Source organism: Pseudomonas fjordensis, assembly GCF_976987115.1.
Genome location: NZ_OZ336860.1, coordinates 1,637,505 through 1,695,175, shown reverse-complemented (window position 1 = coordinate 1,695,175; position 57,671 = coordinate 1,637,505). Strand labels below are relative to the sequence as shown.

Below are 57,671 nucleotides of genomic sequence, written 5' to 3'. Positions count from 1 at the left end.
TGTGCTGGCGATCTTCTGGGTGCCACTGTTCTACGCAACGGTATCCGCTGCTGGCGAACGCAAAAAGAAAGACACTACTGAAACTCCTAAAGAGGCTGGCCAATGAGCAAGTCGCTACTTTCCCTAGCCGTCACCGCATTCGTGCTCAGTGGCTGCTCGCTGATACCTGACTATCAGCGTCCCGAAGCGCCGGTGGCCGCGCAGTTCCCGCAGGGGCCGGCGTATTCGTCGGCCCAGGCGCCGAGCCAGGCCGCTGCCGAGCAAGGCTGGAAGCAGTTTTTCCATGACCCTGCCCTGCAACAACTGATCCAGACCGCGTTGGTGAACAACCGTGACCTGCGTGTCGCGGCGCTGAACATCGACGCCTATGCAGCGCAATACCAGATCCAGCGTGCCGACCTGTTCCCGGCGGTATCGGCCACCGGTAACGGCAGCCGTTCGCGCACCCCGGCCAAGCTGTCGCAGACCGGCGAATCGACCATCGCCAGCCAGTACTCGGCGGGCCTTGGCATCAGTTCGTATGAGCTGGACCTGTTCGGCCGCGTGCGCAGCCTCAGTGAAGAAGCGCTGCAAAAGTACTTCGCCACTGAAGAAGCGCGCCGCAGCACCCAAATCAGCCTGGTGGCCAGCGTGGCGAATGCCTACCTGACCTGGCAGGCCGACAAGGAACTGCTCAAGCTGACCCAGGACACCCTGGCCGCATTCGAGCAGAGCTACAAGCTCACCTCGCGCAGCAATGAAGTCGGCGTGGCCTCGGCCCTCGACCTCAGCCAGGCGCGCACCTCGGTGGAAAACGCCCGTGTGCAACTGGCCCGTTACACCCGCCAGGTGGCACAGGACGAAAACAGCCTGACCCTGTTGTTGGGCACCGGCCTGCCAGCGAATATCGCCAGCAAGCCGCTGTCCGATGACCTGCTCAGCGAAGTGCCGGCCGGGTTGCCATCGGACCTGCTGCAACGTCGTCCCGACATTGTGCAGGCCGAGTACAACCTCAAGGCGGCCAACGCCAATATCGGCGCGGCCCGTGCGGCGTTCTTCCCGAGCATCAGCCTGACCGCCAGCGCCGGTACCGCCAGCCCTACCCTGGGCGGCCTGTTCAAAGGTGGTTCGGGTACCTGGGCGTTTGCCCCGCAGATCAACATCCCGATCTTCAACGCCGGTAGCCTGCGCGCAAGCCTGGACTACTCGAAGATCCAGAAAGAGATCAACGTGGCCAACTACGAGAAGGCCATCCAGACCGGCTTCCAGGAAGTCTCCGACGGCCTCGCCGCGCGTGCGACCTACAAGCAGCAACTGGATGCCCAGCGCGGCTTCGTCGAGGCTAACCAGGATTACTACCGCCTGGCCGAGCGTCGCTACCGCATTGGTGTCGACAGCAACCTGACCTTCCTCGACGCCCAGCGCCAACTGTTCAGTGCCCAGCAATCGCTGATCACCGACCGCCTGGCGCAGCTCACCAGCGAGGTCAACCTGTACAAGGCCCTCGGCGGTGGCTGGAACGAGCAGACCGCGAAGAACGAGCCGTTGAAAGAACAAGCACCGCCGTTGAAGTTGTTCTGATAGCGCGGGTGTGAAAAAACCGCTTCCCTTACCGGAAGCGGTTTTTTTATGCCTGCGTTATTGCCCTCACAAGTTACGTTCGATCATCGCCCACAACCCGCCCTCCCCCACTTTCATCGCCCCCGCACCGCCGCGCACCATGGCCGTCACCTGCATAAACCCAATAACAACAGGTCCACACCATGAGCACTTTCCAACCGCGCCAGCTGCTGCTGGCGGCTGCTGTCGCCAGTTCTGCCCTGCCCGTTTTCGCCCAGGAGCACGGCTTTCTCGAAGACGCCAGCGCCAACCTCAACCTGCGTAACTTCTTCTTCAACCGCAACTTCACCAACCCGACCAAAGCCCAGGGTGGCGCGCAGGAGTGGACGCAAAGTTTCATCCTCGACGCCAAGTCCGGTTTCACCCAAGGCACAGTCGGTTTTGGTGTGGACGTGCTGGGTTTGTACTCGCTCAAGCTCGATGGCGGCCGTGGCACGGGCGGCACGCAGTTGCTGCCGCTGGACCATGACGGCCGGCCAGCCGATGAATTCGGCCGGCTGGGCGTGGCATTCAAGGCGCGCTTTTCCAAGACCGAGTTGAAGGTGGGCGAATGGATGCCGGTGCTGCCGATCCTGCGTTCCGATGACGGCCGCTCCCTGCCGCAAACCCTGCGTGGCGGACAGATCACCTCCAAGGAAATCGACGGCCTGACCCTGTATGGCGGCCAGTTCCGCGCCAACAGCCCGCGGGACGACGGCAGCATGAGCGACATGTCGATGTTCGGTAAAACCGCCTTCACTTCCGACCGCTTCAACTTCCAGGGCGCTGAATATGCCTTCAACGACAAACGCACCCAAATCGGCGTGTGGAATGCCCAGCTCAAGGACATCTACAGCCAGCAGTTCGTCAACCTGATCCACAGCCAGCCTGTGGGCGACTGGACCCTGGGCGCCAACCTGGGCTTTTTCTACGGCAAGGACGACGGCAGTGCCCGCGCCGGCGACCTGGACAACAAAACCTGGTCCGGCCTGTTTTCGGCCAGGTACGGTGGCAACACCTTCTACGTCGGCCTGCAAAAACTCACCGGCGACAGCGCCTGGATGCGCGTCAACGGCACCAGCGGCGGCACCCTGGCCAACGACAGCTACAACTCCAGCTACGACAACGCACAGGAAAAATCCTGGCAGGTTCGCCACGACTACAACTTCGCCGCCCTCGGCGTACCGGGCCTGACGTTGATGAACCGCTATATCAGCGGCAGCAACGTGCACACCGGCACTATCACCGACGGCAAGGAGTGGGGCCGCGAGACCGAAGTGGGCTACACAGTGCAGAGCGGCACGCTGAAAAACCTCAACGTGCGCTGGCGCAATTCGAGCATGCGCAGGGACTACAGCAGCAACGAGTTCGATGAGAACCGGTTGATCGTCAGCTATCCGATCAGTCTGCTGTAACCCGGTATAGCACTTACTGTATGGTGCGCGCCTGCCGCTGCTGATCCCCCCAGCAGCGGCCTTTACTCGGGCCCTGCACGGCATGAAATCCTTCGCTACAGCAATCGCACTGTTTGCCCTGGCCTTGAGCCTGGCGGGCTGCATCAGCGCTCCCATCGCCCTGACGCCTCAAACCGAACAGCGCCTGCAAACCCAGGCGCCAATCCGCTTTCTGCTGACCTTCGATGACGGCCCTAGCGCCTCCGGCTACAACAACCCGAGCCGCTCGGTAGTGGCCGACCTGGCCAATAACCCGGTGCTGCCGGGGATCAAGGCGGTGTTTTTCCTGCAGACCGAGGCCGCTCGCTCAGGCGGCAGTTCCCGGGGGCGCAAGACCATGGAGCGTGAATTCGCCGCTGGCCATGTACTGGCCTTCCACACCGCCACGGCGTTTCACACCAACCATCGCTGGCTGAACGATGCCACCCTGGAACACACCCTTACCGAAGGTGCTGCGGACATTGCCGCCATCACGGGCGCTCCCCCCGTACTGGTGCGTCCGCCCTTCTGGAACTACGACAAGCGTACCTTCGCCGCCTACCAACGCCACGGCATGCAGGTACTGTTGACGGATTTGAGTGCCAATGACGGCAAGATCTGGGGTTTCAACGCCAGCCCGCGTCGGCGGGCCAACCTGTATCGACAATTGTCGGTGGTGCGCGAGCGTATTGCCGTGGGTGAGCTGCCGACGGTGGAGGGCGTGATACCGGTTGTGGTGACCTTCCATGACATCAACCGCTACACCGCGCGGCATATGCAGGAGTACTTGCAGATCCTGATGGACAGCGCGCGGGTCAACGGATTGAAGACCGCGGCAGAGCCGTTCTATACCGACCATGCCGCGCTGGAACGTGCGGCGTTGGCCCGTAGGGTCAAGGCTGTGAACGAGCCGGTGCATCTGCCGGGGGTGTGGAATTGGCTGTGGGATGCTGATTCCCACTGACACCCCAAACGTGTGACGATCCCCTGTGGGAGCTGGCTTGCCCTGCGATAGCAATCTGTCAGTCAGCCCAATATTGACTGGCCCACCGCAATCGCAGGCAAGCCAGCTCCCACATTTGATTGCATTTCATATTCAGCCTTGCTGGCGAGACTCCACGCCCAACTCATCCCACACGGACTCCGCCAGGTGAAACGTCGCATTCGCTGCCGGGATCCCGCAGTAGATCGCACTCTGCATCAACACTTCCTTGATCTCGGCGCGGGTTACGCCGTTGCTGGCGGCAGCACGCAGGTGCAGTTTCAGTTCTTCACTGCGGTTCATGCCGATCAGCATCGCGATGGTGATCAGGCTGCGGGTATGCCGAGGCAGGCCTGGGCGGGTCCAGATGTCACCCCAGGCGTGGCGGGTGATCATTTCCTGGAACTCGCTGTTGAACTCGGTCAGGGCATTGAGGCTGCGGTCGACGTGGGCATCGCCCAGTACTTCGCGGCGCACCTGCAGGCCCTCGGCGTAACGTTGTTTCTCGTCCACAAATAGCTCCTCAGCGGGCCAGCAGAAATTCGATCACCCGGACGCTGAACGCAGCACCGGCCTGAACGTTGGACAGGTGCGCCGCATAGAACTCGGCATACTCGGCACCCTGCACATGGCTCTGGATAAAGTGGCCACCGGCTGGCGGCGTCACCGCGTCTTCGGTGCCGGCAATCACCAGGGTCGGCACCTTGATCGAGGACAATTGCTCACGGAAATCCGCATCGCGCACGGCGCCGCAGTTGGCGGCATACCCCTCGGGCGACGTGGCCGCGAGCATGTCAGTGATCTGCTTGGCCTGATGCGGGTGGGCGGCGGCGAAATCTGCGGTGAACCAGCGCGCAATCGACGCATCGCGCAGCGCTACCATCGCGGCTGCGCCATCACGCAGGACCATTTCGATACGCGGGTTCCATACCTCGGGCGTACCGATCTTGGCCGCGGTGTTACACACCACCAGGCGTTGCAGACGCTCGCCGGCATGGATGCCCAGCCATTGGCCGATCAAGCCGCCCATGGACAATCCGCAAAAATGCGCCTTCTGGATCTCCAGCGCATCCAGCAGTGCGATCACGTCTTGGCCCAGTTGCTCAATGCTGTAAGGCCCCTCGGTCACCAGGGATTGGCCGTGGCCGCGGGTGTCGAAGCGCAGTACGCGAAAATGCTCGGTGAAGGCCGGAATCTGGATATCCCACATATGCAGGTCGGTACCCAGGGAATTGGACAGCACCAATACCGGTGCGTCGGCGGGCCCCTCGAGTTGGTAATGCAGTTCGCCCTCGGCGAGTTGTACAAAAGCCACAGCGTTCTCCTCAGGCAGTCAAAGCAAAATGTTCGGTCACTGCACGCGTAACCCAGGTGGACGCCTGGCCCAGGTAGTGGGCCGGGTCGAGCAGGCGGTCCAGTTCAGCCGCTGACAACTCGGCGGTGACGTGCGGCTCATCCGCCAGCACCGCGCGCAAATGGCGCTGCTCGGCGACCGCACGTTTGCAGCACTGTTCCAGCAGATGGTGCGCGGTGTCGCGGCCCAAGCGTTGGGCGAGCACGATACTCACCGCTTCGGCCAGTACCAGGCCCTGAGTCAGGTCGAGGTTGTGTGCCATACGTTCGGCATTCACCTCCAGCCCTTCACTGACCAGAATTGCCTGGTGCAAGGCACCGGACACCAAGCGGCAAATCTCCGGCAAGGTTTCCCATTCGGCGTGCCACAAGCCCAGGCTGCGTTCGTGCTCTTGAGGCATGGCGCTGAACATCGTTGCCACCAGGCCCGGTACACGGGTGGCTGCGCTGATCAGCACCGCGGCGCCCACTGGATTGCGCTTGTGCGGCATCGTGGACGAACCGCCCTTGCCCGGCGCCGAAGGCTCGAACACCTCCGCCGCTTCGGTCTGCATCAACAGGCTGATATCGCGGCCCAATTTGCCGAGGCTGCCGACGATCAGGCCTAGCAGGCTGGCAAACTCCACCAGACGGTCACGCTGGGTGTGCCAGGGTTGTTCCGGCAAACCCAGTTGCAACTCGGCGGCCAAGGCTTCGGCCACCGGCATGGCGTGTTCGCCGAGCGCCGCCAACGTGCCTGATGCGCCGCCAAATTGCAGCACCAGCAGGCGCGGCTTCAATTCGGCCAGGCGCTGGCGACTGCGCGTCACCGCGCCCAGCCAACCGGCGATTTTCATCCCCAGGGTGACCGGCGTCGCGTGCTGCAACCAGGTGCGCCCGGCTAAAGGCACGGTGGCATAACGCTGGGCCTGGGCGGCCAACACATCCCCCAGGCGAGCCAGGTCGGCCTCGATCAGCGCCACCCCACGGCGCAGTTGCAGCACCAGGCCGGTGTCCATCACGTCTTGGCTGGTTGCGCCCAGGTGCACATAACGCTCGGCGTCGGCGTCCTCACTGGCGATCAACTTGCCCAACGCCTTCACCAATGGAATCGCTGAGTTGCCCGCCGTGGCAATTGCGCTGCCAAGGGCATCCACGTCATACAGCGACGCCAGGCACGCCTGGGCAATCGGCGCGACGGCGGCCTGGGGAATCAACCCGACCCGGGCCTGCGCCCGGGCCAGTGCGGCCTCGAAATCCAGCATGCCCTGCAAACGCCCCTGGTCACAGAACACGTCGGCCATGCTGTCAGCGGTGAAATAAGCGTCGAACAGTTGATTGCTCGTGCGCAGCGTCATAACTCATCCCTTACAGATCGTGATGCAGGTACGCCGCCTGTTTCGGCAGGCGCAAGCTGAACAGGAAGGCCACCGCCATCATCGCGGTGACGTACCAATAAAAGGTGTTTTCCATGCCGATGGATTTGAGGCTCAGCGCAACCACTTCTGCCGAACCACCAAACACCGCGTTAGCCACCGCATACGCCAGGCCCACGCCCAAGGCACGCACCTGGGGCGGGAACATCTCCGCTTTGACCAGGCCGCTGATGGAGGTGTAGAAGCTGACAATCGCCAAGGCCAGGGTGATCAGCACAAAGGCCAGAAACGGGCTGGTCACGGTTTTCAAAGTCAGCAGGATCGGCACAGTGAACAGCGTGCCAAGGCCAGCAAACCAGAGCATCGAATTACGTCGGCCAATCTTGTCGGCCAACATGCCGAACAACGGCTGCATGCACATGTACAGAAACAGCGCGCCGGTCATGATGTAGCTCGACGTCTTGGCGTGCATACCCACAGTGTTCACCAGGTACTTCTGCATGTAGGTGGTGAAGGTGTAGAAAATCAGCGAGCCGCCGGCGGTGTAGCCCAGCACCGTGATGAAGGCTTTGCCGTGGTCGCGAAACAGCGCGACGATACTGCCGGCGTCCTTGTCTTCGCGCATTTCCTTGCTGGTGGTTTCTTTGAGGGTGCGACGCAGCAACAGGGAGATCACCGCAGCTATGGCGCCGATCACAAACGGAATGCGCCAGCCCCAGGCACGCAGTTCTTCTTCGGTGAGGATCTGTTGCAGGATCACCACCACCAGCACCGCCAGCAACTGGCCGCCGATCAGGGTCACATACTGGAACGAGGCGAAGAAGCCACGCTGGCCCTTGAGCGCGACTTCACTCATGTAGGTGGCCGTGGTGCCGTACTCGCCGCCCACCGACAAGCCCTGGAACAGCCGCGCCACCAACAGCAACGCCGGGGCCCAGGCACCGATGTCGTTATAGGTGGGCAGGAAGGCGATGACCAGGGAACCGCCGCACATCATCAGCACCGAAATCATCATCGAATTCTTGCGCCCGTGCTTGTCGGCCACCCGGCCAAACAACCAGCCACCGATCGGGCGCATCAGGAACCCGGCGGCAAACACACCGGCGGTGTTAAGCAACTGCACCGTAGGGTCGTCCGAGGGGAAAAACGCCGGGGCAAAATAAATCGCGCAGAAGGCATAGACGTAGAAGTCGAACCATTCGACCAGGTTGCCGGAGGAAGCACCGACAATCGCAAAGATCCGTTTGCTGCGTTCTTCTCCGGTGTAGTGGCTGGTTTTTGTTGTCATGTTTTTTTACTCAGTGGGAACGGTTATAGCCTAGACATACTTTGCAACAACCCTGTTCCGCAAGCAGACTTTTGGATAGGTGGAGCCTGGATGATCGTTCCCACGCTCTGCGTGGGAATGCCGCATGGGACGCTCCGCGTCCTGCCGTTCGCGGGTGACGCGCAGCGTCACGGATGCATTACCACGCAGAGCATGGGAACGATCGTCAACTCAGTAGTCGAAGAACACCGTTTCCTTATCTGTTCCCTGCAAAATCACATTCCACTGATAAACCCCGTCCGCATCCGCCTTGGCAATCAGGGTGCTACGACGTTCCGCCGGTACACACGCCAGCAACGGGTCATCGCCATTGAGCGCCTCACCGTCAAAATAAATCCGCGTCAGCAAGTGCTTCACCAACCCACGGGCAAACACCAGCACCACCAAATGCGGCGCCTGGGTGGTGCCCTTGAGCCCCGGCACACTGCCCGGCTTGATGGTGGTAAAGCGAAAACGCCCTTCGGCATCCACCGGCACGCGGCCGAAGCCTTCGAAGTTCGGGTCGAGCGCTTTGTCCTGCTCGTCTTCGGGGTGGGCATATTTGCCGGCGGCGTTGGCCTGCCAGACTTCCAGCATGGCGTCGTTGACGACATCACCGTTGCCGTCCACCACTTGCCCGCTGATCGCCATCCGTTCGCCAAGGGTGGCGGTGACGGTCAGGTCTTCACGGTTCAGCCAGGTCAGGCCAATGTGGTAATACGGCCCGACGGTGTGGGACGTGGTCGCGTTGAGTGTCATCTCATTTCTCCATCGGCGTGGCGTCGCGGCCGCGCAGGACGATGTCCCAACGGTAACCGAGGGCATAGGAAGGAATGGTTTTTTCCAGGTCGAAACTGGCGATCAAGCGTTGCTTGGCGCTGGTGTCCGGCACGCAGTTGTAGATCGGGTCGTACTCCAGCAACGGGTCGCCCGGGAAATACATTTGCGTCACCAAGCGCGTCAGCACACTGGGGCCAAACAGCGAAAAGTGGATATGCGCCGGGCGCCAGGCGTTGTGGTGGTTGCCCCACGGGTAGGCGCCGGGTTTTATGGTCTGGAACTGGTACCAGCCGTCGGCGTCGGTGACGGTGCGCCCGGTGCCGGTGAAATTAGGGTCCAGCGGCGCATCGTGCAGGTCACGCTTGTGGTTGTAGCGGCCGGCGGCATTGGCCTGCCAGATCTCCACAAGAATGCCCGGCACCGGCAGGCCGTTTTCGTCCAGCACACGGCCATGAATGATGATGCGCTCGCCTTGCGGCTCGCCGCCATGCTGGGCCGTCAGGTCGTTGTCCTTGTCGTTGATACGTTCGGCGCCGATGGTCGGGCCGGTGATTTCCGACAAGGAATGGGGCAGGAACACCAAAGGCTGGGACGGCGAACGCAGGTTCGTCGACTGGTAGGCCGGGTGCAGGTAATCAGGTTGGGTGCCCGCTTGCGGGCGCCGGTAACCGGGCTTGTCACTCATGGAGCAATCCTCTTTTAGTTATCAGACGCGTTCAATCGCCAGGGCCAGGCCTTGGCCGACGCCCACGCACATGGTCGCCAGGCCTTTGCGGCCGCCGGTTTTTTCCAATTGGTGCAGGGCCGTCAGCACCAACCGCGCACCACTCATCCCCAGGGGATGGCCGAGGGCAATGGCGCCGCCGTTCGGGTTGACCTGCGGCGCATCGTCGGCAATCCCCAGTTCGCGCAGCACCGCCAGGCCTTGGCTGGCGAAGGCTTCGTTGAGTTCGATCACGTCAAAGTCAGTGACCGCCAACCCCAGGCGCTCCACCAGCTTGCGTACCGCCGGCACCGGGCCGATGCCCATCACCCGCGGGGCGACACCGGCACTGGCCATGCCCAGCACACGGGCGCGGGCGGTGAGGCCGTGTTGCTTGACGGCCTCGGCGCTGGCGAGGATCAGCGCGGCAGCGCCGTCGTTGACGCCCGAGGCATTGCCGGCGGTGACGGTCTTGTCTGCGCCGTTGACCGGCTTGAGCTTGGCCAAGGCTTCCAGGGTGGTGTCCCGTGGGTGTTCATCGTGTTCCACCAGGGTTTCGCCTTTTTTATGGGCGACCCGCACCGGTACGATTTCCTCGGCGAAGAACCCGGCAGCCTGGGCGGCGGCGGTGCGTTGCTGGCTGCGCAGGGCGAAAGCGTCCTGGTCGGCGCGGGAAACCTGGTAGTCGTCGGCCACGTTATCGGCGGTCTGCGGCATGGCATCCACGCCGTACTGGGCCTTCATCAGCGGGTTGATAAAGCGCCAGCCAATGGTGGTGTCTTCCAACTTCATGTTGCGCGAGAACGCCGCGTCGGCCTTGCCCATCACAAACGGTGCACGGGACATCGACTCGACGCCACCGGCAATCGCCAGCTCCATTTCACCGCTGGCAATCGCACGAAAGGCGGTGCCGATGGCATCCATGCCCGAGGCGCACAGGCGGTTGAGGGTCACACCAGGAATACTTTCCGGCAGCCCCGCCAGCAGCAACGCCATGCGTGCCACGTTGCGGTTATCTTCACCGGCCTGGTTGGCGCAGCCGAGGAAGACTTCGTCTACGGCGCTCCAGTCCACCGATGGGTTGCGCTCGATCAACGCCTTGATCGGCAGCGCCGCCAGGTCGTCGGCACGCACCGTGGACAGGCCACCGCCAAAACGGCCGATAGGCGTGCGAATGGCATCACAGATATAAACCTCGCGCATCAGGCTTCTCCCGGTGCTTGGCCATGGGCAGCCGCGGTGCGCGCTTCGAGGTCACGCAATGCGGTCAGTTCGATCTCGGTGGGTTCAGCGGTGGTGCTCACCTGGTCGGCAAAGCGAATCGCCCAGCCGGTGGCGGCGACCACTTGCTCGCGGGTCACGCCAGGATGCAGCGCAGTGACCACGAACTCATGGCTGCCCTCCTCCGGTTCCATGATGCACAGGTCGGTAATGATGCCCACGGGGCCGGCGCCGGGCAGGCCCAGACGCTTGCGTGAGTCGCCACCTTCGCCGTGCCCCACAGAGGTGATGAAATCGAGTTTGTCGACGAACGAACGGGACGACTGCTTCAGAATGATCAGCACGCTCTTGGCGGAACCGGCGATTTCGGGCGCGCCACCGGCACCCGGCAAACGCACTTTGGGCTGGTGATAATCACCGACCACGGTGGTGTTGATATTGCCGAAACGGTCGACCTGGGCCGCGCCGAGAAAACCGACATCAATGCGCCCGCCCTGCAGCCAGTAGCGAAAGATCTCACCGGTGGGCACCACGGTGTCGGCAGTCTCCGCCAGCTCGCCATCCCCGATGGACAGCGGCAGCACGCTGGGCTTGGCCCCAATCGGGCCCGACTCGTAGATCAGCACCACATCCGGCGACGATGTCAGGCGCGCCAGGTTGGCGGCCTTCGATGGCAGGCCGATGCCGACGAAGCACACCGAGCCGTTCTTGAGGCGGCGTGCGGCGGCGACGGTCATCATTTCATTGGTGGAGTAAGCCATTACTTAGCCTCCTGCGCGGTGGCCAGCTTGGCCTGGAATTCACTGAAGTCGGCAGTGCCATGGATGTATTCGTCGATCCAGGCGGTAAAGGTCCCACGGTCACGGGCAATCGGGTCCCACGCCTGGTAGAAGCGGTTATCCCGCTCGTTGTAGCCGTGCGCGTAGGACGGATGCGCACCACCGGGTACGTGGCACACCGCTGTCAGCGCCCAGGTCGGCAGCACGCAGCTGTTCATCGGCGCATTCAGGTCGTCGACGATTTCCTCGACGGTGACGATGCAGCGCTTGGCCGCCAGCGCCGCTTCCTTTTGCACCCCCAGAATGCCCCAGAGCAGCACGTTGCCTTTGCGGTCGGCTTTCTGCGCGTGAATCACGGTGATGTCCGGGCGCACCGATGGCACCGCCGCCAGCACTTCGCCGGTGAAGGGGCAGGTGACGGTCTTGATCAGCGGGTTGACTTTGGGCAAGTCGGAACCTGCGTAAGCACGCAACACGGCGAACGGCAGGCCGGAGGCACCGGCGACGTAGGCATTGGCCAGGTCGGCGTGGCTGTGCTCTTCGATCTCCAGCGCTTGCGGCCATTGTTTCTCTACCGCGTCACGCAGGCGATGCAGGGAACCCACACCCGGGTTGCCGCCCCAGGAGAAAATCAACTTGCGTGCACAGCCGGCACCGATCAACTGGTCGTAGATCAGGTCAGGCGTCATGCGCACCAGTGTCAGGTCTTTCTTGCCCTGACGAATGATTTCATGGCCTGCGGCCGTAGGGATCAGGTGGGTGAAGCCTTCGAGGGCGACGGTATCGCCGTCGTTCACGAAGCGCTTGACCGCATCACGCAGGGTGAGGATTTCAGCCATGGGGTTGGGCTCCCGGTGTTGATCGAAAAAGGCGCTGAGGTGGCGCCGAAGTGCTTGAAGATTAAGCCGGGGAAATGGGCCAAACAATCCGATAATCGACTGAGTGTTCGATTATCGAACCGATTGTTACTTAACTAATCATCTGCAAGAACAGGGGCAATGTGGGAGCTGGCTTGCCTGCGATGGCACCTGTGGATTCAACACCGCTATCGCAGGCAAGCCAGCTCCCATAGGGGTAGTGATCGGTTTCAGGTGGCATCGGCATGGCTGACCATGCCCTTGATCACCACCGCTGCCGTGGCCAATGCCGCCGGAATCACCAGCGCCGTGAGCACCTGCTCGAAGTTCCAGCCCAGGCCCAGCAAGGTAGCGCCCATCCACGCCCCCAGGATCGCGCCGAAGCGGCCGATGCCGAGCATCCACGACACCCCGGTGGCACGGCCCTGAGTAGGATAGAAACGTGCCGCCAGGGATGGCATCGCCGATTGCGCCCCGTTGACGCACATCCCGGCGACCAGCACCAGGGTGGCCAACAGCGTGATGTTGCCCAGGCTCTGCCCCACCGCGTAGGCAAACACCCCGGCCAGCAGATAGAAAGTGCCGATCACTTTGTGCGGGTTGAACCGGTCCATCGCCCAGCCCACGCCCACCGCGCTCAGCACCCCACCAAATTGGAACAGCGCGCCGATAAACGCGGCCTGCTCCATGCTCGCGCCACTGTCGCGCATCAAGGTCGGGAGCCAACTGGTCAGCAGGTAAACGATCACCAGGCCCATGAAATACGTGAGCCACAACAGCAAAGTGCCAGCGCTGTAGGTGCCCGAGAAAATCACCGCGAACACATTGCGGGCCTTGACGGTTTTTTGCTCCGGCACGCTGAAGTGAGTGGCCTGGGCGACGATGCTTGGCTCGATAGGAGCCAGGGTCTTGCGCACCTTGTCGGTACCGCGATTGCGCACCACCAGGTAACGCGCCGACTCCGGCAGCCAAACCAACAGCACCACCGCCAGGATCAACGGCAGGATGCCGCCGATCAGTAACAGGCTGTGCCAGCCGAACGCGGGGATCAGCTTGGCCGAAATAAATCCACCGCCGGCCATGCCCAGGTTGAAGCCACAGAACATGCTGGTCACCAACAAGGATTTATGCCGCTCGGGGGTGTATTCAGAGAGCAAGGTGGTGGCATTCGGCATGCCGGCGCCCAGGCCCAGGCCGGTGAGAAAGCGCAGTACCAGCAACTGGTCGACATTGGTGCTGTAAGCCGACGCCAGGCTGAACGCACCAAACACCAACACCGCGCCGACCAGCACGACTTTGCGGCCAAAACGGTCGGCCAGCGGGCCGGAACCGAGTGCGCCAAACACCATGCCGATCAACGCGGCGCTCATCACCGGGCCGAGGCTGGCGCGGTCGATGCCCCAGTCCTGGGACAGCGCGGGCGCGATAAAGCCCATGGCGGCCGTGTCGAGGCCGTCGAGAAAGACAATCAGGAAACACAGGATCACGACGCGCCACTGATAGCGCGAAAGTGGCTGGGTGTTGATAAAGGACTGTACGTCCAAGGTGGTACCGACAGAAGGCTGATTCATTATTTTTATTCCACACCGATGGCGGGCTGACGGCCTGGGGCCGTCGTTCTTATTGGGCAGCTCCTCAGAGCGCTGCCGCACATTAATAAGCCAAGGGAAACACCGTCAATCGAGCCAGCCGGGATCTGTGCGGTCACCGAACAGCTTAGGCAAACAGTTGCGCACTCAGCTCACGGCTGGCGCTGAGCATGCTCGGCAAAAAGCGCTGCTCCAACTCGCTGCGGCTGACCCGGCCGGCGTGGGTGCTGACATTCAGCGCGGCCAACACCTGGCCAGACGCGTCATACACCGGCACCGCGATGGAACGCAGGCCCTGCTCCAGTTCCTGGTCGACAATGCACCAGCCCTGCTGACGCACCTGTTGCAGGCATTCAAATAACGCTTGCGGCGTGGTCAGGGTGCGGCTGGTCTTGGTTTGCAGGTCGGCATGGTCGAGGTAATCCTGCAGCGAGGCATCGTCGAGGGCGGCCAGCAGAATGCGGCCCATGGACGTGCAATATGCAGGCAAGCGCCCGCCTACCGACAGGTCAACCGAGATCAGGCGCTGGGTGGTGGCGGAGCGGGCGATATAGAGAATGTCATCGCCCTCCAGGGTCGCCATGTTGCAGGCTTCATGCAGTTGCTCGCTCATGCGGTCCAGATAAGGCTGGGCCGAGACAGCCAGCGGTGTGGACGACAGATAGGCATGACCGAGGGTCAGCACCTTGGGCAACAACGAATAGGTGCGCCCGTCCGTGGTGGCGTAGCCGAGCTTGATCAAGGTATGCAGGCAACGGCGCACCGCAGCGCGGGGAATTTCCGTGCGGTGGCTGATCTGGGCGATGGTCAGGTGACGCTTGCGCTCCTGAAATGCCTGCACCACGGCCAGGCCACGGGCCAGGGACGTCATGAAATCCGGATCACCGGTGAATGCCTGGATGCGCTTGGCCGGTGAAGCCACGATCGGCGGCGCCACTGATGCAAAGGAGTTGCGCAATTGATCGTTCATTTCAAAGGGCCTTCTCTTGTTATCACCACGGGAGGGTTGGCGGCTATTACAAGCCGTGCCGGTCGCACCGCACAAGCCAGCGGCGGCAACATTGGGCGATTATCGGACGATCATGCGATTATCGCAATTTGGCGCAGCCCCACCCGCTCACGTTTCAGATTTGCCTGATGCCCCTGCAAAGTGCCCACACTTACCCTGCCAACAGAATGAATACAGACATGAAGATGACGGTGTTCACAAATAATGCGGCGGTATGTAACAAACTCCAAACACGTCGTTGACGCTTTTTAACTTCATGATGATAGTGTTATTCAAATGCGCCGCTATAATGCAACCTGTGCAGAGGTCAGCCCGGTATCACCATCGGGAGTGGAGCTCACCAGGCATTGCAGGCTTCAGGCAGCGCCGGTCACAAGTACTCGCTTAAAAGAACGGCCCTCAGGCCCGTGTACCAACTTGAACGGTTCGACTGTTTTATTTGGCATCGCCCGAGCACGACTTTCAGGCATGACGCTGCGCAATCAATAAACTCAACTCAATTAGGTAATACTGTGACGAAAGATGAACTGCGCGCGGAACTTGAGCGCCAGGAGCAACGTTACAAGGATGTCTACGGCGGGGAAGTCACCACCTACGCCGCGCAACCCGAGCCGGAACGCAAGCCATGGCGTAAACGTGCCAGCCTGCTGGACCAGGCATTTGCCCAGGAAATCCAAAAGATCGAGCAGGAACTCAAGACCGAGGAGCCATAAGCGCTTCGGTTCGAGCTTCAAGGGTCGTGCTGTCTCTGCCGGTGCAGTACTGGCAGAGGGCACCTGCTTTAGCGTCCGCTGGTCAGTAACCTACATCCACCTACGAAATTTCATACAAATGTTTCAGGCATGGCATTTTCATGACAAAAGCCCGCTTTCTGCGGCCTGCGCTTTATAAATCAAAGACTTGCCAAAGCCCCGAAAACCCTGGGATGCGTGCGTCTTGCCGCATTTTTTTCCAGGAAGATTGTTACCGATGAGCAGCTAATGCATCGATTACTGATGTTTTCTGGCATAATCGCGCCCCCTTACGACCGGGTCAGAAAACCTTCATGATCGATTTATTCAGCGGACTGGATGCTTGGGTTCTCGTGAGCCTGTTGCTCGCCCTGGCCTTTGTCCTCGCCTTCGAGTTCATCAATGGCTTTCATGACACCGCTAACGCGGTGGCCACAGTCATCTATACCAAAGCCATGCCGCCACACTTGGCCGTGTTCTTCTCCGGGGTGTTCAATTTCCTCGGCGTATTGCTCGGTGGTGTCGGTGTCGCCTACGCCATCGTGCACTTGCTGCCGGTGGAGTTGCTGATCAATGTGAACACCGGCCATGGCCTGGCAATGGTCTTCTCGTTGTTGGCGGCGGCAATCACCTGGAACCTGGGCACCTGGTACTTCGGTATCCCCGCCTCCAGCTCCCACACCCTGATCGGCTCGATCCTCGGTGTCGGCCTGGCCAACGCGTTGATCAACGACATCCCCCTGGCTGACGGTGTGAACTGGCAGAAGGCCGTGGATATCGGCGCGTCGCTGGTGTTCTCGCCGATGGCGGGCTTCCTGGTCGCCGCCCTGGTGCTGATCGGCCTGAAGTGGTGGCGCCCGCTGTCGAAGATGCACAAGACCCCAGACCAGCGCCGCAAGCTTGACGACAAAAAGCACCCGCCGTTCTGGAACCGCCTGGTGCTGGTGATTTCGGCCATGGCTGTGAGCTTCGTGCACGGCTCCAACGATGGCCAGAAAGGCATCGGCCTGATCATGCTGGTGCTCATCGGTATCGTGCCGGCGCAGTTCGTATTGGACCTGGGCAGCACCACCTACCAGATCGAACGTACCCGCGACGCCACCCTGCACCTGAACCAGTTCTACCAGCGCAACCACGAGACCCTCGGTGAGTTCCTGGCCTTGGGCAAAAGCGTGAAGGATGATCTGCCGGGCAAGTTCCGCTGCAACCCGCAGCAGACCGAACCGACGATCAACGCGCTGCTGGGCACCCTCAAGGGCGTCTCGGACTACCACTCGCTGACCGCCGACCACCGCATCGAAGTGCGTCGTTACCTGCTCTGCCTGGATGACACCGCGAAGAAAGTCGGCAAGCTGCCAGGCCTGGACTCCCGTGAGAAGTCCGACCTCGACAAGCTGCGCAAAGACCTGACCGCCACCACCGAGTACGCCCCGTTCTGGGTGATCCTCGCGGTCGCACTGGCCCTGGGCCTGGGCACCATGGTGGGCTGGAAGCGCGTGGTGCTCACCATCGGTGAGAAGATCGGCAAGCAAGGCATGACCTATGCCCAGGGCATGTCGGCGCAAATCACCACGGCCACCATGATCGGCTTTGCCAATATCTTCGCCCTGCCAGTGTCCACCACTCACGTCCTGTCTTCTGGCGTGGCGGGCACGATGGTTGCCAACAAGAGCGGCCTGCAAGGTGGCACGGTCAAGACCATCCTGATGGCTTGGGTATTGACCTTGCCAGCGACCGTAGGCCTCTCGGCCGGGTTGTTCTGGTTGGCGTCCAAGGCATTGGGCAACTGATAGCCAGCCGGCAATAAAAAAGGTGCGATCCGCGAGGGCCGCACCTTTTTTTATGTTCCAAGCGCACCGTAGCCCACCTGTGGCAAGGCATCTTGCCCCCGTGGCGACCGGACAGCCGACGCCTATCTACCTGACGCCCCGCGATCAAACTGTGGGAGCTGGCTTGCCTGCGAAGACGCCCTGACAGTCGACACTGTTATACCGAGTACATATCCATTGCTGCGGTAACGGCCACTTAGGGTTCCGCCCAACGGCGGCTCACTTTTGAAAAGAGCCGGAATGCCGGCCCAGCCAAAAGTAAGCAAAAGGCTCTTGCCCCACCACTCGGCACCTCGCTTAGGCTCGGTGTGCCCGTAATCCGCCAGCGTGGTTTGACGGGGCGCCTGAGATCAAGATCAAAAGCAGATCAAGAGCGGCTCGCTTCGCATCATGGTTACCGTCGGTGGCTATAACCTTGAAAGTTGCAAGGATCTATAAGCATCGCAGGCAAGCCAGCTCCTACCACTGATGTGCAACCGAATTAAAACGGCATCAGCCGCCGATGATCTTCATGATCGTGGCACCGCCGGAAAACGCCACTTCCTGCTTGTCAGCCAAGGCTTTCATCAACAAGCCCTGCAACGCCGGCAACGCCTGGTGACGCGGTTGATCGAGCAAGTCACCGACATAATGGCGATTGCTGGACGACAGGCACCCATGCAGCCAACCGGTGGAGGATAATCGCAACCGCGAACAGGTGCGGCAGAACGGTACGCTCTCGTTGGCGATCACGCCGAAGAAGCCCTTGCCCGGCACTTCATAACGTACCGCTGTCGCATCGACGGGCGCGTTGGCTTGCAGGTATTCATGTTGTTCGCCGATCAAGCTGAGCAGCTGTTGCAAACTGACGAACTGTTGCAGGAAGGCGTTGGAGTCTTTGGCCAGGTGCCCCATGCGCATCAGTTCGATAAAGCGCAGCTCGTAGCCACGCTCCAGGCAGTAATCGAGCAGCGGCATCACCTGGTCCAGGTTCTGGCCGCGCAACGGCACCATGTTGACCTTGATCTTGATCCCGGCAGCACTGGCCTGATCCATGCCATCGAGCACGGTGGCCAGGTCGCCGCCACGGGCGATGCTGCGGAAAGCTTCGGCATCCAGCGTGTCGAGGGAGACATTGATGCGCCGAATGCCGGCAGCCACCAGCAACGGCAGTTTGCGCGCCAGCAGTTGGCCGTTGGTGGTCAGGCTGATGTCGCTCAGGCCCATCTGCCCTACCGCGCCCATGAAGGCTTCCAGCTTGGGGCTGACCAACGGCTCACCGCCAGTAATGCGCAAGCGCTCGATACCCGCCGCTTCGATCAGGTACGCCACGCCTCGGGCCATGGCTTGGGCCGACAGTTCATCCTGGGCAGCCACCAGCCGCTTGCCGTCGGGCACGCAATAGGTACACGCATAATTGCAGGCTGAAGTCAGGCTGATCCGCAAATTGCGAAAACGCCTGCCTTGACGATCAACGATCATGGATCACTCCGGCAGAGGATAATTCGGGCGCGCTAAAAGCTGACTCATAACTCAGCTTTTAGCAAGGTCCTTGCCTGAGTATATTCCTGGGTTACTGCGCCTGGCAGTAAATCATTGCGCCATCACAGTGGCGAATGACTTAGGTGGCAGGGGTTTCGCCGCTCTTCTCGGCGCCCGGCAGTTCCGGGCTGTGCTTGCGCTTGTTGCCCATGCGCACGCCGATGTCCATCAGGAATTGGAAGAAACCTTCCTGGTCTTCCAGCACATTGCTCCAGAACGGCGAGTGGTACAGCGCCACGGCGCCATGCACCAAGGCCCAGGCGGCGCAGTAGTGGAAATACGGTGGCACGTCTTCAAGCTTGCCTTCGCTGATACGGCCCTTGATCAACAGGGTCAGGCGTTCGAAGTTCGAGGCGCGGATCTTGTGCAGTTCCTCGACCATCTCCGGCACTTGGTGACCTTTGACCACCTTTTCTTCCAGGCGGTCGAACAGGCGATAGCGCTGCGGGTCACGCATGCGGAACTCGAAGTAAGCGCGGGAAAGGGCTTCCTTGTCTTTGTCGACATCGGCCGAGTGCAGCAACTCGTTCAAATCGCGCTCGTAGTCGAGCATCAGGCGCAGGTAGATTTCGGCCTTGGACTTGAAGTGTTTGTAGATCGTGCCTTTGCCGATACCCACGGCATCCGCAATCATCTCGACGGTGACGCTGTCTTCACCTTGTTCGAGGAACAGCTTGAGCGCGGTGTCGAGAATTTCCTGCTCACGGCGGCGAAACTCACGGACCTTACGGGGTTCTTTGTGCATGAGGAAGAGTCTGCAAAGGTCGGAAATAGGGAGGGTTGCGCAGCGCCATGGATACGTGGCGATACGATTTACCCGATGCGAGGGATTATCCCGACTGAACGGTCGTTGGGCAATGTCTATGTGAACCCGTCAGGCACATAACTTTCAATGCGCCAACGATTTCTTGGTTATCAGTCAGAAATAATACGCAACACCTGAACCTGCCCATCAGCGCAATGAGAACTCAAGCGAAGGCGGCGTATTCCAAATCTGTTTAAAAAACGATCAATCGCGACTGGACTGAATGGGATAGTGGTCAATACTTCAACTGTCGGCGCGACATCTCCCCCAAGTGACGCGTCGACCTGGGTACCGACGGACTGCGTGCCCTTGTTTTACTCCTAATGGTCTTAGCCCGGATTCACCCCCCAGAACCCGGGTTTTTTTTGCCTGCGATTCAGCCGCTCTAACCGGCTACGTGGGCCAGCGGGAACAGGCGCTTGAAGTTTTCAGTGGTCTGCTCGGCAAAACGCTCGTAAGGCTCACCGCGCAGCATCGCCAGGTAATCAGCCACGTCACGTACATATTCGGGCAGGTTCGGCTTGCCGCGATGGGGGATGGGGGCCAGGTACGGCGAGTCGGTTTCCACCAGCAGGCGGTCGGCGGGCACCTGACGGGCCACATCGCGTAGCGCGTCGGCATTGCGGAAGGTGACGATGCCCGACAGGGAAATATAGAACCCCAGGTCCAGAGCGGCCTTGGCCATGTCCCAGTCTTCGGTAAAGCAATGCAGCACACCAGCCTGCGGCAACGCGGCTTCACGCAGCAAGGCCAGGGTATCGGCACGGGCGCCTCGGGTGTGGACGATCACCGGCTTGCCCGTCTGCTGGGCGGCTTGCAGGTGCAGGCGGAACGAGGCCTGCTGCAACTCGGCAGCTTCAGGCTCGTAGTGGTAGTCCAGGCCGGTTTCGCCAATGGCCACGACCCGCGGGTGGTTGAGTTCACCCAGTAACCAATCGAGCGCCGGGGCTTCGCCAGGCTTGAGGTCCAGCGGGTGGATGCCCACCGAGCAATCGACGTCGGCGTAGCGATCAGCCAGGGCTTTGACGTCGGCGGCGTTATCGGCGCTGACGCCAATGCACAGGAAGTGCCCTACCCCACGCTGGCGGGCCGCTTCAAGGGCGGCGTCGAGGGAGCCGCCGTGCTGGGCAAGGTCGAGGCGATCAAGGTGGCAATGGGAATCTACGAGCATAGGAATCAGGGCTTAAGTCACAAAAGAGGTAGGGCCAACGATACACCCGTCGGCCACGGAATTTAACGGCGCCCGAGCAGGCCTACCCATTGCACCAGCAATGCCTCGAGCAACAGCACGCGGTTGAGGTTGGCCTTGCCGAGGACTTTCTGGCGCTGGGCGAGGATCCAGTCCTGGATGTTCAGCACTTTGTCCTGGGCACTTTTTTGCGCCAGGTATTGCACGACCTTGCGCATATCCGCCAGGCCCAGGCCGCTCTCATCCTGGGTAAGCTGATAGCGCAGGATCAGGCTGGACCAGTCGCAGAACCAGTCGAACAGCAGCAACAGCGGAATGTCCTTCCAGGCGCTTTCGGCCAGTTGCGTGGCGGACAGTTCCTGCTTGAGCAGCTTCTTCACGCCATCCACGACCAGTGCACGCTGTTCGCGCACGCCCTGGGCCTGCAGCTTCACCGCCGCCAAGGGCGAACCGGCCGCCAGGGTCAGCAACTCGCCACGCTCTTCTGCGCTGCATTCGGGCAAGGCCTGCGCCAGCCATTGCAGGCTCATGGCCTCGCTGGGCAACGGGCAAGCCTGCTGCACGCAACGGCTGCGAATGGTCGGCAACAAGCGGCTGGATTGGTGGCTCACCAGCAACAGCACGGTATCGCCGGACGGCTCTTCAAGGCTTTTGAGCAAGGCGTTGGCCGCGTTGATGTTCATCGCCTCGACCGGCTCGATCAGCACCACTTTGCGCCCGCCCATCTGCGCGGTCTGCACCACGAAGCTGACCAGGTCGCGCACCTGGTCGACCTTGATGGCCTTGTCCGCTTCCTCGGGTTCCAGCACATAGTTGTCCGGGTGACTGCCAGCCTTGAGCAACAGGCAGGACTTGCACTCGCCACATGCCTCCAGATTGACCGGGCGTTGGCACAACAGGCTGCCCATCAGGCGTTCGGCGAGGTGGCGTTTACCGATGCCCACCGGCCCATGCAGCAGATAGGCGTGGGCGTGCTGTGCGCGCCCCGCCAGTTGCTGCCAGAGGCCGTCCTGCCACGGGTAGGACTCAGCCACGGCTACGCTCCAACAGGGCGGGCAACAGCGCGTCGATAGCCTGCTGCACCTGGTTCAGCGGCTGGGCGGCGTCCAACAGGTAATAACGTGCGGGCTCAGCCTTGGCGCGCTGCAGGAAAGCACTGCGCACCGCATCAAAAAAGGCCTGGCCTTCCAGCTCGAAACGGTCCAGGCGGCCCCGCGCACTGGCGCGGGCCATGCCCACTTCCACCGGCAGGTCGAACAACAGGGTCAGGTCGGGGCGCAGATCGCCTTGCACGAAAGTTTCCAGGGTGGCGATACGCTCCAGGGACAAACCCCGGCCCCCGCCCTGATAGGCGTAGGTGGAATCGGTAAACCGGTCGCAGATCACCACGGCACCCCGCGCCAGGGCCGGGCGAATCACTTCGGCCAGGTGCTGGGCACGGGCCGCAAATACCAGGAGCAATTCGGTGTCCGGGTTCATCGACTCGTCACCCGTAGCCAGCAGGACTTCGCGAATGCGCTCGGCCAACGGCGTACCGCCCGGCTCCCGGGTCAGCACCACCTCGATTCCCTGCGCCCGCAGGCGCTCGGCCAGGTAGTCACGGTTAGTGCTTTTGCCGGCGCCTTCCGGGCCTTCCAGGGTAATAAACAAGCCAGTCACAGGCAGTCCTTAGTCAGAGTCATTGCGGGCTTTGCGGCGCGGTAGTGTCCGGCGCGGGCTCGATCGGTGCGTCGGGGGCAGGTGCATCGCTGGAAGGTGCCGAATCTTCCAGCGGTTTCACCACCGGCGCCGGGCTGGAACGGTAATCGGCACGGCGCTTGAGCTGGAACTCACGCACGGCAGCATTATGCGCATCCAGGTTATCCGAGAATATATGGCTGCCATCGCCACGGGCGACGAAATACAGGCTGCTGCCCGGCACCGGGTTCAGCGCGGCATGAATCGCCTCGCGGCCGACAATCGCGATGGGCGTAGGCGGCAGGCCGGCGACCATGTAGGTGTTGTAGGGGTTGGCTTCCTTGAGGTGGGCACGGGTCAATTTACCGTTGTAGCGCTCACCCAGGCCGTAGATCACGGTGGGGTCGGTCTGCAGCAGCATACCGATCTTCAGGCGACGCACAAACACACCGGCAATCTGCCCGCGCTCCTGGGGCACACCGGTCTCCTTTTCCACCAGGGACGCCATGATCAACGCCTGGTAAGGGTCGGTGTAGGGCGCGTCGGCGGCACGCTTGCTCCACTCCTGGGCGAGTACATCGTCCAGGCGGTTGTAGGCCTTTTTCAGGAATTCGACATCGGTCATGCCGCGGACAAAACGGTAGGTGTCGGGGAAGAACCGCCCTTCAGGAAACACACCTGGGTGGCCGAGCTTATCCATCACTTCGCTGTCCGTCAGGCCCGCGAGGGTCTGCACGATCTTTTCATGCTTGGCCAGGGCGGTGCGCACCTGACGGAAACTCCAGCCCTCCACCAAGGTCAGGCTGTACTGCACCACTTCGCCGCGCTGCCACAGGCCGATCAAACCCTCGGCGGTAAGGCCCGGGCTCATGCGGTACTCGCCGCTGTGCAGCGGCTGGCCTTCGAGGTTGAAGCGCCAGTACAGACGCAGCCAAAAGGCATCGTCGAGCACGCCGTCGGCTTCCAGACGATTGAAGGTGCCCGTCGGCGTCGCGCCAGCGGGTACGTCGAGCAACTGCTCCTGAGGCAGCTTCAGGGGCTGCTTGAGGGCAGAGTCGAGTTTCCAGGCCGAAAAGCCCACGAGCAACGCCGCCGAGACCAGGCTGATCTGCAGCAGTAACACCAGTTTTCGTATCAACTCAAATATCCAATAGCGCGCGAACAATGCCCTGCAGTTTACGGGTGAGTGGCCCAACCGGCCAGCTCATCGCAGCGCAGCCACGCACCGGCCAAATGCCATATACGCTGTTGCAAACGAAGACTTCATCGGCCTGTTGCAACTGCTCCACACTGATGTCGGCCACGGCCACCGGGACGCCCAGCGCTTGTGCCTGGGCCAGCACTTCGGCGCGCATTACGCCGGCAACGCCACAACGGCTCAGATCAGCGGTTAGTAACAAGCCATTGCGCACCAGGAAAAGATTGCTGAATATCCCTTCGATCACCCGACCAGACATGTCCAGCATGAGGCCTTCGGCATGTTCGGTATCTTGCCACTCGGCACGCGCGATCACCTGCTCCAAACGATTGAGGTGCTTGATACCGGCCAGCAGCGGCTGCTGCGCCAAACGCGTGGCACACGCAAACAGGCGCACGCCTTCGACTTCATGAGTGGGTGGGTAAACAGCGGGCGCACTGCCCTGCAAGATGCGGCGCACCGGTGCGCCAGGGTTGATGCCATAACCGCGCAAGCTGTCGCCACGGGTAAGGATCAATTTGAGAATACCGTCGCCAAGGCCGGCAGCGAAGGTCAGCACTTCGTGGCGAATCAACCCGTGATCCACCGCCAATGCCAAACGCCTGCAACCCTCTTCCAAGCGTTGCAGGTGACGGTCGAGCAGCAACGGCTGCCCGGCCTTGACGGCGATGGTCTCGAATACCCCATCGCCATACGCCAGGCCGCGATCTTTCAGGGGCACGTTGTCCGCTGGCTGACCGTCGACCCAGCTGTGCATCATTCGGCGAACCGGCGAAACACCAGGGAACCGTTGGTGCCACCGAAACCGAACGAGTTGGAAATCGCCACGTCGATCGGCATGGGTTGCGCTTCGTGGGGCACGAAGTTCAGGTCGCAGCCTTCGTCAGGCTCGTCAAGGTTGATGGTCGGCGGAGCGACCTGATCCCTGATTGCCATCACACTGAAGATCGCCTCGACCGCGCCCGCCGCACCCAACAGGTGGCCGGTCATGGACTTGGTGGAGCTGACTGCCAGCTTGTAGGCATGCTCACCGAACACCGACTTGATGGCCTCGGCTTCCGCCAGGTCGCCAGTCGGGGTCGAAGTGCCATGGGCGTTGATGTACTGCACCTGGTCGGGGTTGACCTTCGCATCGCGCAGGGCATTGGTGATGCAACGCGCAGCACCCGCTCCGTCGGACGGCGGTGAGGTCATGTGGTAGGCGTCACCGCTCATGCCAAAACCGATCAGTTCGGCGTAGATGGTGGCGCCACGCGCCTTGGCGTGCTCCAACTCTTCAAGCACCAGCGCACCGGCACCGTCGGACAGCACGAAGCCGTCACGGCCCTTGTCCCACGGACGGCTGGCACGGGTCGGCTCGTCATTGCGGGTCGACAGCGCACGGGACGCGCCGAAGCCGCCCATGCCCAGGCCGCACGCGGCCATTTCGGCGCCGCCGGCGATCATCACGTCAGCTTCGTCGTACGCGATGTTGCGTGCCGCCATGCCAATGCAGTGGGTGCCGGTGGTGCACGCCGTGGCGATTGCGTAGTTAGGTCCCTGTGCCCCCAGGTGGATGGACAGGAAGCCGGAAATCATATTGATGATCGAGCCCGGTACGAAGAACGGTGAAATTCGACGTGGGCCAGTCTCATGCAGCGTACGGCTGGTTTCTTCGATATTGGTCAGACCGCCAATACCCGAACCCATGGCCACGCCGATGCGGTCACGGTTGGCGTCGGTGACTTCCAGGCCGGCGTTACGCACTGCCTGAAAACCGGCAGCCAGGCCGTACTGAATGAACAGGTCGAGCTTGCGGGACTCTTTGATCGAGAGATATTCCTCGACATTGAAGCCCTTTACCGAGCCGCCAAAACGGGTGGAATAGGCAGAAAGGTCCGTATGTTCGATCAGACCAATACCACTGCGGCCAGCCAGAATGCCCTGCCAACTGCTCGGCACATCCGTACCCAGTGGCGACAACATACCCATACCGGTGACTACGACGCGTCTACGCGACACAGCACTCTCCTTTTTCTAATGACGACACTTTTTCATCGCCGCTAAAGAAAAAACCGCACGCCGTTACAGCAGTGCGGTTTTTCCCTGATAGCAAGCGACGACTACAAACTATTACGCCTGGTGGCTAGTAACGTAGTCGATGGCAGCTTGAACAGTAGTGATTTTTTCAGCTTCTTCGTCCGGGATTTCGGTCTCGAATTCCTCTTCCAGAGCCATCACCAGCTCAACGGTGTCAAGGGAATCGGCACCCAGGTCTTCTACGAAGGAAGCAGTGTTGACCACTTCTTCTTCCTTAACGCCCAGTTGCTCGGCGACGATTTTCTTGACGCGCTCTTCGATGGTGCTCATACCTTGTTTAACTCCTAATGGACAAATTCAGGCAGCTGGCCAGTGGGTAAGTGTATAGAAAGCCATTTCAGCTTTTCAACTGAAAGCTTCACCCTGTACCCGGTCGACCACCTGCCTATAAATTAAGTTGCAGCTTTATAACGGATTTTAGACAGCTCGTATGACATTTTTTTGAAGCGATCCGTCACAATTTAACTCATGTACATCCCGCCGTTAACCGGGATTGTAGCCCCAGTCACGTATGCCGCACCGTCAGATGCCAGGAAAGTGACCACATTCGCGATCTCTTGGGCCTGGCCCAGACGGCCCAGCGGAATCTGCGTCAGCAAGGCTTCGCGCTGTGCTTCCGGCAGTTCGCGGGTCATATCGGTGTCGATGAACCCAGGGGCCACCGAGTTGACCGTAATCGACCGCGAGCCGACTTCACGCGCCAGTGCGCGGCTGAAACCTTCCAGGCCGGCCTTGGCAGAGGCATAGTTTACTTGGCCTGCGTTGCCCATGGCACCCACTACGGAGCCAATATTGATAATTCGACCCCAACGCGCCTTGGTCATGCCGCGCAAAACGCCCTTGGACAGGCGAAACAGACTGTTCAGGTTGGTATCGACCACGTCGTACCACTCGTCGTCTTTCATGCGCATCATCAGGTTGTCACGGGTGATCCCGGCATTATTCACCAGAATAGCCGGCGCACCGAACTGAGCAGTGATCTGGGCCAGTACGGCAGCCACGGACTCATCGCTGGTCACATTCAGTTCAAGACCGGTGCCTTGCACGCCGTTTTCCTTCAGGGTCGCGGCGATACGCTCGGCGCCCGAGGCGGAGGTGGCAGTGCCGATCACAACGGCGCCCTGACGGCCCAGTTCCAGGGCGATGGCCTGGCCAATGCCACGGCTTGCGCCGGTAACCAGTGCAACTTTACCTTGCAGACTCATGCAGGCTTCTCCTAAGTACGGGATTCAGGCCAGTGCCGCGCGAGCGGCAGCGAAGGCTTCAGGGGTATTGAGGTTGGCGGTCGACACACCGTCGGCGCAGCGCTTGTTCAAGCCGGCCAGGACTTTGCCCGGGCCGCACTCGACCAGTTCAGTGGCACCGTTGGCCGCCAGGGTCTGGACCGATTCAACCCAGCGCACTGGCTTGTACAGTTGCTCCAGCAGGTCGCGCTTGAGGGTGTCGAGGTCGGCGGCCACGGCCGCGCTGACGTTCTGCACCAGCGGGATCTGCGGCGCCTGCCAGTTGATGGCCGCGATGGACTCGGCAAAACGCTCGGCTGCCGGGCGCATCAATTCGCAGTGGGACGGTACGCTCACCGGCAATGGCAGGGCACGCTTGGCGCCACGGGCCTTGCAACCCTCGATGGCACGCTCGACAGCCGCCTTGGCGCCGGCGATCACCACCTGGCCTGGGGAGTTGAAGTTCACCGCGCTGACCACTTCGCCCTGGGCCGCTTCGGCGCAAGCAGCAATCACATCCGCATCTTCCAGGCCCAGGATAGCGGCCATGCCGCCCTGCCCGGCCGGAACGGCTTCTTGCATCAGTTGACCACGACGCTCGACCAGCTTGACCGCTTCAGCCAAGGTCAGGCTGCCCGCGGCCACCAGGGCGCTGTACTCGCCCAGGCTGTGACCCGCGACAAAGGCAGGGCGTGCGCCGCCTTCTGCCAGCCACAAGCGCCACAGGGCGATCGAAGCGGTCAGGATGGCCGGCTGGGTTTTATCGGTTTGGTTGAGCAGCGCTTCCGGCCCTTGCTGGGTCAGTGCCCACAGGTCATAACCCAGGGCGTCGGAAGCTTCCTTGAAGGTGTCCAGGATCAGCGGGTATTGCGCGCCCAGCTCGGCCAACATGCCGAGGGACTGCGAACCCTGCCCTGGAAAGACGAATGCGAGGGATGTAGACATGTAACAAGCCCCTAATGATCTGGTCGTCAAAAATGCTCGCGCCTACGGTGGGCGCGAACGAAACTGACAGATTGGATGGTCAATTGAACTGGCCGGTCACATTTAAGCACTCCCGGGCCAATTCGCCTAAGGCAACAGATCCTCAAGACGTCCGTGCAAGCGTTGCGGCAGGTTCTCTTGAATCTCGATCAGGGCCCGCGCAATTGCACTTTGAAAGCCCAGCACACCGGCCGAGCCATGGCTTTTTACCACAATGCCCTGCAAGCCAAGAAAGCTTGCACCGTTGTGCCGTGCCGGCGCCAGGTCGGCCTGCAAGCGTCGCATCAAGGGCAGCGCCAAGGCACCCACCATGCGTGACGCCAGGTTGCGTTTGAACAACGCTTCGATACGCGTGGCGATCATGGTCGCCAAGCCTTCGCTGGACTTGAGCAGAATATTGCCGACAAAGCCATCACACACCACCACGTCAGCTTCGCCACGGTACAAACCATCGCCCTCGACAAAGCCGATGTAGTTCAAACCCCGCGCGCCTTGCAACAAGGTGGCGGCAAGCTTGACCTGCTGGTTGCCCTTGATGTCCTCGGTGCCAATATTCAGCAGGGCCACCCTGGGTCGGGCTACGCCGAGCGCCTCGGCGGCCACCGAACCCATTACGGCGAACTGCAACAGGTGCTCGGCGCTGCAATCGACATTGGCGCCCAGGTCCAGCAGTTGGCAATAGCCCTTCTGCGTCGGGATCGCCGCCACCATGGCCGGCCGATCAATACCCGGCAAGGTCTTGAGCACATGCCGCGACAACGCCATCAACGCGCCTGTATTACCGGCACTGACACAGGCTTGCACCTTGCCATCACGCAGCAGCTCAAGGGCCACCCGCATTGAAGAATCAGGTTTGCCCCGCAGGGCAACCGCCGGCTTTTCATCCATGCCAATGGTTTCGCTGGCTGGCGTAATCGTCAGGCGCGCGCGATCCACCGCCGGATGGCTGGCAATCAGTTCTTCAAGTAGGGAGGGTTGACCGACGAGGGTCAGGTGCAGCGAGGGCGTGGCAGACAGGCTGGCAATGCAGGCCTGAACAATGCTGCGGGGACCGAAGTCCCCGCCCATTGCGTCAATCGCGATGACTTGAGCAGACAAGTGATTACTCGTCAGCGCCCTTGTCAATCACTTTACGGCCACGGTATACGCCTTCTGGCGATACGTGGTGACGCAGGTGAACTTCACCAGTGGTCTTTTCCACAGACAGGGTGCTAGCCTCGAGAGCGTCGTGCGAACGGCGCATGTCACGGGCGGAGCGGGATTTTTTGTTCTGCTGAACAGCCATAATTGATTAACTCCTAAACGTTTGGGTCACGCTTTAACTGCGCCAATACACTGAACGGGTTGGACCGCGTTACCTCGTCCTCGCTCGGCTCGGCCTCGTCATCGAGACCCTCCGGCTGCTGGCATTCTTCCGGATGATGAGCAGGCACAATGGGCAAGGCGAGCAAAAGCTCCTCCTCGATCAGTGCATGCAGATCCAATGGATCTTCGCCCAGTTCCAGCACGTCATAACCTTTCGGCAACGACTGGGTATTCGCACCCTCTTTCACCACAGCATAACTGCATTCGCTGTGGATCGGCAGGGTGACCAGCTCAAGACAACGCTGGCAAACCATTTTGACTTCGGTGTCGATAACGCTGTGGATTACCACAGATTTACGTTCATCTCGTTCAAAAACGAATTGTGCCTGCACCGTACCGACAGTGTCGGAAAGCGGGTCGCAGAGTCTCTCCAAATCGGCCAGCAGCACTTCACCTTGAAGGGTGGTGCCACGATCAGCCAATTTGCGCGGGTCAACGTGAGGTGGAATCGGGTCATTCAACATAGGCGCAGCATTATAGGGATGCACCCGGCCATGTCAAAGGAAATTCAGCCCTGTGCGTCAGCCGGTCACGTCGCTAGAATCGGCGACTGCCTTGAGGAGACGTATATGCTGCCTTTATTACTCGCGTCCAGCTCGGTTTATCGCCGGGAATTACTGAGCCGCCTGCACCTGCCGTTCACCTGCAGCTCGCCGGATATCGACGAAAGCCACCGCCCGGATGAGTCCGCCATCGAACTGGTCAAGCGCCTGGCCGAGCAAAAGGCCCGCGCCCTCGCCGCCAGCCATCCTGGCCATTTAATCATTGGCTCGGATCAGGTCGCTGCACTGGAAGGCCGGATCATCGGCAAGCCCCACACCTTCGAAAACGCCCGCGAGCAACTGCTGGCTGCCAGCGGCAAGCGTGTGAGCTTCCTCACGGGCCTGGCACTGCTCAACAGCGAGACTGGGCACTGCCAGGTCGACTGCGTGCCGTTTACCGTACACATGCGCGAACTGGATGCAGAACGTATTGAGCGCTACCTGCGGATCGAGCAGCCTTATGACTGTGCGGGCAGCTTCAAGGCAGAGGGACTGGGTGTGAGCTTATTCCAGAGCACGGACGGGCCGGATGCGACCAGCCTTATAGGGCTGCCACTGATTCGGCTGGTGGACATGCTACTGACCGAAGGCGTACAGATCCCTTGAAACCATCGTAAAACAATGTGGGAGCTGGCTTGCCTGCGATAGCGGTGTACCAGGCGACACTTATATCGACTAATCCATCGCTATCGCGGGCAAGCCCGCTCCCACAGTTGACCTACACCAAGCTTGGAATTTCAGCGCAGGGACGGCCCCTGGAAGCCCATATACAGAGCTAGCTTCTCCGCCACACTGGCACCAAGCTTCTTGGAGAAGCGATCAAACGGCGATTCCTCGACCGTAAAATCCACCAACTCCTTCTCGCCAATCACATCCCGCGCCACCGAACTGGCACTGCCCAGGCCATCGATCAGGCCCAGCGGCAATGCCTGCTCACCCGACCAGACCAAGCCGGAGAACAGCTCCGGATGATCCTTATCCTTCAGACGGTCACCACGCCCCTGCTTGACGCTGGCAATGAACTGACGATGGGTGGTGTCGAGGACGCCCTGCCAGAACTGGGTTTCATCGGCTTTTTGCGGCTGGAATGGGTCGAGGAACGACTTATGCTCACCCGAGGTGTAGGTGCGACGCTCTATCCCCAGCTTTTCCATGGCACCGACAAAACCGTAACCGGCCGCGGTCACACCAATGGAACCCACCAGGCTGGCCTTGTCGGCATAGATCTGGTCCGCAGCGCTGGCAATGTAATAGGCGCCCGAGGCACCCAGATCGGAGATCACGGCATAGAGCTTGGTATCCGGATGCAAGGCGCGCAGACGACGAATCTCGTCATACACATAGCCCGACTGCACCGGGCTGCCGCCTGGGCTGTTGATGCGCAGGACCACGCCTTTGACCTTGGGGTCCTCAAAGGCCGCGCGCAGACTGGTGACGATATTGTCGGCACTGGCAGGCTCCTTGTCGGCAATCACGCCGCGCACCTCGATCAAGGCGGTGTAATGGCTGCCACGGGTGGCGCTCTTTTCCATGTCCATCAACGGACTGAACAGCGCCAGCATCCCAAGCAGGTACACAAAGGTCAGCAGCTTGAAGAAAATCCCCCAGCGCCGCGAACGGCGTTGCTCCTGGACACTGGCCAGGAGGGTCTTCTCCAGCAGCTTCCAGCTTTTATCATCACTGCTCTCGGCCTTTTCAGGCGCTTTCCACTCGTCACTCATGCCATCAACCCCAGCAAAGACTTATCGGGCCCGGCTGAGCCAGGCCTGCAGTTCGGAAAAATGATCAATCGTCAGTCTCGGTTCGTATTGCTGCAATGTCTCGGCCGACTGGGCGCCGTAGCTGACCGCGACGCTGTCCATGCCCGCATTGCGCGCCATCATCAGGTCGAAAGACGCATCGCCCACCATCAATGCCTCGCGTGGCGTTACACCACAGTGCGCAAGGATCTGTTCCAGCATCAAGGGATGGGGCTTGCTGGCGGTTTCATCCGCAGCACGGGTGATATCAAAGTAATCTTCCCAGCCGTGAGCCTTGAGCACACGGTCCAGGCCGCGACGAGCCTTGCCGGTGGCGACCGCCAGGTGATAACCCTGGGCACGAAACGCTTCCAGCGATTGCACCACACCTTCAAACAGCGGCGAAGGCGTAGCTTCCAGCGCAATGTAGTGGTCGGCGTAGTGCTCGCGAAACGCTACCAGCTCGGCGTCGCTGATGTCGGGGTACAGGGTGCGAATGGCTTCAGGCAAACCCAGGCCGATAATGCCCTTGACTGCCAGGTCCGTGCACAAGTCAAAGCCCGAGCGGGTCGAGGCCATGTGCATGGACTCGACGATGCGGCCAATGGAATTGGCCAGCGTCCCGTCCCAATCGAAGATCAGCAGCTTGTAGTCAAGGTGCGACACTCAAACGCTCCACGGTCTTGGCCCACACTTCATCGACCGGCGCCTGCAGGTTCAACTCGCCGCCATCGGGCAGCGGCACGGTGAGCATGTAGGCGTGCAGGAACAGCCGCTTACCGCCCAGATCGCGAATTTCCTTGGAGAAATCCTCGTCGCCGTACTTGGTGTCACCGGCGATGCAGTGACCTGCATGCAGGGTGTGCACCCGAATCTGGTGGGTGCGCCCGGTCACCGGCTTGGCCTCGACCATGGTGGCAAAGTCCCCGAAGCGACGCAGCACCTTGAACAGGGTCAGGGCCTCTTTGCCCTCCTCGTCCACTTCGACCATGCGCTCGCCGGAGCGCAGGTTGCTCTTCTGCAACGGCGCACGCACGCTCTTGATCGAACTGGCCCAGTTGCCGCGCACCAGCGCCATGTAGCGTTTGTCCACGCCATCGCCACGCAGGGCGGTGTGCAAGTGGCGCAACATGCTGCGCTTCTTGGCGATCATCAGCAGGCCAGACGTGTCGCGGTCCAGGCGATGGACCAACTCCAGCTCCTTGCAATCGGGGCGCAACTGACGAAAGGCTTCGATCACGCCGAAGTTCAAGCCACTGCCGCCGTGAACCGCAATGCCACAGGGCTTGTTGATCACGATCAGCTTGTTGTCTTCGAACACAATCGACGCTTCCAGGCGCTGCAACAGCCCCTGGGCCAGCGGCACCGGCTCGTCGCGTTCAGGCACGCGCACCGGCGGCACACGGACGATATCGCCCGCCTGCAGCTTGTACTCAGGCTTGATGCGCCCCTTGTTCACGCGCACTTCGCCTTTGCGCAAGATGCGGTAAATCAAGGTCTTGGGCACGCCTTTGAGCCTGGCCAGGAGAAAATTGTCGATGCGTTGGCCGGCATATTCCGGCGAGACCTCAAGCAGCTGGACGCTGGGGGTCGGGGGGGCGGTAGTCGTCATGGCGGCGATGATAACAATTTTTTATGGAATTGAAGCACTTAATCATTACTGCTATAGTCGCGAACGCCGCCAAAAGCGGCCTGGACAGAGGACATGCGGCAAACTGCCGGCCCTGACCATCGCAATTCATCAGGACGCGAGGCCGTCCTACGGGGCTTTTGCCACCTTGGGAGGCTCAAGACTGTAACAAGCGCAGGTGACATGAGGCCTGAAGCGAGTGCAGAAAGCAGAGTGAATACTCGCCTTTTGCGCCGATATTTACGGCCAGTTCACAAAGTGCAGTCAGTTTTGAGCCAGACCATGGCGAATGCTTCGGAAACAACGCCTGTTAAGAGCTGAGTGAGAGCGCAACCGCCCACACCTAGTCTTGTTTAGCCATGAGCGTGGACTCCCCATTGGAGAACACGGTAAATGCCAACCCGCTGCGGATTCTGCGCGCGGCAGCACCCGAATTATCAGGGATACGTGTAGGGTGGAGATGCACAACCGTCGGACTGTGTAGCACTAGGCTTGTTTTAGACGCTTCATCTCGTCCACAGTCGCCGGTTGATTCCTCCTCCTGACCTTAGCTTTTGTTGAAGTGGTGCCTTTGTCACCACCGCTAACGAGCAGGACGCGTCCGTCGCGATACCGGCCCAATTGGCCGATTTTGCTGGACACTGGAGTGGCCAACCACTCTTGACGCACCTGACACCGACCGTGAGAAGTCGTGTGTGCCGAACGCCGTTTCCGGCAGCCCGGAAACCGACGGTACAACATGAAAAGAATGCTGATTAACGCAACTCAACCCGAAGAGTTGCGTGTTGCACTGGTAGATGGCCAACGCCTCTACGACCTGGACATCGAATCCGGTGCACGCGAGCAGAAAAAGGCCAACATCTATAAAGGCCGTATCACTCGCATCGAACCAAGCCTTGAGGCTGCCTTTGTCGATTTCGGCTCCGAGCGCCACGGCTTCCTGCCCCTTAAAGAAATCTCCCGCGAATACTTCAAGAAAGCCCCCGAAGGCCGCGTGAACATCAAGGACGTCCTGAGCGAAGGCCAGGAAGTCATCGTCCAGGTCGAAAAAGAAGAACGTGGCAACAAGGGCGCAGCCCTGACCACCTTCATCAGCCTCGCCGGTCGTTACCTCGTACTGATGCCGAACAACCCACGTGCCGGCGGTATTTCCCGTCGCATCGAAGGCGAAGAGCGCAACGAACTGCGTGAAGCGCTGAACGGCCTGATCGCACCGGCCGACATGGGCCTGATCGTGCGCACTGCCGGCCTTGGCCGCAGCAGCGAAGAAATGCAGTGGGACCTCGACTACCTGCTGCAACTGTGGACCGCTATCAAAGAAGCGTCCCTGGATCGTTCCGCGCCATTCCTGATCTACCAGGAAAGCAACGTGATCATCCGCGCCATCCGCGATTACCTGCGCCAGGACATCGGCGAAGTGCTGATCGACAGCGTTGAAGCCCAGGACGAAGCCCTGACCTTCATCCGCCAGGTGATGCCGCAGTACGCCAGCAAGATCAAGCTGTACGAAGACAGCGTGCCGCTGTTCAACCGTTTCCAGATCGAAAGCCAGATCGAGACCGCCTTCCAGCGCGTGGTCGAACTGCCTTCCGGCGGCTCCATCGTGATCGACCCGACCGAAGCCCTGGTGTCCATCGACATCAACTCGGCGCGTGCGACCAAAGGCAGCGACATCGAAGAAACCGCCCTGCAGACCAACCTGGAAGCGGCTGAAGAAATCGCCCGCCAGCTGCGCCTGCGTGACATCGGCGGCCTGATCGTCATCGACTTCATCGACATGACCCCCGCCAAGAACCAGCGCGCCGTGGAAGAGAAAGTCCGCGAATGCCTGGAAGCTGACCGCGCTCGCGTGCAAGTCGGCCGCATCTCGCGCTTCGGCCTGCTGGAAATGTCCCGTCAGCGCCTGCGTCCATCCCTGGGCGAGAGCAGCGGCATCGTTTGCCCACGTTGCAACGGCACCGGCATCATCCGTGACGTTGAATCGCTGTCCCTGGCGATCCTGCGCCTGATCGAAGAAGAAGCCCTGAAAGACCGTACCGCCGAAGTTCGCGCACAAGTGCCGATTCCGGTTGCGGCCTTCCTGCTCAACGAAAAACGCAACTCGATCACCAAGATCGAACTGCGCACCCGTGCCCGTATCGTCATCCTGCCGAACGATCACCTCGAGACGCCGCACTTCGAAGTCCAGCGCTTGCGTGATGACAGCCCGGAAGCCCACAGCGGCCAGTCCAGCTATGAAATCGCCGCGGCTGCCGCCGAAGTCGAAGAAGTCCAGCCAGCCGCTGCGACCCGCACCCTGGTTCGCCAGGAAGCGGCCGTCAAGACTGCGCCGGCCCGCGCTAACGCACCGGTACCGACCGAAGCTGCCGCCCCGGTTGCCGCGCCGGCCGCCCTGCCTGAGCCAAGCCTGTTCAAGGGCCTGGTGAAGTCGCTGGTCAGCCTGTTCGCCACCAAGGAAGAGCCTGCTGCCCCGGTTGTGGTTGAAAAACCTGCCACCGAGCGCCCGGCGCGCAATGAAGAACGTCGCAACGGTCGCCAGCAGAGCCGTAACCGCAATGGCCGCCGCGACGAAGAGCGCAAGCCTCGCGAAGAACGTGCTCCGCGTGAAGAACGCGCACCACGTGAAGAACGTGCGCCTCGCGAAGCCCGCGAAGACACCCCGACCGTCGCCCGTGAAGAACGTGCACCGCGTGAAGAGCGCGCCCCACGTACCCCACGCGCTCCACGTGAAGACCGCAAGCCACGTGGCGAGCGTGAAGAACGTGTGCGTGAATTGCGCGAGCCTCTGGACGCGGCACCTGCCGTTGCCGCTGCCGCAGCCGTTACCACCGAAGAACGCCCGGCCCGCCAGCCGCGTGAAGAGCGCGCACCCCGTGAAGAGCGCCAACCGCGCCCGCCACGTGAAGAGCGTCAACCACGCGCCGAGCAAGCCGCTGCTGCCAGCGAAGAAGAAGTACTGACCGGCGAAGAGCAACTGCAGGAAGACGGCCAGGACAACGCCGAAGGCGATCGTCCACGCCGCCGCTCCCGTGGCCAGCGTCGTCGCAGCAACCGTCGTGAGCGTCAGCGTGATGCCAACGGCAACGTGATCGAAGGTTCGGAAGAAACCGGCGAAAACCCAGAAGCTGCCAACAACGAACCAACAGGCGCCGAACTGGCTGCCGGCTTGGCCGTTACCGCTGCCGTTGCCAGCTCGGTCATCAGCGCCCCCGCTGAAGCCCAGGCCCACGAGCAAGCCGAACGCGCTACCGCTTCCGTCGAAGACACTGTTGCCGTAGAAGCGCCAGCCGCCGAAACCCCAGCGGTCGAAGCGCCGGTTGTTGAAGCGCCAGTCGTTGAAGCCACAACCCCTGTCGAAGCCCCAGTGGTTCCGGAAGTGGAAGTTGCCCCGGTTCGCGATGCACAGCCAGAAACCGAAGCGGTTGCCGTTGAACCGGCTCCGGTAGTTGAGCCTCAGCCAGTAGTAGAAGCGACCGTAGAAGCTCCGGTGGTCGAAGAAGCATCCCCGGCCGTGCGTGAAGTTCGCGAAGAACAGACCGCCTTCCAGTGGACTGCCGAACCGGCTGCACCGGTTGAAGCGCCAGCACCTGCCCCAGTGGTAGAAGAAGCGCCGGCACCGGTTGCCGAAGTCGCCGCCGAGCCAGCCCCAGTGGTTGAGCCGACGCCGGTTGCGGAGCCTGCGCCCGTGGTTGAAGTCGAAGCCTCGGTGGTTGCCGAAGTGGCCGCCCCTGTGGTTGAAGCTGCACCTGCAAGCGCCCTCACCGAAAACGGCCGTGCGCCGAACGACCCACGTGAAGTGCGTCGTCGCCGCAAGGAAGCCGAAGCTGCTGCAGCCGCAGCCGCAGCCCAGGCGGTAGATCACAAGGCCCCGGAAGCAGAGCACGAGCCTAAACCCCTCGTCTGATTCCAACCGCCACTAAAAAGCCCCGCCTGAGTGATCAGGCGGGGCTTTTTTATGGCTGGCTATCTCGACTTGAAATGCAATCACTGTGGGAGCTGGCTTGCCTGCGATAGCGGTCTGACAGCCGATACCTATCTACCTGACACCCCAATGATCCCACTGTGGGAGCGGGCTTGCTCGCGAAGGCGGCCTGACAGCTGACACAGTTTATCGGGTACATATCCATTCCTGCGGTAACGGCCACTTAGGGTTCCGCCCTACGGCGGCTCACTTTTGAACAGCGCAAAAGTAAGCAAAACGCTCTTGCCCCACCACTCGGCACCTCGCCTAGGCTCGGTGTGCCCGTAATCCGACAGTGATTTGGGGGGTCGCCGCCACGCGCCATCCATGGCGCGGGGCGGCTAAACCGGCATCCCTGCCGGTTTACCCCCCAAATCACTGTCGAATTCCGGCCAGCGTGGTTTAACGGGGCGCCTAAGATCAAGATCAAGAGCGGCTCGCTTCGCATCGTGGTTACCGCCTGCTGCTACAGCCCACAAAGTTATGTAGATACCTATGCTGCGATAGGGTCAATTCAGTCAGCCTGGATGTGGCTGACACACCGCAATCGCAGGCAAGCCAGCTCCCACCTTTAATCTGCGCTAAAACTCAACCGTTGCGGCACATCCACATCCCAAAGCACACCGGGATCATCCATCTGCATCTCCCGCACCTGTGCTCGCGCAAACAACGGCTTGGCTCCGCGATCCCCACTCAGCGCCATCAGCGCCGGGCCAAACGTGCGATCAAAAGCCACTGGATGCCCGTACTGCCCGGCAGATACCGGCACAGTGACGCCCTCCACGTTGGCAATCACCCGTTCGATACTCGATGACTGAATAAACGGCATATCCCCCAACACCACCAGCCACCCATCCGCCGCACCGCTGGCCTTGACCGCCGCCGCAATGCTGTCGCCCATCCCGCTCGAATCCAGCAGCACAACTTGACAGCCATAAGCCTTTGCCAGACGGATAACCTCTGCGCGCTCCGGCGAAGTCACCAACCAGCGCTTTTCGACACGCAGAGGCAAATTGCGTAGCACCTGCTCGATGACCGGACGGGTAACGCCATCCAACCCCACACAAGCGGCAAGCAACTTGTCTTGATCAGCTCCTGCTTCAGCCCGAAAACGACTGCCCTGCCCCGCCGCCAGCACAATTGCGGTCACCGTCACTCGGCCACCACTGCCAACGGCTTTTTCTGCATCGGTGCCACGCCATTCTTGATCGCAACAATTTCCGCCATCAGCGACAGCGCAATTTCCGCCGGCGTATGGCTGCCGATGTGCAGGCCGATCGGCCCGTGCAAGCGCGCGATGGCGTCCGCCGACAGGCCCAGCGCGGCCAGGTTCTCCCGACGTTTCTGGGTATTGACCTGCGAACCCAGGGCGCCGATATAGAACGCCGTGGAGTTCAGCGCCGTCAGCAACGCCATGTCATCCAGACGTGGATCGTGGGTCAGGCAGACAATGGCCGTGCGTTCATCGGTATGAATATTCAACACCGCCTCGTCGGGCATGCCCGGCACAAAGCGGCCATGCTGGTCTTCCCAGCCGTAGACGAACTCTTCGCGGGGGTCGCAGATCAGCACTTCGAAATCCAGCAGGCGCGCCATTTCCGCTACGTAGCGCGACAGCTGCCCGGCGCCGATCAGCAGCAGGCGCCAGCGCGGGCCGTAGATGGCGCGCAAGCGTTCACCGTCGAAGCTCACCACGTCGGTCTTGCTGGCGGCGCTCAACGTCACCTCGCCGGTGGCCAGGTTCAGCTCGCGAGCGACAATCTGATGATCTTCACAACGCGCCAGCAGCGCTTGGACCCAACCCCACTCGTCCACGCGCTCCTCGGTGAGCCGCAGGGTGCCACCGCAGGGCAGGCCAAAACGTGCGGCCTCATCGCGAGTGACGCCGTAAGTCACCAACTGCACAGGCGGGCCGTCAGCAGGCAAGCGGCCATCTTGCAGGCGTGCGATCAAGTCATCCTCGATGCAACCGCCCGACACCGAGCCAATCACCACGCCATCACCGCGCAGGGCCAGCATTGCCCCCGGCGGGCGCGGCGCGCTGCCCCAGGTTTGCACCACGCTGTACAAGATCACGCGCTGCCCGGCGCGGCGCCATTGCAGCACGCTGCGCAGGACGTTCAGATCCACACTGTCCATCAGGCCTCCGGTAAGTACTGTCGCGTTCACTGTAAACCAAAAATATCCGTAGCATCCCGCCAGAAACGCAAACGCCCCGAACCAGTCGGGGCGTTTGCCGATAGCGTTGGCGTCAGTTCACGCCAGCAGCCACTTATTTGACGACAGGCGCCGGGCCTTCAGCCACGCCCAGGTCATCGAGCTCGCGGGTTTCGGAGATACCGGTACCGCCAGACGCCAACTCGCTTTGCAGCTTGTCGGTGTCCAGTTCCTTGACCCACTTGGCCACAACGATGGTGGCAACTGCGTTACCCACCAGGTTGGTCAGGGCACGGGCTTCGGACATGAAGCGGTCGATACCCAGGATCAGCGCCAGGCCCGCAACCGGCAGGTGGCCAACGGCCGACAGGGTGGCGGCCAGTACGATGAAGCCCGAACCGGTCACGCCAGCAGCGCCTTTGGACGACAGCAGCAGCACCAGCAGCAGGGTGATCTGGTGAGTGATGTCCATGTGGGTGTCGGTCGCCTGGGCGATGAACACAGCCGCCATGGTCAGGTAGATCGACGTACCGTCGAGGTTGAAGGAGTAACCGGTTGGAATCACCAGGCCGACCACGGACTTCTTCGCGCCCAGGCGCTCCATCTTGATCAGCATGCGTGGCAGTGCGGATTCGGAAGACGAGGTACCCAGTACGATCAGCAGTTCTTCACGGATGTAGCGGATCAGCTTCAACACGCTGAAACCGTGAGCGCGGCAGATGGCGCCCAGCACCAACACCACGAACAGGATGCAGGTGATGTAGAAGCAGATCATCAATTGGCCCAACTGCACCAGGGAACCGACACCGTAGGCGCCGATGGTGAACGCCATGGCGCCCAAGGCACCGATTGGCGCGAGCTTCATGATCATGTTGATGATGTTGAACATCACGTGGGCGAAGCGATCGATGAAGTCCAGCACCGGCTTGCCGTAGGCACCCAGGCGGTGCAGGGCGAAACCGAAGATCACCGAGAACATCAGCACTTGCAGGATGTCGCCGTTGGCGAAGGCGCCGACGATGGTGTTCGGGATGACGTTGAGGATAAAGCCGACGATGCTCTGGTCTTTACCGGCGGTGACGTAGGCCGCCACTTTGGAAGCATCCAGGGTCGCGACGTCGATGTGCATGCCGGCGCCCGGCTGCACCACGTTGACCACGACCAGGCCAATCAGCAGGGCGATGGTAGAAACGATTTCGAAGTACAGCAGCGCGTAGCCGCCGGTCTTGCCCACCGACTTCATGCTTTGCATGCCAGCGATGCCGCTGACCACGGTACAGAAGATGATCGGGGCGATGACCATTTTGATCAGCTTGATAAAGCCGTCACCCAGTGGCTTGAGGGCCACGCCGGTCTGCGGGTAGAAGTGGCCGAGCAAAATACCGATAACGATTGCAACGATCACCTGGAAATACAGGGATTTGTAGATTGGCTGACGAGTCGTCATTGCAAAGTTCCTCAATCGTCCCGTGTGGCAAATATCCGCCATTGCCCACGGCACTTGAATTGCGAACCCTCCTGCACTGGAGGGATTTGTTGTTTGCCAAGCCTGTAGGAACAAGCCTGCGCTGTAACCCCTATCGCAAACAGCGTGCCACTTTGCTTAAACGCGCTGAAGGCCCTTAGACATCAGGGCTTGGGGTTTACGGGCGACTCCGAGACGCGCAACAAGGTGGCGGATTTCCGCCCACTCACCCTGTCTCGTCCTACAATTTGGCGGATATCCGCCTTGTCGCCCCGCCGGGTGATGGCTACCATCCGCCACTCCATGGATGAGGCCCTTGCATGCGTGAACGTACCATCGCCAGCCATTACGCCCGAGCAGCCCTCGGCGGTGCGCGCCGGGCCGGTTTTGACTACTCGGGGGTGTTGCAGCAGGTGGGCATTACCCCGGAACTGCTGACCGAGCCCCGCGCCCGCATCGCTCCAGAGCAATTTACCCGGTTGTTGCAAATGCTCTGGCTGGAGCTGGATGACGAATACCTGGGGTTTGCCGAAGGGCCGAGCAAACGTGGCACTTTTGCCATGATGTGCCACGCGCTGATTCATTGCCGCACGCTGGAGAAGGCGCTGGAGCGCGGCTTATTGTTTTATAGCCTGTTCCCCCAAGGCCCGCGCTGGCAGCTGACCAAAGAAGGCGACATGGCGCGCCTGAGCCTGGACGACTCGCAGTTATGGGACCCGGACCACTTTCTCAGTGAATGCCTGCTGGTAATCTGGCATCGCCTGGGCAGTTGGTTGATCGGCCAGCGTATCCGGCTGCAGCAGGCCACCTTCAGTTACCCGATGCCGGCCCATGCCGGTGAATACGACCTGCTGTTCCCCTGCCCCCAGGCGTTCGGTGCGCCGACCAGTAGCCTGGTGTTTCCCAGCCGTTACCTGAGCCTGCCGCTGTTGCAGGATGAACGCACCCTCAAGCACTTCTTGCAGCGCTCCCCTGCCGACTTGTTATCCCGGCCGGATGAAGGCGACAGCCTGAGCAGCCAGCTGCGCCGCCTGCTGAGCCGCGACCGCACGCCCTGGCCAGACCTGGAAGCCGTTGCCCAGCACCTGCACATCAGCCCACAGACCCTGCGCCGGCATCTGCGCGAAGAAGGCACGAGTTTTCAGGCATTGAAGGATGAGTTACGCCGGGATATCGCCATTTACCACTTGGGGCGGGCGGATTTGTCTTTGCAGGAGATCGCCGAACAATTGGGGTTTTCCGAACCGTCGGCGTTTCATCGGGCGTTCAAGAAGTGGACGGGGTTGACCCCGGGGGCCTACAGAGCGCAGGAGAGTTAGAGGTGTATCGACTGGGAGGGCCTGTTCGGGGGCAAGCCAGCTCCCACAGTTAAACGGGTTTCAGAATTTAATGTGTGAATACATTCAAAGGTGGGAGCTGGCTCCCACACTGTTTCGCAGGGTGTCAGATATTGGCCCGCAGGATGCTATCGGGTAGCGCTTCACCACGTTCGACACTTGCTGCTACAGCCGCGATCAAACCCTCCAGCTCATAGCCCTGCCCCGCCAACCACGCCTGATCATAATAGGTCGTGGCATAACGCTCTCCGCCATCGCACAAGATCGCGACAATCGACCCCGACGCCCCCGCCGCTTTCATCTGTTGCGCCGCCATCAGCGCACCGATCAGGTTGGTCCCGCTGGAACCACCAACCCGTCGCCCTAAACGCTGCGCCAGGTAATGCATGGCCGCCAGGGACAACGCATCTGGCACCTTGACCATGGCATCAATCACCGCCGGCAGAAACGATGCCTCCACCCGTGGGCGACCAATCCCTTCAATCCGCGAGCCACAGTCCAGGCGCAGGCTGGCGTCACCACTCTGGTAGAAGTCGAAGAACACCGAGCGTTCGGCATCGGCACACAGCACCCGGGTGCAATGCTGGCGATAACGCACGTAGCGGCCCAGGGTCGCGGTGGTGCCGCCGGTGCCAGGGCTGGAAATCAACCAACTCGGCTCCGGGTGCTGTTCAAAGCGCATCTGCTGGAAGATCGACTCGGCAATATTGTTGTTCGCTCGCCAGTCGGTGGCACGTTCGGCGTAGGTGAACTGGTCCATGAAGTGACCACCGCTTTCCTGGGCCAGGCGTTCGGATTCGGCGTAGATCTGCGTCGGGTCCTGGACCAGATGGCTTTTGCCCCCGTAGAAGGCAATTTGGGCGATCTTCTCTTGAGACGTTGTAGCGGGCATGACGGCAATAAACGGCAAGCCGAGCAAGCGCGCGAAGTAGGCTTCCGAGATCGCCGTGGAGCCACTGGACGCTTCGATAACGGGAGCGCCCGGCTTGAGCCAGCCATTGCACAGCGCATACAGAAACAGCGAGCGCGCCAGCCGGTGTTTCAAGCTGCCAGTGGGGTGGCTGGACTCATCCTTGAAGTACAACTCGATGCCTGGCAAACCCGGTAATGGCAGCGGGATCAGGTGGGTATCGGCGCTGCGCTGGAAGTCCGCTTCAATGATGCGAATGGCTTCGCGGGCCCAGGTACGGTGGTCGCTCATGCTGGCTTCTCTAAAGGTTTTCAACGGTGATCTTAAGATGTTTCCTACACTCCACACAGATACAGTGACGACGCAATTGGACACACAATTGCTAGTCTTTGGCTCACCGATGTCCCGGGCCATCTCTTATAACAAATAAGAATATAACTTTTGTTTTAACAACTAACGGTACGGGTTAGGGTACCCACCTATTGAACCTGGATTGGAGAGCATCCCTTGCCTCTGCGTAGCACTTTCACCCGTTTCTTCCAGCTGGAAGCCGCCAGTGGCCTGTTGTTGATCGCCGCTGCTGCCTTGGCGCTGATTATCAACAACTCACCGTTGTCGCACCTGTACAACGCCTTTCTCGACACGCCAGTGGTTGCACAGGTTGGCGCGCTGAAAATCGCCAAGCCGGCGCTGCTATGGATCAACGATGGCCTGATGGCCCTGTTCTTCCTGCTGATCGGCCTGGAGGTCAAGCGCGAGCTTCTGGATGGCCACCTGTCCAAGCCTTCCCAAGTGGTGCTGCCTGGCGCAGCGGCCATCGGCGGCATGGTGGTGCCGGCGCTGATCTACTGGGCGCTGAACAAGGACAACCCCGCCGCCCTGGCTGGCTGGGCGATCCCTATGGCCACCGACATTGCCTTTGCGCTGGGCGTTCTGGCCCTGCTGGGCAAGCGCGTACCGGTGTCGCTGAAGCTGTTCCTGATGACCTTGGCAATCATTGATGACCTCGGGGCCATCATCGTCATTGCCCTGTTCTATTCCGCTGACTTGTCCACCGCATCCCTGGCGGGCGCGGGGGCGTGTTTGATTGCGCTGATCGCGATGAACCGCCTGGGCGTGATCAAGCTGGGGCCGTATATGATCATCGGCCTGATCCTGTGGGTGTGCGTACTCAAGAGCGGTGTGCATGCGACGCTGGCTGGCGTGACCCTGGCGTTCTGCATTCCACTGCGCACCAAGAATGCCGAAACCTCGCCGCTGCTGAGCCTGGAACACGCCCTGCACCCGTGGGTGGCCTACGCCATCCTGCCGCTGTTCGCGTTCGCCAACGCCGGGGTCTCTCTGACGGGCGTCAGCCTGGAAAGCTTTACCCACTCCGTGCCCATGGGCATCGCCGCAGGCCTGTTGATCGGCAAGACCGTCGGTGTGTTCGGCCTCACCTGGCTGGCGATCAAGACCGGCATCGCCTCACTGCCCAGCGGCGCCAATTGGGGCCAGGTATTGGGCGTAGCGATATTGTGCGGGATCGGCTTCACCATGAGCCTGTTCGTCGGCTCCCTGGCGTTTGTGCCAGGCGCCAGCGAGTTTGCCGGTGAAGATCGCATGGGGATTCTGACCGGGTCGATCCTGGCGGCCTTTATCGGGTATGCGGTGACGGCAATGGCGAGTCGCAAGAAAGCCGTCGTTGCATGATTGAAGTAGGAGCGAGGGGGACGCCTAGTTCTTGCTCGCGAAAAACTTACAGGCGCCGCATTCATTCATTGAATACGCGTAATCGTTAACGTTTTTCGCGAGCAAGCTCGCTCCTACAAAAAACCCCCAACCGGTCACCCGGTTGGGGGTTTTTCTTCGCCTGTAGTTTAAGGCTTAGCGAGTCACGCGGCTGGTACCGTCGACGGTCATGATGCGTACGCGGTCGCCAATGCGGAAGATTTCATTTTCCTGCACGGCTTGTACGTAGGCGCGCATGCTGCCGTCGTCTTCGCGCACGGTGATTTCCACGCCCTGGGTACGGGTCAGGCCTTCTTCAGTGGCCGAGCCCAGCAGGCCGCCCGCAACGGCGCCGATCACCGCGGTAACGATGCTGCCACGGCCGCCACCGATGGCGCTGCCGCCAACGCCGCCGATGACTGCGCCCGCAGCGCCGCCGATTGGGGTTTTGGTGCCTTCGATTTTCACTGGACGCAGGGATTCGATGGTGCCCATGCGAACGGTCTGTACACGACGCGCCTCATCACGAGAGTACGAGTCGCCGGTCAGACTCGAGGCGCAGCCACCCAACAACAACGACAGGGTGGTAAAGCAGGCAACTAGTAAAACGGACTTACGCATAGCATCAACTCCAAAGGACAGGTATTCATTAAACGCTGTGGCTTGGCGCGTGTCACGGCGCGCCAGGCAGAAACTTGCTTTCATTCAGCCTGAGTACAGACTGCCAGCACCAGAGAACTCGACGAACGGTAACCAAGCCAGGGTACAGAACGATGCCATAACCGGCTCGATCAGTGTAGCGCACAGCCGAAAGCGCCCGGAGCCTCTTGAACAGAGACTTCGGCGCAACGGTGTTGATTCAGGTGGGATGACGAAAGGTGACGCTCAGGGCGCCAGACGCTCGCGGGACCATTGGCCGTCTTGCAAACGGTAGTTGAGACGATCATGCAGGCGGCTGGCGCGGCCTTGCCAGAACTCGATGCGCTCGGGCAGTAAACGGTACCCTCCCCAATGCTCGGGGCAATCGGGCTGGGTATCGCTGAAGCGCTCTTCAGTGGCCTTGAGCAGCGCCTGCAGTTCTTCGCGATCACGAATCACCTTGCTCTGCGGAGAAGCCCAGGCGCCCAGGCGGCTGCCCAACGGGCGCACCTGGTAATAAGCATCCGACTCTTCAGGCGTGACCTTGACCACGCGCCCTTCAATGCGTACCTGGCGCTCCAGGGTTGGCCAGAAGAAGGTCATGGCCGCGAACGGTCGCGCCGCGAGTTGTTCACCCTTGGCGCTCTGATAGTTGGTGAAGAAGGTAAAGCCCTGCGCATCCAGGCCCTTGAGCAGCAGGATGCGGCAGTGCGGGCGACCGTCCTGGTCGACTGTCGCCAGCGTCATGGCATTGGCCTCCACTGGCGGCTGTTCGGTTTTAACCGCATCGCCAAACCATTGGTGGAACAACGCAAACGGCTCGTCCGGGGCCTGGGCCTCGCTCAAACCGTCCCGTGTATAGTCACGGCGCATATCGGCCAGTGCCTGGGTCATGCGGCTTTATCCTTGTGGTTCAACAGCTCAGTTTTTTGCCTGGTCGTTCGAAGCAGGTGCCGCCTTGGCTTTGGCAGTCGCCGGCTTCTTGGCAGCCGGCTTGGCCGCAGCCTTTTTAGCTGCTGGCTTGGCCGCCGCTTTCTTGGCCGTGGCCTTTTTGGCAGGTGCTTTTGCCGCCGGCGCTGGCGCAGGCACATTCTGCACTGCGACCATTTCAGCTACGGGCGGGGTCTTGCCCGAGTTGTACTTGCTCAGCAGTGCCAACATCGTTGTACGCTGAGTGAACATGATTTCCATGCGACGGTTCAGCGCACGCCCCTGATTGCTGTCGTTGGCGGCACGCGGCATAAGGTCGCCCATGCCACGCAGCATCAAGCGATCCTGTTTCAGACCACTCAGGCTGAAAATCGAGGCAATGGACTGCGCACGTTCCTTGCTCAACGCCTGGCTGGCAGGAGCGCTGCCCGTGGCATCAACGTGGCCCAGCACCAGTACGGCGGTTTTCGGGTCAGCTTCAACGGCCTTGGCCACCCGCGTGAACGGGCCCAGGGTCACCGGCAGCAACATGGCCGGGCGCTTCGGGTTGTAGGAGCCGTCTACCGGAGCAATCACCACCAGGGTGTTGTCACGGCGCTCAAGTTGCAGGTTGCTGTCCTTGATAGCCGCACGCAGGCGTGGTTCGTATTCGTCCAGCCAGGCTTGGGTGACTTTCGGATCAGGCATCGGCACGTTGGTCACGTCGACCTTGGCCAACGGCTTTGGCTTGCTTTCGAACGGCCACCACCAGCGCGGCTCGCTGTCGGTCTTGGCGACGACAGGTGCTGCGTCAGAGGCCGGGGTTGCGGCCTTGAGGTCGGCTTTCAGGTCAGCCTTGGCGTCGGCGGCTTTTTCTTCGGCGCTCTTGGTGGAAAACGGCCACCAGCTGTAACCGGTGTCAGCCTTGGCAGGCGCTGCTGCAGCGGCGACAGGTTCAACAGGCTTGGCACCCGCGGCCGGCTTGGCGTCGGGCTTGGCATCCGGCTTGGCGTCGGTCTGGGCCACTGGATCCTTGGTTGCCGCTTTGTCAGATCCAAATGACCACCAATGCCCACCTTCGGCATCATTTTGTGGAGTTTGTGCACAACCCGTAATAGTGAGACACAGCGCCAGTGCCAAAGACTTGTTCGATAACATGAGATATCCACAAAATGAGAAAAAACAGGGGGTCGCGGGACCCGTTAAACAGACGCTAAAAGAACATTCAAGTTACAACATGTCGTTCAGCATCTTTTTTATACTTGCCTTTGTAACAAAAAATTGTGAAACAGCAAGGGGTTTATAGACAACCGGCCAATATTCCGACCAACTTCTGGGCACGCGGGTCCATAAGTACGTAAGGCCCCAGGGTATTAGTCACAAAACCGAAGGCTACATCATGTTCAGGGTCGGCAAAGCCGACTGAGCCCCCTGCCCCTGGATGCCCGAATGCACGGGGCCCAAGGCCGAACGTGGCATTGGGCAACTGCGGTTGATCCAACATGCAGCCCAGGCCGAAGCGGGTTTGGGTCAATAAGGTTTTATCCAGCCCGATACTGTGCTCGCGGGTCAATTGTTCGAGCATGTCGCTTTCCAGCAAACTACCGTCCAACAAACCACTATAAAACCCGGCCAGGCTGCGCGCATTACCGTGGCCATTCGCCGCAGGCTGCTGCATGCGTCGCCATTCGGGCTTATTAGTGCTGGTCAGAATAGACGGTGGGTTGGCAAATGCACGGGTAGTCATCGCCGCAGGCTCGCGCATCATTACTTGAAGTAACCGTTGCGCGGCTTCATCCCCCATAGTGCCTTTGCTGCGCGCGATATGGGCGACGCGATAAAACTCTTCATCTGCCAGGCCCACATGAAAGTCCAGCCCCAATGGGCGTGCCACCCGCGCCACGATCGACTCCCCCGGCCCGCGCCCATCGGCGCGGCGCAACAGTTCGCCAACCAGCCAGCCGTAGGTGATCGCCTCATAGCCATGGCCCTGGCCCGGAGTCCACCACGGGGCCTCGGCCGCCAGAGTATCGACCATCAATTGCCAGTCATACAGGGCTTCGATGGGCAGCATTTCGCGGATGGCGGGCAGCCCGGCCTGGTGGCAGAGCAACTGGCGCAGCGTGATCGTTTCCTTGCCAGCCGCGGCAAACTCCGGCCAGTAATCGGCCACCGGCGCATCGAGCTTGAGCTTGCCTTCGGCGACCAGTTGCAGGGCAGTCACTGCCGTGAAGGTCTTGGTGCAGGAGAACAGGTTGACGATGGTATCGCTGTGCCAGGCCTCGGCACCGTCCTTGTCGGCAGTACCGGCCCACAGGTCGACGACGGTTTGCCCGCCGATCTGGATGCATAGCCCGGCACCACGCTCCTGAGGATCATCGAACAGGGCGGCGAAGGCTTCGCGCACCGCTTCGAACTGCAGCTCGTAATGACCCTGAATCTGCACCTAAGTCCCCTCGGAAAACACCATGAAAAGTGGTCGCCATTCTTTCAGCCATTGTGGGTTTTGTGAACCCGTCAACGATGAATCAATGCCCATTCCCAGCATGCCCGCCAGGGTGCCCGGCGCCCTGCCCCGCGCCTTTGCCGTCACGCCCAGGTTTGGCGGCGTCACTCTCACGCGTCGCTTGGGTGGCCTTGGCTTTTTGCGCCTCACGGCCCAGTTGGTCGAGCGCGGCCAGGTTGCTCTTGCGCACCGTCTCGACAAAGCCCTGGAAGGGTACATCGGTGATGCCGACCAGGCCGAAATGGCCGTTTTCACCATCCAGCAGACGCCCGGTGACCGGCTGGTCCAGGTACTGGAACCAGTGCACCCCGACAATCGACGGCTCGGCCACCGCCTGCTTGAGGAAGGTCGTATACGCCGCGCCACGGTCTTCTTCGCGGGCCAGTTGCGTCACGCCGCCCCAGAACGGGCCACGGTCGGCAGAGCCAAAGTTGAATTCGGTGATCAGTACCGGTTTGTCCAGCGCACGCAGCGCGGCGAAGTCATAACCATCCTGAGGCTTCAAGGTATACATATTGAAGCTCAGCACATCGCAATACTGCGCGCACGATGCGACCGCTTCCGGCGTGCTCACCGCAAAGCGACCGCCCAGCAACAGCTGGTTGGGCGCGTGCCACTTCAGCGAGTCGGAGATGGTCTTGAAGTAAGCATCGGCGAAGGTCTTCTGGAAATACTTGAAGTCGGCTTCGATCTCCGGGTGTTCAGGGCTGGGCATCGGCGGCTCAAAGCCCGGGTCTTCCATCAGCTCCCAACCGGCCAGGTGAATGCCCCAGGCTTTGGAAAGGCCCTCTTCATTGCGGTACTTGTCGCGCAGTTGCTTGAGGAAGGCGCGCTTGGCTGGCACGTCGGTGGTCATGCGCAGGGTGCCGTAGGCCAGGGCGTAACGGGATTTGGCATCGTCGCCGGGGCCGGCCCAGGCCAATTCGTTGTCGGCAAAGAAACCGATCAACCACGGGTCGTCGCGGTGGTCACGGGCCGCGATGGCCACGGCGCGTTCAGTGGCCATGGCAAAGCGTGGGTCGAACGGGTCGGGCATGCCGCCCCACCAGTCGGTGCCGGTGCTGATGCTGGCATAGTCACCAACAATCGACAGCGGCAAGGTGTACGGCACCCGGTCGGCAGTGGCCAGGTCCGGATCGCTCCAGTTGCCGACGGTGTTAAAGCCCCAGGCTTGCAGGCGATCGAGGGTATGGGTCACCCAGCGTGGCTGGTCCAACTCACCGCCGTAAGTGCGTTGCAGGTTGGCGCCATAGAAATCGTACCAACGCCCCGAGCCAAATCCGCGACCTTCGCCGGCACCGTTGCCAGTGCGGCTGTCGTCGCTGCCGTAGTACTTGTCAAAGGGTTCGCCGGCCTTGGGCAGCGCCGCAAACATCCACTCGCGCCCCGCCACGTAGGTCTGGCTGTTGTCCGGCGCCACGGTGTTCACCCCCAGGGAGTAGAACGGATGCCCGTCCGGCGTCACCAGGTACCAGCGACCGTCGCGCTTCTGAGTGCGAAAAAAACCGCTGGCGTCGAAGGCCGGGCCCTTTTTCCAGCCGCCGTATTGATCCAGGGAGGACTTGTCCCGCTCGGCCAGCCAGGCCTTGAGCTGCTGTTGTTCCTTGGCGGCCGATGCCTTGAGCTGCTCGTCGCTGCTGACCTTTTCCGGCCAGCGTGCGCGGGTGGACTGACCATAGGCGTCCACCAGTTCAGTGTAGGCGGCCTTCAATACCGGCTCGCTGTCCTGCACGCCGAAGCGCTCCAGCAGGATACTTTGGGCGGCATTGGGCTTGAGCATCGACAGGGTCACCGAGACCACCTGGCTGCGGTCGATCTCCCCGGCGCTGGCGGCCAGCAACACCCGTTGGCCATCCACGGTCATTGGCATCGGCGGGCCGGCCTTCATGCCCTGGCTCAGGGGGGCGTTGGCTTGCAGCGGGACGAGTAACGTCTGGGCCGGGCCGGCCGGCAGGTCGATGCGGCTGACGAGCGTCTTGCCGTCGGCGCTTTTCACCTTGACGTAAAGGGTCAGCGCCCAGTTCATCGCGCTCTGGATACGCAGGCTCATGGCGCTCGATTGCGACCAGTCCCAGGTACCCGTCTGCGGGCTGAGCACCAGGCTCGGCTCGGCAGCCGGGTTGAAGGTGATACGGCGCAGCACCTCGCCTTCGGGCGTTTGTTCGGCGTTGTATTGCGGCAGGCTGGCGTCCTGGGTCGCCACCTTGACCACATCGGCAGGCCGGACGAAGTTGAACAGCGTTTGTTGCCCCTCGGGCGCAGCCATCAGCGGCGCAGCGAACAGCAGGGCAAAAAGAGCGGGCAGCGTGCGAATCATACGAACAAGGTTCTCCCAAACGGCCGATGACTGGCCTGACGATAGTGATGAGATAGACCACGCAGTGGGCGATTTCGCCCACTGTGGCTTAAGAAATTTCGCGCCTGAACGGCGGCAAGGCATTGAGGATCGCCTTGCCATAGCGCTGGGTGACCAGGCGCCGATCGAGCAAAGTGATGGTGCCGCGGTCTTCTTCGGTACGCAGCAGACGCCCGCAGGCCTGCACCAGCTTCAGTGAAGCATCCGGCACCGAAATTTCCATGAACGGGTTGCCGCCCCGGGCTTCGATCCATTCGGCGAGTGCGGCCTCGACCGGGTCATCCGGCACCGAGAACGGGATCTTGGCGATCACCACGTGTTCGCAGTAAGCGCCGGGCAAGTCGACGCCTTCGGCAAAACTGGCCAGGCCGAACAACACGCTGGAATCCCCACCGTCGACCCGCGCCTTGTGCTTGTTCAGGGTTTCCTGTTTGGACAGGTTGCCCTGGATAAACACCTGCTTGCGCCAGTCGCGGTCGAGGCCGTCGAACACGTCCTGCATCTGCTTGCGCGACGAGAACAGCACCAGGGTGCCGCGGGAGCCTTCCACCAGCGACGGCAGATCGCGAATGATCGCCGCCGTGTGCGCGGCCGCGTCCCGTGGGTCGGCCTTGAGGTCTGGCACCCGCAGCACGCCGGCGTCAGCGTGATGAAACGGGCTGGGTACCACGGCGGTAACGGCCTTTTTCGGCAGGCCGGCGCGCATGCGGAAGCGGTCAAAAGTGCCCAGGGCCGTCAGCGTGGCCGAGGTTACCAGGCAGCCGTAGGCCACGTTCCACAGGTTGCGACGCAGCATTTCAGCGGCGAGGATCGGACTGGCGTTGACCTCGATATCGAACAGCGCACCGCTTTCCGACAGCGTCAGCCAGCGGGCCATGGGCGGGTTGTCTTCCGGGTCTTCGACGGTAAAGGCGGTCCACAGCTCCCAATTGCCTTGGGAACGAGACAGCAGGCTGCCGAACAAGGGGTACCACTCTTCGGCCTGGTTGCTGGCGATGCCGATATTGACCTCGCCATCCATGCCTTCCTTGAGCAAGTCCGTCAGGCGCGTGAACAGGTCGGTGAGGCGTGAAAAGCCTTTCTTCAGCTCGATGCCCATTTCGCGCATGTGCTCGGGGATCATCCCGCCAACAAAACGATGGCGCGGGCGCTCGCGGCCCTCGACGTCTTCACCGGGCTTGAAGTCCGCAACCTGCTCGCAGGCGCTGAACATGAACTGCTGCTGGGTCTTGATCTCGCGCGCCAGCTCCGGCACTTGCTCGATCAACTTGCCCAGGTCGCCGGGCAACGGATGCTGGGCAAGCAGCTTGGTGAGGTTCTTGGCAGTGGTTTCCAGCCAGTCGGCCGTGGAGCGCAAGCGGGTGTAATGGGCGAAATGGCCAATGGCCTTGTCTGGCAGGTGATGGCCTTCGTCGAACACATAGAGCGTGTCGCGTGGGTCGGGCAGTACCGCGCCGCCACCCAGGGCCAGGTCAGCCAGCACCATGTCGTGGTTGGTGACGATGACGTCCACCTTGCCCATGCCTTCGCGCGCCTTGTAGAAGGCGCACTGGCCGAAGTTGGGGCAGTGGCGGTTCGTGCATTGGCTGTGGTCGGTGGTCAGGCGCGCCCAGTCGGAGTCTTCCAGGGCGGTGGGCCAGCTGTCGCGGTCGCCGTCCCATTTGTTGCCGGCCAGCTTCTCGATCATGCTGGTAAACAGCTTCTGGCTGACCTCATCCACCTCGATCTTGAAGCCTTCTTCTTCGAACAAGGAGGCGGTGGCGGTTTGGGCGTGGCCTTCCTGCAGCAATACGTCGAGCTTGGACAGGCACATATAGCGGCCACGGCCCTTGGCCAAGGCGAAGGTAAAGTTCAAGCCACTGTTGCGCATCAGGTCGGGCAGGTCTTTGTAGACAATCTGCTCTTGCAGCGCGACGGTGGCGGTGGCGATCACCAGGCGCTTGCCAGCGGCCTTGGCCGTGGGGATCGCGGCCAGGCTGTAGGCCACGGTCTTGCCGGTACCAGTACCAGCCTCGACGGCCACTACCGCAGGCTCACCCTCGCGGCGGCCCTCGTCGTCGGTGTCGATATCCCCGAGGACTTTTGCCACTTCGGCGATCATCAGGCGTTGGCCGTAGCGCGGTTTCAAGCTTTTGGCTTCGAGAAAACGCGAATAGGCGCCCTGGATCGTGGTTTTGAGTTCAGTGCTGATCATGGATAGTCGGGCGCAAAAAACGCTGGATAAATTTTCAGTGGTTCGGATCGGCCGCTATCATACCCCGCTAATTAATCCCGCGCAGAACGGAGTACCACAATGACCGCGTTTAGCCTCGCTTATACCCTGCATGTACTGGCCGCCTTGATCTGGGTCGGCGGCATGTTTTTCGCCTGGATGATCCTGCGCCCCGCCGCCATGGCGGCGCTTGAGGGCCCTGCCCGGCTCAAGCTATGGGCAAATGTGTTTCAACGTTTTTTTGTATGGGTATGGGTGGCGGTGGTGCTTTTGCCGATCAGCGGCATGGGTTTGCTGCACCTGCGCTTCAGTGGTTTTGAAACCGCGCCGCGCTATGTGCAGGTGATGATGGGTTTGTATCTGGTGATGACGGCGCTGTTTATCCGCATCCAAGCGTTGAAATTCCCGGAGCTGAAGGCAGCGGTGGCGGCTGAAGATTGGCCGGCAGGCGCGGCTGCGCTGGGACAGATTCGCAAGTTGGTGGGGATTAACTTGATTGTCGGGTTGGTGGTGGTGGCAGTGGCTTCGGCTCGGCCGATGTTCTGAGCTGTTCTTGCTGACACTATCGTGGCGGTATCTAAATAACTCTGTAGCGCTCAACGGTAACCACGATGCGAAGCGAGCCGCTCTTGATCTTGATCTGCTTGTGATCTTGATCTGGCTTTTGATCTTAGGCGCCCCGTTAAACCACGCTGGCCGAACGCAGGCTTGAATTCGTGGGTAACCCGGCAGGACGCCGGGTTAGCCGCCCCGCGCCATGGATGGCGCGTGGCGGCGGCCCACGGATTCAAGCCTGCGTTCGGGCACACCGAGCCCAAGCGAGGTGCCGAGTGGTGGGGCAAGAGCCCTTTTGGTTACTTTTGGGGCTCTTTTCCAAAAGTGACCCGCTGTCAGAGCGGAACCCTAAGTGGCCGTTACCTAAATAACGGATATGTACCCGGTCCAACTGTGTCGACTGTCAGGCCGTCGCGGGAGCAAGCTCCCTCGCCACAGGTCCAGCATCGCGCCGAAAATGTGTGATACCTACGGCTTGCCCGCGATGGCGTAAGGCCAGGCGACTCAGAGCCGCTGGATAGTCACAGCCCCCGCAGGCCCAGCCGGCCCCGGTTGCCCTTCCAACCCTGGACGGCCCTTTTCGCCGCCGTCCGCGCGGTACACCAGGCAGCCCTTGGACTGCCCGCCCTTGCCGGGTTTACCCGCAACACCTGCCAGGCCTCCCGCCCCGCCATCGACCCAGACCTTGATCTGTTCCGCCGGGAACGCCTGCGGCAACTCAAGGCGTACCTGCGCGCCCGCCGCCCCTGGCCGGCCATCGCCGCCGTTATCGCCATTAAAACCGCGCCCGGCTGAACCCCAAGTGCAACCCGGGTCCACGCCGTTGGCACCATCCAAGCCCGCATAACCTTGGGCTCCGGCGCCGCCACGGGCATCCACCAACAGCGCGTCTGCGGTCAGCGAGTTAATGCGCAAGGTCAGGTCACGCCCAGCCTTGGCGGGTTTTTCGTGGGTACCGGGAGCGCCCCGTGAGGTGATCTGGCTACCTTGCTCCAACTGCGCATCGCGCACTTGCATCTGCAGCGCGGTATTGCCGGGAACAATGGTGATACGCGCGTCGCGCCCCAAGTGCAGCTCATCCACCGTGACCTGGCTGATGGTGGCCGGAATCAGCAAGGTGCCGTAATCCGCCACGTCCAGGCGCTCGAGCTGCAACACGCTGGTGCTGCTGGGCAAGCGCATCAACGAATTGGTTTCAACACTGACGCTCTGGGCCAGGGCAACGGGGCTGACCAACAGGGCCAGCAGAAAAACCTTACGCATCATGGGGCTCCTGAGTGTTTTCAAATTTTTCTTTGAGCGCACAGTAACGACTTCTACAGGCGATTTGCCAGTGAAGGATCAAAAAACTTCAGTTCTCCCCCGGCGGCTATCGACCGCCGCGCTCTAGGCCCACGCGCCCAGCCGCGCTAGTCTCTACGGTCTTGATGCGAGGATCTGCAATGACCGCTGGAATTTCTGCCCGTACGCCCCAACAAGCCTTGGCGGCCCTGCTGGACCTTCACAGGCCAAAACGCCTGTTATTAGTGGGCGCCAGCCAATTTCCGGCGCTGGATGCCTTCAAAGCTGCGCACCCGGATACCGAGGTGTTCTATGCCCCGCCAGGGCCATTGCCGGAAAACCTCGCGGTGCAGCGCTTTGACCTCGCGCTGGTGGTCGACTGCCTGGAGCACCTGACCAAACCCCAGGGCCTGACCCTGCTCGGTGGCATTCGTAACCTCAACGCCAGCCGCATCGCCGTGCTGGCCGACCTGAGCGCCTGCGACTGGAAGGACACCGACTTTTTCTCCCTGGCCCTGCAAGCCGGTGAACGCTTCCAACGCGATGATCAGGTGCTGACGCTGTTTACCTATGATCTGCTTGACTATAAACAGGTGCCGGACTGGCTCAACGCCCGCTTCTGGGCCAACCCGGAAAATTTCGGAAAGTATTGGTGGTAACCCGATGAGTACATCCATTTGCCCGTGCGGCAGCGGCAATCTGCTGGATGCCTGCTGCGGCCATTATCACGCCGGTCACCCAGCCCCCTGCGCCAGCGCGTTGATGCGCTCGCGCTACAGCGCCTATGTGCTGGGCCTGGTCGATTACCTGGTCGCCACAACCTTGCCTGCGCAACAGGCCGGCCTGGACCGCGACGCCATTGCCGCCTGGAGTGCCCAGAGCACCTGGCTGGGCCTTGAGGTGGAAAGCTCCGAGGTGTTCGGCGGGCAACCGGAACACGCCTTTGTCACCTTTACCGCGCGCTGGCATGACGCTACCGGCGAACATAGTCACCGCGAGCAGTCTTCTTTCGTACAGAATGAGGGGCGCTGGTACTTCATCGACCCTACAGTAGAAGTGAAGGCCGGACGTAACGACGCCTGTTTGTGTGGCAGTGGGCAGAAATTCAAGAAGTGCTGTTCCAGCTACTTCTAATCACTTGACGGGGATAACGCCATGCTTCGGATGTATAGCTTGATGCTGGCGTTGACCCTGGGCCTGACCGGCTGCGCGTCCTGGTTCGAAGATGACGCGCCGCCGCCCCACGTGTCCCTGGTCAAGGTCGAAGTGGTGCGAGCCAAGCTGCTGGAACAGAAATTCAAGCTGTACTTTCGCGTGGACAACCGCGACGACGCCGACCTGACCGTGCGCGGCCTGGTCTACAAGGTCAGCCTGGGCAACCTGGTGTTGACCGAAGGCGAGTCCAACGAGTGGCTGACCGTACCGCCACGGGGGCATAAATTCTTCAAGGTCTCGGTGCGCACCAACCTCTGGCCACAGGTGCGTGAGGTGGTGCAGATGCTGAAAAATCCCGACCGGCCCGTGCCTTATCGTTTAGAGGGCGAACTGAAAACCGGATTATTCATCGGTAATGACGTGCAGGTGGCACACAATGGCGAGATAATCCCCGGCGATTTTATTCCGGAGCAACATCGATGACACAGCAACCCCATGTCCATGGTCCTGACTGCAACCACGATCATGACCACCATGATCACGACCACGGCCATGTCCACGGCCCGAACTGCGGCCACGCTCACCAAGAGCCGGTGCGCAATGCGTTGAAGGACGTCGGTCGCAACGATCCCTGCCCGTGCGGCAGCGAGAAGAAATTCAAGAAGTGCCACGGTGCTTAAACCGCACGTGTAGGAGCGAGCTTGCTCGCGAAAAACGTCAACGGTTACGCGTGTTTCCTGAATAAACACAGCGCCTATCGGTTCCTCGCGAGCAAGCTCGCTCCTACAAAGCCTTAAACCAGCCCCCACCTCGATGGATGGCTGTTTCAAGTTCTCACGCAATTGCCAAAACTCCCGCTTGCGTCGTTTCGCCGCGCTCACTAACGTAGCGCCTTTACTGACGCTACCCCCCGCAGGAGCTTTGCCATGGCCTCGCCAGCCCTCTTACATTTTCTTCCCCGGTTCGGCGTTGCCGCGGCAGTGGTCAGTGCCTTGGGCCTGGCTGGTTGCCAGCTCCAGAACACCCAGGACACCCTGCCGCCCGTTGCTGGCGTGCAGCCG

General features: G+C 61.1%; 55 protein-coding genes (2 of these 55 cut by a window edge). 16 read left to right on the top strand and 39 right to left on the bottom strand.

The window, feature by feature from the left end:
• From ACWHXD_RS07735 to ACWHXD_RS07720, 4 genes are all read left to right on the top strand, one after another.
• Positions 1-106: the final stretch of an efflux RND transporter permease subunit gene (locus ACWHXD_RS07735; protein ID WP_138763615.1), read on the top strand. 3,056 nt of this gene lie to the left of the window's left edge; the window shows 106 of its 3,162 coding nt (coding positions 3,057-3,162); its start codon lies beyond the left edge, outside the window; its stop codon occupies positions 104-106.
• Entirely contained in the window at positions 103-1,560 is a 1,458-nt protein-coding gene (gene adeC, locus ACWHXD_RS07730; protein WP_003189337.1) for an AdeC/AdeK/OprM family multidrug efflux complex outer membrane factor, read from the top strand. The genes ACWHXD_RS07735 and adeC overlap by 4 nt, the downstream gene beginning before the upstream one ends.
• Before the next feature lie 182 nt (positions 1,561-1,742).
• On the top strand, positions 1,743-2,993 hold the full coding sequence (locus ACWHXD_RS07725; protein WP_138763386.1) for an OprD family porin: 1,251 nt from the start codon (positions 1,743-1,745) through the stop codon (positions 2,991-2,993).
• Positions 2,994-3,075: 82 nt separating this feature from the next.
• A complete protein-coding gene (locus tag ACWHXD_RS07720) occupies positions 3,076-3,975 on the top strand; it encodes a polysaccharide deacetylase family protein (protein ID WP_138763385.1) in 900 nt (299 codons plus the stop codon).
• Between the two features lie 132 nt (positions 3,976-4,107).
• Here ACWHXD_RS07720 and pcaC read toward each other — a convergent pair whose 3' ends face one another.
• From pcaC to pcaR, 11 genes are all read right to left on the bottom strand, one after another.
• Positions 4,108-4,506 (bottom strand): 4-carboxymuconolactone decarboxylase, encoded by a 399-nt coding sequence (gene pcaC, locus ACWHXD_RS07715; RefSeq protein ID WP_138763384.1) that lies wholly within the window; start codon positions 4,504-4,506, stop codon positions 4,108-4,110.
• A 10-nt stretch (positions 4,507-4,516) separates the two neighbouring features.
• On the bottom strand, positions 4,517-5,308 hold the full coding sequence (pcaD, locus tag ACWHXD_RS07710; RefSeq protein WP_138763383.1) for a 3-oxoadipate enol-lactonase: 792 nt from the start codon (positions 5,306-5,308) through the stop codon (positions 4,517-4,519).
• Positions 5,309-5,318: 10 nt separating this feature from the next.
• On the bottom strand, positions 5,319-6,683 hold the full coding sequence (locus ACWHXD_RS07705; protein WP_032893115.1) for a 3-carboxy-cis,cis-muconate cycloisomerase: 1,365 nt from the start codon (positions 6,681-6,683) through the stop codon (positions 5,319-5,321).
• Between the two features lie 10 nt (positions 6,684-6,693).
• Positions 6,694-7,989, bottom strand: a complete 1,296-nt coding sequence (locus tag ACWHXD_RS07700; protein WP_032893116.1) for an MFS family transporter — start codon at positions 7,987-7,989, stop codon at positions 6,694-6,696.
• Positions 7,990-8,199: 210 nt separating this feature from the next.
• The gene (pcaG, locus tag ACWHXD_RS07695) at positions 8,200-8,766 is read right to left on the bottom strand and encodes a protocatechuate 3,4-dioxygenase subunit alpha (protein ID WP_138763382.1); all 567 of its coding nucleotides are present in this window, start codon (positions 8,764-8,766) and stop codon (positions 8,200-8,202) included.
• Between the two features lies 1 nt (position 8,767).
• Positions 8,768-9,472, bottom strand: coding sequence for a protocatechuate 3,4-dioxygenase subunit beta (gene pcaH, locus ACWHXD_RS07690; protein ID WP_138763381.1), 705 nt, complete (start codon positions 9,470-9,472; stop codon positions 8,768-8,770).
• A 21-nt stretch (positions 9,473-9,493) separates the two neighbouring features.
• Complete coding sequence (gene pcaF, locus ACWHXD_RS07685; protein WP_169855585.1) at positions 9,494-10,696, bottom strand: 3-oxoadipyl-CoA thiolase; 1,203 nt, start codon at positions 10,694-10,696, stop codon at positions 9,494-9,496.
• The gene (locus ACWHXD_RS07680) at positions 10,693-11,472 is read right to left on the bottom strand and encodes a CoA-transferase subunit beta (RefSeq protein WP_044272685.1); all 780 of its coding nucleotides are present in this window, start codon (positions 11,470-11,472) and stop codon (positions 10,693-10,695) included. The genes pcaF and ACWHXD_RS07680 overlap by 4 nt, the downstream gene beginning before the upstream one ends.
• Positions 11,472-12,329, bottom strand: coding sequence for a CoA transferase subunit A (locus tag ACWHXD_RS07675; RefSeq protein WP_003189300.1), 858 nt, complete (start codon positions 12,327-12,329; stop codon positions 11,472-11,474). The genes ACWHXD_RS07680 and ACWHXD_RS07675 overlap by 1 nt, the downstream gene beginning before the upstream one ends.
• 248 nt (positions 12,330-12,577) lie before the next feature.
• Complete coding sequence (pcaK, locus tag ACWHXD_RS07670; protein ID WP_032893120.1) at positions 12,578-13,918, bottom strand: 4-hydroxybenzoate transporter PcaK; 1,341 nt, start codon at positions 13,916-13,918, stop codon at positions 12,578-12,580.
• A 145-nt stretch (positions 13,919-14,063) separates the two neighbouring features.
• A complete protein-coding gene (gene pcaR, locus ACWHXD_RS07665; protein WP_003189296.1) occupies positions 14,064-14,906 on the bottom strand; it encodes a pca regulon transcriptional regulator PcaR in 843 nt (280 codons plus the stop codon).
• A 551-nt stretch (positions 14,907-15,457) separates the two neighbouring features.
• On the opposite strand from pcaR, the gene ACWHXD_RS07660 reads away from it, so the two are divergent.
• Together ACWHXD_RS07660 and ACWHXD_RS07655 are read left to right on the top strand one after the other, a co-directional pair.
• Complete coding sequence (locus ACWHXD_RS07660; protein WP_003189295.1) at positions 15,458-15,658, top strand: hypothetical protein; 201 nt, start codon at positions 15,458-15,460, stop codon at positions 15,656-15,658.
• A 332-nt stretch (positions 15,659-15,990) separates the two neighbouring features.
• On the top strand, positions 15,991-17,466 hold the full coding sequence (locus tag ACWHXD_RS07655) for an inorganic phosphate transporter (protein ID WP_003189291.1): 1,476 nt from the start codon (positions 15,991-15,993) through the stop codon (positions 17,464-17,466).
• 531 nt (positions 17,467-17,997) lie between these two features.
• Here the strand turns inward: ACWHXD_RS07655 and ACWHXD_RS07650 are convergent.
• The 14 genes from ACWHXD_RS07650 to ACWHXD_RS07585 all read right to left on the bottom strand — a co-directional run bounded on the left by ACWHXD_RS07650 (position 17,998) and on the right by ACWHXD_RS07585 (position 30,010).
• On the bottom strand, positions 17,998-18,966 hold the full coding sequence (locus ACWHXD_RS07650; RefSeq protein ID WP_138763380.1) for a GTP 3',8-cyclase MoaA: 969 nt from the start codon (positions 18,964-18,966) through the stop codon (positions 17,998-18,000).
• Between the two features lie 139 nt (positions 18,967-19,105).
• Positions 19,106-19,771, bottom strand: coding sequence for a TetR/AcrR family transcriptional regulator (locus ACWHXD_RS07645; RefSeq protein ID WP_003189287.1), 666 nt, complete (start codon positions 19,769-19,771; stop codon positions 19,106-19,108).
• A gap of 445 nt (positions 19,772-20,216) precedes the next feature.
• Positions 20,217-21,002 (bottom strand): TatD family hydrolase, encoded by a 786-nt coding sequence (locus tag ACWHXD_RS07640; RefSeq protein ID WP_032893123.1) that lies wholly within the window; start codon positions 21,000-21,002, stop codon positions 20,217-20,219.
• 62 nt (positions 21,003-21,064) lie between these two features.
• Positions 21,065-22,054: a DNA polymerase III subunit delta' gene (locus ACWHXD_RS07635; protein ID WP_032893125.1), complete on the bottom strand. Its 990-nt coding sequence runs from the start codon at positions 22,052-22,054 to the stop codon at positions 21,065-21,067.
• A complete protein-coding gene (tmk, locus tag ACWHXD_RS07630; RefSeq protein ID WP_098952521.1) occupies positions 22,047-22,679 on the bottom strand; it encodes a dTMP kinase in 633 nt (210 codons plus the stop codon). The genes ACWHXD_RS07635 and tmk overlap by 8 nt, the downstream gene beginning before the upstream one ends.
• A 19-nt stretch (positions 22,680-22,698) precedes the next feature.
• On the bottom strand, positions 22,699-23,835 hold the full coding sequence (gene mltG / locus ACWHXD_RS07625; protein ID WP_138763379.1) for an endolytic transglycosylase MltG: 1,137 nt from the start codon (positions 23,833-23,835) through the stop codon (positions 22,699-22,701).
• 1 nt (position 23,836) lies between these two features.
• Positions 23,837-24,652, bottom strand: coding sequence for an aminodeoxychorismate lyase (gene pabC, locus ACWHXD_RS07620; protein WP_098952524.1), 816 nt, complete (start codon positions 24,650-24,652; stop codon positions 23,837-23,839).
• The gene (gene fabF / locus ACWHXD_RS07615; protein ID WP_138763378.1) at positions 24,652-25,896 is read right to left on the bottom strand and encodes a beta-ketoacyl-ACP synthase II; all 1,245 of its coding nucleotides are present in this window, start codon (positions 25,894-25,896) and stop codon (positions 24,652-24,654) included. Before fabF ends, pabC begins: the two co-directional genes overlap by 1 nt.
• A gap of 111 nt (positions 25,897-26,007) precedes the next feature.
• Positions 26,008-26,244: an acyl carrier protein gene (gene acpP / locus ACWHXD_RS07610; protein WP_003175607.1), complete on the bottom strand. Its 237-nt coding sequence runs from the start codon at positions 26,242-26,244 to the stop codon at positions 26,008-26,010.
• 191 nt (positions 26,245-26,435) lie between these two features.
• Positions 26,436-27,179 carry a 3-oxoacyl-ACP reductase FabG gene (fabG, locus tag ACWHXD_RS07605; protein ID WP_003189275.1) on the bottom strand — a complete coding sequence of 248 codons (744 nt, stop codon included), beginning with the start codon at positions 27,177-27,179 and terminating at the stop codon, positions 26,436-26,438.
• Positions 27,180-27,203: 24 nt separating this feature from the next.
• Positions 27,204-28,142 carry an ACP S-malonyltransferase gene (gene fabD / locus ACWHXD_RS07600; protein WP_138763377.1) on the bottom strand — a complete coding sequence of 313 codons (939 nt, stop codon included), beginning with the start codon at positions 28,140-28,142 and terminating at the stop codon, positions 27,204-27,206.
• A gap of 126 nt (positions 28,143-28,268) precedes the next feature.
• Positions 28,269-29,279: a phosphate acyltransferase PlsX gene (gene plsX, locus ACWHXD_RS07595; protein WP_082239708.1), complete on the bottom strand. Its 1,011-nt coding sequence runs from the start codon at positions 29,277-29,279 to the stop codon at positions 28,269-28,271.
• 4 nt (positions 29,280-29,283) lie between these two features.
• A complete protein-coding gene (rpmF, locus tag ACWHXD_RS07590; protein WP_003179396.1) occupies positions 29,284-29,466 on the bottom strand; it encodes a 50S ribosomal protein L32 in 183 nt (60 codons plus the stop codon).
• Between the two features lie 13 nt (positions 29,467-29,479).
• Positions 29,480-30,010, bottom strand: a complete 531-nt coding sequence (locus tag ACWHXD_RS07585) for a YceD family protein (RefSeq protein WP_032893131.1) — start codon at positions 30,008-30,010, stop codon at positions 29,480-29,482.
• A gap of 105 nt (positions 30,011-30,115) precedes the next feature.
• Here ACWHXD_RS07585 and ACWHXD_RS07580 point away from each other — a divergent pair, with 105 nt between their 5' ends.
• Complete coding sequence (locus ACWHXD_RS07580) at positions 30,116-30,694, top strand: Maf family protein (protein WP_138763376.1); 579 nt, start codon at positions 30,116-30,118, stop codon at positions 30,692-30,694.
• 131 nt (positions 30,695-30,825) lie between these two features.
• On the opposite strand, the gene ACWHXD_RS07575 is transcribed toward ACWHXD_RS07580, so the two are convergent.
• The 3 genes from ACWHXD_RS07575 to rluC are packed head-to-tail and all read right to left on the bottom strand — an operon-like array spanning position 30,826 to position 33,439.
• Positions 30,826-31,809: a S49 family peptidase gene (locus ACWHXD_RS07575; RefSeq protein ID WP_032893134.1), complete on the bottom strand. Its 984-nt coding sequence runs from the start codon at positions 31,807-31,809 to the stop codon at positions 30,826-30,828.
• 21 nt (positions 31,810-31,830) lie between these two features.
• Entirely contained in the window at positions 31,831-32,493 is a 663-nt protein-coding gene (locus ACWHXD_RS07570; RefSeq protein WP_138763375.1) for an HAD-IA family hydrolase, read from the bottom strand.
• On the bottom strand, positions 32,480-33,439 hold the full coding sequence (gene rluC, locus ACWHXD_RS07565) for a 23S rRNA pseudouridine(955/2504/2580) synthase RluC (RefSeq protein ID WP_138763374.1): 960 nt from the start codon (positions 33,437-33,439) through the stop codon (positions 32,480-32,482). The genes ACWHXD_RS07570 and rluC overlap by 14 nt, the downstream gene beginning before the upstream one ends.
• 757 nt (positions 33,440-34,196) lie before the next feature.
• Between rluC and rne the strand changes: the two genes are divergently transcribed.
• Positions 34,197-37,361: a ribonuclease E gene (gene rne / locus ACWHXD_RS07560; RefSeq protein ID WP_462362604.1), complete on the top strand. Its 3,165-nt coding sequence runs from the start codon at positions 34,197-34,199 to the stop codon at positions 37,359-37,361.
• A gap of 628 nt (positions 37,362-37,989) precedes the next feature.
• Here rne and ACWHXD_RS07555 read toward each other — a convergent pair.
• The 3 genes from ACWHXD_RS07555 to ACWHXD_RS07545 form a co-directional block, all read right to left on the bottom strand.
• The gene (locus ACWHXD_RS07555; RefSeq protein WP_138763372.1) at positions 37,990-38,574 is read right to left on the bottom strand and encodes a nucleotidyltransferase family protein; all 585 of its coding nucleotides are present in this window, start codon (positions 38,572-38,574) and stop codon (positions 37,990-37,992) included.
• Positions 38,571-39,557 (bottom strand): XdhC family protein, encoded by a 987-nt coding sequence (locus ACWHXD_RS07550; protein WP_138763371.1) that lies wholly within the window; start codon positions 39,555-39,557, stop codon positions 38,571-38,573. Before ACWHXD_RS07550 ends, ACWHXD_RS07555 begins: the two co-directional genes overlap by 4 nt.
• Before the next feature lie 133 nt (positions 39,558-39,690).
• Positions 39,691-41,022: a dicarboxylate/amino acid:cation symporter gene (locus tag ACWHXD_RS07545; protein WP_003189258.1), complete on the bottom strand. Its 1,332-nt coding sequence runs from the start codon at positions 41,020-41,022 to the stop codon at positions 39,691-39,693.
• Positions 41,023-41,360: 338 nt separating this feature from the next.
• On the opposite strand from ACWHXD_RS07545, the gene ACWHXD_RS07540 reads away from it, so the two are divergent.
• Positions 41,361-42,359, top strand: a complete 999-nt coding sequence (locus tag ACWHXD_RS07540; protein WP_138763370.1) for an AraC family transcriptional regulator — start codon at positions 41,361-41,363, stop codon at positions 42,357-42,359.
• Positions 42,360-42,483: 124 nt separating this feature from the next.
• Here the strand turns inward: ACWHXD_RS07540 and ACWHXD_RS07535 are convergent, their stop codons facing one another.
• Positions 42,484-43,578 (bottom strand): PLP-dependent cysteine synthase family protein, encoded by a 1,095-nt coding sequence (locus tag ACWHXD_RS07535; RefSeq protein WP_056790329.1) that lies wholly within the window; start codon positions 43,576-43,578, stop codon positions 42,484-42,486.
• Positions 43,579-43,794: 216 nt separating this feature from the next.
• On the opposite strand from ACWHXD_RS07535, the gene nhaA reads away from it, so the two are divergent.
• Complete coding sequence (gene nhaA / locus ACWHXD_RS07530; protein WP_032893143.1) at positions 43,795-44,979, top strand: Na+/H+ antiporter NhaA; 1,185 nt, start codon at positions 43,795-43,797, stop codon at positions 44,977-44,979.
• Between the two features lie 174 nt (positions 44,980-45,153).
• Here the strand turns inward: nhaA and ACWHXD_RS07525 are convergent, their stop codons facing one another.
• The 6 genes from ACWHXD_RS07525 to dinG form a co-directional block, all read right to left on the bottom strand.
• Positions 45,154-45,618, bottom strand: coding sequence for an outer membrane lipoprotein (locus ACWHXD_RS07525; RefSeq protein WP_003189251.1), 465 nt, complete (start codon positions 45,616-45,618; stop codon positions 45,154-45,156).
• A 264-nt stretch (positions 45,619-45,882) separates the two neighbouring features.
• Positions 45,883-46,530 (bottom strand): pyridoxamine 5'-phosphate oxidase, encoded by a 648-nt coding sequence (gene pdxH, locus ACWHXD_RS07520; RefSeq protein WP_032893144.1) that lies wholly within the window; start codon positions 46,528-46,530, stop codon positions 45,883-45,885.
• Between the two features lie 27 nt (positions 46,531-46,557).
• Positions 46,558-47,703 carry an OmpA family protein gene (locus tag ACWHXD_RS07515; protein WP_138763369.1) on the bottom strand — a complete coding sequence of 382 codons (1,146 nt, stop codon included), beginning with the start codon at positions 47,701-47,703 and terminating at the stop codon, positions 46,558-46,560.
• Between the two features lie 142 nt (positions 47,704-47,845).
• Entirely contained in the window at positions 47,846-48,991 is a 1,146-nt protein-coding gene (locus ACWHXD_RS07510) for an EstA family serine hydrolase (RefSeq protein ID WP_032893146.1), read from the bottom strand.
• A gap of 82 nt (positions 48,992-49,073) precedes the next feature.
• Positions 49,074-51,368 carry a beta-galactosidase gene (locus ACWHXD_RS07505; RefSeq protein WP_138763368.1) on the bottom strand — a complete coding sequence of 765 codons (2,295 nt, stop codon included), beginning with the start codon at positions 51,366-51,368 and terminating at the stop codon, positions 49,074-49,076.
• Between the two features lie 88 nt (positions 51,369-51,456).
• The gene (gene dinG / locus ACWHXD_RS07500) at positions 51,457-53,601 is read right to left on the bottom strand and encodes an ATP-dependent DNA helicase DinG (RefSeq protein WP_032893148.1); all 2,145 of its coding nucleotides are present in this window, start codon (positions 53,599-53,601) and stop codon (positions 51,457-51,459) included.
• 99 nt (positions 53,602-53,700) lie between these two features.
• Here dinG and ACWHXD_RS07495 point away from each other — a divergent pair, with 99 nt between their 5' ends.
• On the top strand, positions 53,701-54,165 hold the full coding sequence (locus tag ACWHXD_RS07495) for a CopD family protein (RefSeq protein WP_003189242.1): 465 nt from the start codon (positions 53,701-53,703) through the stop codon (positions 54,163-54,165).
• Between the two features lie 513 nt (positions 54,166-54,678).
• Here the strand turns inward: ACWHXD_RS07495 and ACWHXD_RS07490 are convergent.
• Positions 54,679-55,437, bottom strand: a complete 759-nt coding sequence (locus ACWHXD_RS07490; protein ID WP_032893150.1) for a hypothetical protein — start codon at positions 55,435-55,437, stop codon at positions 54,679-54,681.
• 179 nt (positions 55,438-55,616) lie between these two features.
• Between ACWHXD_RS07490 and ACWHXD_RS07485 the strand changes: the two genes are divergently transcribed.
• The 5 genes from ACWHXD_RS07485 to ACWHXD_RS07465 all read left to right on the top strand — a co-directional run.
• Positions 55,617-56,114 (top strand): DUF6231 family protein, encoded by a 498-nt coding sequence (locus ACWHXD_RS07485; RefSeq protein WP_138763367.1) that lies wholly within the window; start codon positions 55,617-55,619, stop codon positions 56,112-56,114.
• Positions 56,115-56,118: 4 nt separating this feature from the next.
• Entirely contained in the window at positions 56,119-56,589 is a 471-nt protein-coding gene (locus tag ACWHXD_RS07480; protein ID WP_003189238.1) for a YchJ family protein, read from the top strand.
• Positions 56,590-56,610: 21 nt separating this feature from the next.
• Positions 56,611-57,093 (top strand): LEA/WHy family protein, encoded by a 483-nt coding sequence (locus ACWHXD_RS07475; protein WP_054897983.1) that lies wholly within the window; start codon positions 56,611-56,613, stop codon positions 57,091-57,093.
• Positions 57,090-57,290, top strand: coding sequence for an SEC-C metal-binding domain-containing protein (locus tag ACWHXD_RS07470; protein WP_003189235.1), 201 nt, complete (start codon positions 57,090-57,092; stop codon positions 57,288-57,290). The genes ACWHXD_RS07475 and ACWHXD_RS07470 overlap by 4 nt, the downstream gene beginning before the upstream one ends.
• A gap of 246 nt (positions 57,291-57,536) precedes the next feature.
• Positions 57,537-57,671 carry the 5' portion of a penicillin acylase family protein gene (locus ACWHXD_RS07465; RefSeq protein ID WP_138763366.1) on the top strand. The gene runs 2,307 nt beyond the window's last position, so 135 of the gene's 2,442 nt are visible here — the first part of the coding sequence; its start codon is at positions 57,537-57,539; its stop codon lies beyond the right edge, outside the window.

Coding starts and splice junctions, on each gene's coding strand:
- ACWHXD_RS07480 (WP_003189238.1), top strand. CDS start 56,119: ATGAGTACATCCATTTGCCCGTGCGGCAGCGGCAATCTGCTGGATGCC.
- ACWHXD_RS07495 (WP_003189242.1), top strand. CDS start 53,701: ATGACCGCGTTTAGCCTCGCTTATACCCTGCATGTACTGGCCGCCTTG.
- ACWHXD_RS07475 (WP_054897983.1), top strand. CDS start 56,611: ATGCTTCGGATGTATAGCTTGATGCTGGCGTTGACCCTGGGCCTGACC.
- pcaR (WP_003189296.1), bottom strand. CDS start 14,906: ATGAACGATCAATTGCGCAACTCCTTTGCATCAGTGGCGCCGCCGATC.
- ACWHXD_RS07470 (WP_003189235.1), top strand. CDS start 57,090: ATGACACAGCAACCCCATGTCCATGGTCCTGACTGCAACCACGATCAT.
- ACWHXD_RS07720 (WP_138763385.1), top strand. CDS start 3,076: ATGAAATCCTTCGCTACAGCAATCGCACTGTTTGCCCTGGCCTTGAGC.
- ACWHXD_RS07640 (WP_032893123.1), bottom strand. CDS start 21,002: ATGCTCGTAGATTCCCATTGCCACCTTGATCGCCTCGACCTTGCCCAG.
- ACWHXD_RS07700 (WP_032893116.1), bottom strand. CDS start 7,989: ATGACAACAAAAACCAGCCACTACACCGGAGAAGAACGCAGCAAACGG.
- ACWHXD_RS07515 (WP_138763369.1), bottom strand. CDS start 47,703: ATGTTATCGAACAAGTCTTTGGCACTGGCGCTGTGTCTCACTATTACG.
- rpmF (WP_003179396.1), bottom strand. CDS start 29,466: ATGGCTGTTCAGCAGAACAAAAAATCCCGCTCCGCCCGTGACATGCGC.
- ACWHXD_RS07645 (WP_003189287.1), bottom strand. CDS start 19,771: ATGCACAAAGAACCCCGTAAGGTCCGTGAGTTTCGCCGCCGTGAGCAG.
- adeC (WP_003189337.1), top strand. CDS start 103: ATGAGCAAGTCGCTACTTTCCCTAGCCGTCACCGCATTCGTGCTCAGT.
- rluC (WP_138763374.1), bottom strand. CDS start 33,439: ATGACGACTACCGCCCCCCCGACCCCCAGCGTCCAGCTGCTTGAGGTC.
- ACWHXD_RS07490 (WP_032893150.1), bottom strand. CDS start 55,437: ATGCGTAAGGTTTTTCTGCTGGCCCTGTTGGTCAGCCCCGTTGCCCTG.
- ACWHXD_RS07535 (WP_056790329.1), bottom strand. CDS start 43,578: ATGAGCGACCACCGTACCTGGGCCCGCGAAGCCATTCGCATCATTGAA.
- ACWHXD_RS07680 (WP_044272685.1), bottom strand. CDS start 11,472: ATGGCTTACTCCACCAATGAAATGATGACCGTCGCCGCCGCACGCCGC.
- ACWHXD_RS07585 (WP_032893131.1), bottom strand. CDS start 30,010: ATGTTGAATGACCCGATTCCACCTCACGTTGACCCGCGCAAATTGGCT.
- acpP (WP_003175607.1), bottom strand. CDS start 26,244: ATGAGCACCATCGAAGAGCGCGTCAAGAAAATCGTCGCCGAGCAACTG.
- ACWHXD_RS07505 (WP_138763368.1), bottom strand. CDS start 51,368: ATGATTCGCACGCTGCCCGCTCTTTTTGCCCTGCTGTTCGCTGCGCCG.
- fabG (WP_003189275.1), bottom strand. CDS start 27,179: ATGAGTCTGCAAGGTAAAGTTGCACTGGTTACCGGCGCAAGCCGTGGC.
- ACWHXD_RS07675 (WP_003189300.1), bottom strand. CDS start 12,329: ATGGCTGAAATCCTCACCCTGCGTGATGCGGTCAAGCGCTTCGTGAAC.
- ACWHXD_RS07525 (WP_003189251.1), bottom strand. CDS start 45,618: ATGCGTAAGTCCGTTTTACTAGTTGCCTGCTTTACCACCCTGTCGTTG.
- ACWHXD_RS07725 (WP_138763386.1), top strand. CDS start 1,743: ATGAGCACTTTCCAACCGCGCCAGCTGCTGCTGGCGGCTGCTGTCGCC.
- pdxH (WP_032893144.1), bottom strand. CDS start 46,530: ATGACCCAGGCACTGGCCGATATGCGCCGTGACTATACACGGGACGGT.
- ACWHXD_RS07485 (WP_138763367.1), top strand. CDS start 55,617: ATGACCGCTGGAATTTCTGCCCGTACGCCCCAACAAGCCTTGGCGGCC.
- ACWHXD_RS07705 (WP_032893115.1), bottom strand. CDS start 6,683: ATGACGCTGCGCACGAGCAATCAACTGTTCGACGCTTATTTCACCGCT.
- pcaG (WP_138763382.1), bottom strand. CDS start 8,766: ATGACACTCAACGCGACCACGTCCCACACCGTCGGGCCGTATTACCAC.
- ACWHXD_RS07575 (WP_032893134.1), bottom strand. CDS start 31,809: ATGAGTGACGAGTGGAAAGCGCCTGAAAAGGCCGAGAGCAGTGATGAT.
- ACWHXD_RS07650 (WP_138763380.1), bottom strand. CDS start 18,966: ATGATCGTTGATCGTCAAGGCAGGCGTTTTCGCAATTTGCGGATCAGC.
- ACWHXD_RS07655 (WP_003189291.1), top strand. CDS start 15,991: ATGATCGATTTATTCAGCGGACTGGATGCTTGGGTTCTCGTGAGCCTG.
- pcaH (WP_138763381.1), bottom strand. CDS start 9,472: ATGAGTGACAAGCCCGGTTACCGGCGCCCGCAAGCGGGCACCCAACCT.
- pabC (WP_098952524.1), bottom strand. CDS start 24,652: ATGCACAGCTGGGTCGACGGTCAGCCAGCGGACAACGTGCCCCTGAAA.
- pcaK (WP_032893120.1), bottom strand. CDS start 13,918: ATGAATCAGCCTTCTGTCGGTACCACCTTGGACGTACAGTCCTTTATC.
- ACWHXD_RS07550 (WP_138763371.1), bottom strand. CDS start 39,557: ATGGACAGTGTGGATCTGAACGTCCTGCGCAGCGTGCTGCAATGGCGC.
- rne (WP_462362604.1), top strand. CDS start 34,197: ATGAAAAGAATGCTGATTAACGCAACTCAACCCGAAGAGTTGCGTGTT.
- ACWHXD_RS07540 (WP_138763370.1), top strand. CDS start 41,361: ATGCGTGAACGTACCATCGCCAGCCATTACGCCCGAGCAGCCCTCGGC.
- dinG (WP_032893148.1), bottom strand. CDS start 53,601: ATGATCAGCACTGAACTCAAAACCACGATCCAGGGCGCCTATTCGCGT.
- ACWHXD_RS07545 (WP_003189258.1), bottom strand. CDS start 41,022: ATGACGACTCGTCAGCCAATCTACAAATCCCTGTATTTCCAGGTGATC.
- fabD (WP_138763377.1), bottom strand. CDS start 28,142: ATGTCTACATCCCTCGCATTCGTCTTTCCAGGGCAGGGTTCGCAGTCC.
- ACWHXD_RS07580 (WP_138763376.1), top strand. CDS start 30,116: ATGCTGCCTTTATTACTCGCGTCCAGCTCGGTTTATCGCCGGGAATTA.